General features: G+C 70.5%; 56 protein-coding genes and 1 tRNA gene (2 of these 57 cut by a window edge). 28 read left to right on the forward strand and 29 right to left on the reverse strand.

Annotation, left to right across the window (positions count from 1 at the left end; genetic code table 11):
* Window positions 1-42, reverse strand: partial view of a hypothetical protein gene (locus AB5J73_RS09905; protein WP_370969394.1) — the start only. Its footprint begins 126 nt before the window's first position; 42 of the gene's 168 nt are visible here — the first part of the coding sequence; its start codon is at window positions 40-42; its stop codon lies beyond the left edge, outside the window.
* A gap of 383 nt (window positions 43-425) precedes the next feature.
* On the opposite strand from AB5J73_RS09905, the gene AB5J73_RS09910 reads away from it, so the two are divergent.
* On the forward strand, window positions 426-866 hold the full coding sequence (locus AB5J73_RS09910; RefSeq protein WP_370969395.1) for a hypothetical protein: 441 nt from the start codon (window positions 426-428) through the stop codon (window positions 864-866).
* A 52-nt stretch (window positions 867-918) separates the two neighbouring features.
* On the opposite strand, the gene AB5J73_RS09915 is transcribed toward AB5J73_RS09910, so the two are convergent.
* From AB5J73_RS09915 to AB5J73_RS09930, 4 genes are all read right to left on the reverse strand, one after another.
* Window positions 919-1,005: transfer RNA gene (locus AB5J73_RS09915), tRNA-Ser, on the reverse strand.
* A gap of 33 nt (window positions 1,006-1,038) precedes the next feature.
* Complete coding sequence (locus AB5J73_RS09920; RefSeq protein WP_370969396.1) at window positions 1,039-1,254, reverse strand: CsbD family protein; 216 nt, start codon at window positions 1,252-1,254, stop codon at window positions 1,039-1,041.
* Window positions 1,255-1,276: 22 nt separating this feature from the next.
* Window positions 1,277-1,705 (reverse strand): nucleoside deaminase, encoded by a 429-nt coding sequence (locus AB5J73_RS09925; protein WP_370969397.1) that lies wholly within the window; start codon window positions 1,703-1,705, stop codon window positions 1,277-1,279.
* Window positions 1,706-1,728: 23 nt separating this feature from the next.
* Window positions 1,729-2,211, reverse strand: coding sequence for a tRNA adenosine deaminase-associated protein (locus tag AB5J73_RS09930; protein WP_370969398.1), 483 nt, complete (start codon window positions 2,209-2,211; stop codon window positions 1,729-1,731).
* Between the two features lie 77 nt (window positions 2,212-2,288).
* Here AB5J73_RS09930 and AB5J73_RS09935 point away from each other — a divergent pair, with 77 nt between their 5' ends.
* Window positions 2,289-3,518 (forward strand): M20 family metallopeptidase, encoded by a 1,230-nt coding sequence (locus tag AB5J73_RS09935; protein WP_370969399.1) that lies wholly within the window; start codon window positions 2,289-2,291, stop codon window positions 3,516-3,518.
* Here the strand turns inward: AB5J73_RS09935 and AB5J73_RS09940 are convergent.
* Window positions 3,515-5,461: a phosphocholine-specific phospholipase C gene (locus tag AB5J73_RS09940; protein WP_370969400.1), complete on the reverse strand. Its 1,947-nt coding sequence runs from the start codon at window positions 5,459-5,461 to the stop codon at window positions 3,515-3,517. The genes AB5J73_RS09935 and AB5J73_RS09940 overlap by 4 nt on opposite strands.
* A gap of 67 nt (window positions 5,462-5,528) precedes the next feature.
* Between AB5J73_RS09940 and AB5J73_RS09945 the strand changes: the two genes are divergently transcribed.
* Together AB5J73_RS09945 and AB5J73_RS09950 are read left to right on the forward strand one after the other, a co-directional pair.
* The gene (locus AB5J73_RS09945; protein ID WP_370969401.1) at window positions 5,529-5,906 is read left to right on the forward strand and encodes a VOC family protein; all 378 of its coding nucleotides are present in this window, start codon (window positions 5,529-5,531) and stop codon (window positions 5,904-5,906) included.
* Window positions 5,907-5,932: 26 nt separating this feature from the next.
* On the forward strand, window positions 5,933-6,397 hold the full coding sequence (locus AB5J73_RS09950) for a heme-degrading domain-containing protein (protein WP_370969402.1): 465 nt from the start codon (window positions 5,933-5,935) through the stop codon (window positions 6,395-6,397).
* Here AB5J73_RS09950 and AB5J73_RS09955 read toward each other — a convergent pair.
* Complete coding sequence (locus tag AB5J73_RS09955) at window positions 6,394-7,005, reverse strand: DUF3558 domain-containing protein (RefSeq protein WP_370969403.1); 612 nt, start codon at window positions 7,003-7,005, stop codon at window positions 6,394-6,396. The genes AB5J73_RS09950 and AB5J73_RS09955 overlap by 4 nt on opposite strands.
* Before the next feature lie 312 nt (window positions 7,006-7,317).
* On the opposite strand from AB5J73_RS09955, the gene thrS reads away from it, so the two are divergent.
* Window positions 7,318-8,544: a threonine--tRNA ligase gene (gene thrS / locus AB5J73_RS09960; RefSeq protein WP_370969404.1), complete on the forward strand. Its 1,227-nt coding sequence runs from the start codon at window positions 7,318-7,320 to the stop codon at window positions 8,542-8,544.
* Here the strand turns inward: thrS and AB5J73_RS09965 are convergent.
* The 5 genes from AB5J73_RS09965 to AB5J73_RS09985 all read right to left on the reverse strand — a co-directional run bounded on the left by AB5J73_RS09965 (window position 8,471) and on the right by AB5J73_RS09985 (window position 13,383).
* Window positions 8,471-9,316 (reverse strand): MerR family transcriptional regulator, encoded by an 846-nt coding sequence (locus AB5J73_RS09965; protein WP_370969405.1) that lies wholly within the window; start codon window positions 9,314-9,316, stop codon window positions 8,471-8,473. The genes thrS and AB5J73_RS09965 overlap by 74 nt on opposite strands.
* 122 nt (window positions 9,317-9,438) lie before the next feature.
* A complete protein-coding gene (locus AB5J73_RS09970; protein WP_370969406.1) occupies window positions 9,439-10,266 on the reverse strand; it encodes an ABC transporter permease in 828 nt (275 codons plus the stop codon).
* Window positions 10,263-11,156, reverse strand: a complete 894-nt coding sequence (locus tag AB5J73_RS09975) for an ABC transporter permease (protein WP_370969407.1) — start codon at window positions 11,154-11,156, stop codon at window positions 10,263-10,265. Before AB5J73_RS09975 ends, AB5J73_RS09970 begins: the two co-directional genes overlap by 4 nt.
* On the reverse strand, window positions 11,153-12,202 hold the full coding sequence (locus tag AB5J73_RS09980; protein ID WP_370969408.1) for an ABC transporter ATP-binding protein: 1,050 nt from the start codon (window positions 12,200-12,202) through the stop codon (window positions 11,153-11,155). The genes AB5J73_RS09975 and AB5J73_RS09980 overlap by 4 nt, the downstream gene beginning before the upstream one ends.
* Window positions 12,199-13,383, reverse strand: coding sequence for an extracellular solute-binding protein (locus AB5J73_RS09985; protein ID WP_370969409.1), 1,185 nt, complete (start codon window positions 13,381-13,383; stop codon window positions 12,199-12,201). Before AB5J73_RS09985 ends, AB5J73_RS09980 begins: the two co-directional genes overlap by 4 nt.
* 100 nt (window positions 13,384-13,483) lie before the next feature.
* Here AB5J73_RS09985 and AB5J73_RS09990 point away from each other — a divergent pair, with 100 nt between their 5' ends.
* The 4 genes from AB5J73_RS09990 to AB5J73_RS10005 all read left to right on the forward strand — a co-directional run bounded on the left by AB5J73_RS09990 (window position 13,484) and on the right by AB5J73_RS10005 (window position 16,274).
* Window positions 13,484-14,401, forward strand: coding sequence for a dihydrodipicolinate synthase family protein (locus AB5J73_RS09990; protein ID WP_370969410.1), 918 nt, complete (start codon window positions 13,484-13,486; stop codon window positions 14,399-14,401).
* A 474-nt stretch (window positions 14,402-14,875) separates the two neighbouring features.
* The gene (locus tag AB5J73_RS09995; protein ID WP_370969411.1) at window positions 14,876-15,916 is read left to right on the forward strand and encodes a fatty acid desaturase; all 1,041 of its coding nucleotides are present in this window, start codon (window positions 14,876-14,878) and stop codon (window positions 15,914-15,916) included.
* On the forward strand, window positions 15,913-16,119 hold the full coding sequence (locus AB5J73_RS10000) for an RGCVC family protein (RefSeq protein WP_370969412.1): 207 nt from the start codon (window positions 15,913-15,915) through the stop codon (window positions 16,117-16,119). Before AB5J73_RS09995 ends, AB5J73_RS10000 begins: the two co-directional genes overlap by 4 nt.
* The gene (locus tag AB5J73_RS10005; protein ID WP_370969413.1) at window positions 16,116-16,274 is read left to right on the forward strand and encodes a DUF6307 family protein; all 159 of its coding nucleotides are present in this window, start codon (window positions 16,116-16,118) and stop codon (window positions 16,272-16,274) included. Before AB5J73_RS10000 ends, AB5J73_RS10005 begins: the two co-directional genes overlap by 4 nt.
* On the opposite strand, the gene AB5J73_RS10010 is transcribed toward AB5J73_RS10005, so the two are convergent.
* Complete coding sequence (locus AB5J73_RS10010) at window positions 16,271-17,233, reverse strand: RNA polymerase subunit sigma-70 (protein WP_370969414.1); 963 nt, start codon at window positions 17,231-17,233, stop codon at window positions 16,271-16,273. The genes AB5J73_RS10005 and AB5J73_RS10010 overlap by 4 nt on opposite strands.
* 211 nt (window positions 17,234-17,444) lie before the next feature.
* On the opposite strand from AB5J73_RS10010, the gene lysA reads away from it, so the two are divergent.
* Window positions 17,445-18,788: a diaminopimelate decarboxylase gene (gene lysA / locus AB5J73_RS10015; RefSeq protein ID WP_370969415.1), complete on the forward strand. Its 1,344-nt coding sequence runs from the start codon at window positions 17,445-17,447 to the stop codon at window positions 18,786-18,788.
* Window positions 18,789-18,793: 5 nt separating this feature from the next.
* Here the strand turns inward: lysA and AB5J73_RS10020 are convergent, their stop codons facing one another.
* Window positions 18,794-20,332 carry an APC family permease gene (locus AB5J73_RS10020; protein WP_370969416.1) on the reverse strand — a complete coding sequence of 513 codons (1,539 nt, stop codon included), beginning with the start codon at window positions 20,330-20,332 and terminating at the stop codon, window positions 18,794-18,796.
* 264 nt (window positions 20,333-20,596) lie between these two features.
* Here AB5J73_RS10020 and AB5J73_RS10025 point away from each other — a divergent pair, with 264 nt between their 5' ends.
* Window positions 20,597-21,073 carry an Lrp/AsnC family transcriptional regulator gene (locus tag AB5J73_RS10025; RefSeq protein WP_290055387.1) on the forward strand — a complete coding sequence of 159 codons (477 nt, stop codon included), beginning with the start codon at window positions 20,597-20,599 and terminating at the stop codon, window positions 21,071-21,073.
* Window positions 21,074-21,119: 46 nt separating this feature from the next.
* Here the strand turns inward: AB5J73_RS10025 and helR are convergent, their stop codons facing one another.
* Complete coding sequence (helR, locus tag AB5J73_RS10030) at window positions 21,120-23,324, reverse strand: RNA polymerase recycling motor ATPase HelR (RefSeq protein ID WP_370969417.1); 2,205 nt, start codon at window positions 23,322-23,324, stop codon at window positions 21,120-21,122.
* A 99-nt stretch (window positions 23,325-23,423) separates the two neighbouring features.
* Window positions 23,424-25,241 carry a LamG-like jellyroll fold domain-containing protein gene (locus tag AB5J73_RS10035; protein WP_370969418.1) on the reverse strand — a complete coding sequence of 606 codons (1,818 nt, stop codon included), beginning with the start codon at window positions 25,239-25,241 and terminating at the stop codon, window positions 23,424-23,426.
* Between the two features lie 79 nt (window positions 25,242-25,320).
* Here AB5J73_RS10035 and AB5J73_RS10040 point away from each other — a divergent pair, with 79 nt between their 5' ends.
* Window positions 25,321-25,713, forward strand: coding sequence for a VOC family protein (locus AB5J73_RS10040; RefSeq protein ID WP_370969419.1), 393 nt, complete (start codon window positions 25,321-25,323; stop codon window positions 25,711-25,713).
* Here the strand turns inward: AB5J73_RS10040 and AB5J73_RS10045 are convergent.
* The gene (locus AB5J73_RS10045; protein ID WP_370969420.1) at window positions 25,689-26,177 is read right to left on the reverse strand and encodes a DUF6328 family protein; all 489 of its coding nucleotides are present in this window, start codon (window positions 26,175-26,177) and stop codon (window positions 25,689-25,691) included. The genes AB5J73_RS10040 and AB5J73_RS10045 overlap by 25 nt on opposite strands.
* Before the next feature lie 125 nt (window positions 26,178-26,302).
* Between AB5J73_RS10045 and AB5J73_RS10050 the strand changes: the two genes are divergently transcribed.
* Window positions 26,303-26,866: a superoxide dismutase gene (locus tag AB5J73_RS10050; RefSeq protein ID WP_370969421.1), complete on the forward strand. Its 564-nt coding sequence runs from the start codon at window positions 26,303-26,305 to the stop codon at window positions 26,864-26,866.
* On the opposite strand, the gene AB5J73_RS10055 is transcribed toward AB5J73_RS10050, so the two are convergent.
* The 4 genes from AB5J73_RS10055 to AB5J73_RS10070 all read right to left on the reverse strand — a co-directional run bounded on the left by AB5J73_RS10055 (window position 26,867) and on the right by AB5J73_RS10070 (window position 30,626).
* On the reverse strand, window positions 26,867-27,259 hold the full coding sequence (locus AB5J73_RS10055) for a TIGR03667 family PPOX class F420-dependent oxidoreductase (RefSeq protein ID WP_370969422.1): 393 nt from the start codon (window positions 27,257-27,259) through the stop codon (window positions 26,867-26,869).
* 66 nt (window positions 27,260-27,325) lie between these two features.
* Window positions 27,326-29,155, reverse strand: a complete 1,830-nt coding sequence (locus tag AB5J73_RS10060) for a DUF2339 domain-containing protein (protein WP_370969423.1) — start codon at window positions 29,153-29,155, stop codon at window positions 27,326-27,328.
* A gap of 60 nt (window positions 29,156-29,215) precedes the next feature.
* Entirely contained in the window at window positions 29,216-30,181 is a 966-nt protein-coding gene (locus AB5J73_RS10065; protein WP_370969424.1) for a Gfo/Idh/MocA family protein, read from the reverse strand.
* Between the two features lie 10 nt (window positions 30,182-30,191).
* A complete protein-coding gene (locus AB5J73_RS10070; protein ID WP_370969425.1) occupies window positions 30,192-30,626 on the reverse strand; it encodes a hypothetical protein in 435 nt (144 codons plus the stop codon).
* A gap of 119 nt (window positions 30,627-30,745) precedes the next feature.
* On the opposite strand from AB5J73_RS10070, the gene AB5J73_RS10075 reads away from it, so the two are divergent.
* Entirely contained in the window at window positions 30,746-32,683 is a 1,938-nt protein-coding gene (locus tag AB5J73_RS10075) for a hypothetical protein (protein WP_370969426.1), read from the forward strand.
* Between the two features lie 143 nt (window positions 32,684-32,826).
* On the opposite strand, the gene AB5J73_RS10080 is transcribed toward AB5J73_RS10075, so the two are convergent.
* Window positions 32,827-33,186: a hypothetical protein gene (locus AB5J73_RS10080; protein ID WP_370969427.1), complete on the reverse strand. Its 360-nt coding sequence runs from the start codon at window positions 33,184-33,186 to the stop codon at window positions 32,827-32,829.
* Between the two features lie 48 nt (window positions 33,187-33,234).
* Here AB5J73_RS10080 and AB5J73_RS10085 point away from each other — a divergent pair, with 48 nt between their 5' ends.
* Together AB5J73_RS10085 and dusB are read left to right on the forward strand one after the other, a co-directional pair.
* Entirely contained in the window at window positions 33,235-34,755 is a 1,521-nt protein-coding gene (locus AB5J73_RS10085) for a caspase family protein (protein WP_370969428.1), read from the forward strand.
* A gap of 113 nt (window positions 34,756-34,868) precedes the next feature.
* Window positions 34,869-36,008: a tRNA dihydrouridine synthase DusB gene (gene dusB, locus AB5J73_RS10090; protein WP_370969429.1), complete on the forward strand. Its 1,140-nt coding sequence runs from the start codon at window positions 34,869-34,871 to the stop codon at window positions 36,006-36,008.
* On the opposite strand, the gene AB5J73_RS10095 is transcribed toward dusB, so the two are convergent.
* Entirely contained in the window at window positions 35,929-36,312 is a 384-nt protein-coding gene (locus AB5J73_RS10095; protein ID WP_370969430.1) for a hypothetical protein, read from the reverse strand. The genes dusB and AB5J73_RS10095 overlap by 80 nt on opposite strands.
* Window positions 36,313-36,421: 109 nt before the next feature.
* Between AB5J73_RS10095 and AB5J73_RS10100 the strand changes: the two genes are divergently transcribed.
* The 12 genes from AB5J73_RS10100 (at window position 36,422) to phoU (ending at window position 50,489) form a co-directional block, all read left to right on the forward strand.
* Window positions 36,422-37,072, forward strand: coding sequence for a VC0807 family protein (locus tag AB5J73_RS10100; protein ID WP_370969431.1), 651 nt, complete (start codon window positions 36,422-36,424; stop codon window positions 37,070-37,072).
* A 33-nt stretch (window positions 37,073-37,105) separates the two neighbouring features.
* On the forward strand, window positions 37,106-37,798 hold the full coding sequence (locus AB5J73_RS10105; protein ID WP_370969432.1) for a GntR family transcriptional regulator: 693 nt from the start codon (window positions 37,106-37,108) through the stop codon (window positions 37,796-37,798).
* Window positions 37,795-38,790, forward strand: a complete 996-nt coding sequence (locus AB5J73_RS10110) for an ADP-ribosylglycohydrolase family protein (protein WP_370969433.1) — start codon at window positions 37,795-37,797, stop codon at window positions 38,788-38,790. The genes AB5J73_RS10105 and AB5J73_RS10110 overlap by 4 nt, the downstream gene beginning before the upstream one ends.
* On the forward strand, window positions 38,787-39,662 hold the full coding sequence (locus AB5J73_RS10115) for a PfkB family carbohydrate kinase (protein WP_370969434.1): 876 nt from the start codon (window positions 38,787-38,789) through the stop codon (window positions 39,660-39,662). The genes AB5J73_RS10110 and AB5J73_RS10115 overlap by 4 nt, the downstream gene beginning before the upstream one ends.
* Entirely contained in the window at window positions 39,659-41,092 is a 1,434-nt protein-coding gene (locus tag AB5J73_RS10120; RefSeq protein WP_370969435.1) for a cytosine permease, read from the forward strand. The genes AB5J73_RS10115 and AB5J73_RS10120 overlap by 4 nt, the downstream gene beginning before the upstream one ends.
* Window positions 41,089-41,631, forward strand: coding sequence for a cysteine hydrolase family protein (locus tag AB5J73_RS10125; RefSeq protein ID WP_370969436.1), 543 nt, complete (start codon window positions 41,089-41,091; stop codon window positions 41,629-41,631). Before AB5J73_RS10120 ends, AB5J73_RS10125 begins: the two co-directional genes overlap by 4 nt.
* Window positions 41,628-44,615 (forward strand): NACHT domain-containing NTPase, encoded by a 2,988-nt coding sequence (locus tag AB5J73_RS10130; RefSeq protein WP_370969437.1) that lies wholly within the window; start codon window positions 41,628-41,630, stop codon window positions 44,613-44,615. Before AB5J73_RS10125 ends, AB5J73_RS10130 begins: the two co-directional genes overlap by 4 nt.
* 48 nt (window positions 44,616-44,663) lie before the next feature.
* The gene (locus AB5J73_RS10135) at window positions 44,664-45,497 is read left to right on the forward strand and encodes an alpha/beta fold hydrolase (protein WP_370969438.1); all 834 of its coding nucleotides are present in this window, start codon (window positions 44,664-44,666) and stop codon (window positions 45,495-45,497) included.
* A gap of 86 nt (window positions 45,498-45,583) precedes the next feature.
* The gene (gene idi / locus AB5J73_RS10140) at window positions 45,584-46,147 is read left to right on the forward strand and encodes an isopentenyl-diphosphate Delta-isomerase (protein ID WP_370969439.1); all 564 of its coding nucleotides are present in this window, start codon (window positions 45,584-45,586) and stop codon (window positions 46,145-46,147) included.
* A 120-nt stretch (window positions 46,148-46,267) separates the two neighbouring features.
* On the forward strand, window positions 46,268-46,942 hold the full coding sequence (locus tag AB5J73_RS10145) for a GGDEF domain-containing protein (protein WP_370969440.1): 675 nt from the start codon (window positions 46,268-46,270) through the stop codon (window positions 46,940-46,942).
* Window positions 46,943-48,300: 1,358 nt separating this feature from the next.
* A complete protein-coding gene (locus AB5J73_RS10150; RefSeq protein ID WP_370973052.1) occupies window positions 48,301-49,740 on the forward strand; it encodes an LCP family protein in 1,440 nt (479 codons plus the stop codon).
* A gap of 83 nt (window positions 49,741-49,823) precedes the next feature.
* Window positions 49,824-50,489 (forward strand): phosphate signaling complex protein PhoU, encoded by a 666-nt coding sequence (gene phoU, locus AB5J73_RS10155; RefSeq protein WP_370969441.1) that lies wholly within the window; start codon window positions 49,824-49,826, stop codon window positions 50,487-50,489.
* A 128-nt stretch (window positions 50,490-50,617) separates the two neighbouring features.
* Here phoU and pstB read toward each other — a convergent pair whose 3' ends face one another.
* The 6 genes from pstB to AB5J73_RS10185 all read right to left on the reverse strand — a co-directional run.
* Window positions 50,618-51,394 carry a phosphate ABC transporter ATP-binding protein PstB gene (gene pstB / locus AB5J73_RS10160; protein WP_370969442.1) on the reverse strand — a complete coding sequence of 259 codons (777 nt, stop codon included), beginning with the start codon at window positions 51,392-51,394 and terminating at the stop codon, window positions 50,618-50,620.
* Window positions 51,395-51,404: 10 nt separating this feature from the next.
* Window positions 51,405-52,319 (reverse strand): phosphate ABC transporter permease PstA, encoded by a 915-nt coding sequence (gene pstA / locus AB5J73_RS10165; protein ID WP_086862622.1) that lies wholly within the window; start codon window positions 52,317-52,319, stop codon window positions 51,405-51,407.
* Between the two features lie 2 nt (window positions 52,320-52,321).
* Window positions 52,322-53,386, reverse strand: coding sequence for a phosphate ABC transporter permease subunit PstC (gene pstC / locus AB5J73_RS10170; RefSeq protein ID WP_370969443.1), 1,065 nt, complete (start codon window positions 53,384-53,386; stop codon window positions 52,322-52,324).
* Between the two features lie 51 nt (window positions 53,387-53,437).
* A complete protein-coding gene (gene pstS, locus AB5J73_RS10175; protein WP_370969444.1) occupies window positions 53,438-54,568 on the reverse strand; it encodes a phosphate ABC transporter substrate-binding protein PstS in 1,131 nt (376 codons plus the stop codon).
* Window positions 54,569-54,793: 225 nt separating this feature from the next.
* Entirely contained in the window at window positions 54,794-55,699 is a 906-nt protein-coding gene (gene mshD, locus AB5J73_RS10180; protein ID WP_370969445.1) for a mycothiol synthase, read from the reverse strand.
* Between the two features lie 140 nt (window positions 55,700-55,839).
* Window positions 55,840-56,064 carry the final stretch of a winged-helix domain-containing protein gene (locus AB5J73_RS10185; protein ID WP_370969446.1) on the reverse strand. Its footprint extends 519 nt past the window's final position, so 225 of the gene's 744 nt are visible here — the last part of the coding sequence; its start codon lies beyond the right edge, outside the window — the gene reads right to left on this strand; it ends in the stop codon at window positions 55,840-55,842.

A 56,064-nucleotide genomic window follows, 5' to 3' on the forward strand; every position in this document is an offset into this window, starting at 1 on the left:
GGCGACGTGCAGCGGCGGCTCGTCGGAGACGTTGACCAGCATCGACCCCACGAACGCCGTTCAGGCCACCCGGCATTTCACCTTGGCACCCGGGGATTCCGCCGCCATGAACTGCCTCGCTTCCGTTCCGACCGGCCAAGTGCTTCGCCAGCAGTTCAACCGGGACTTCACCCGCATGGCCGTCGCCACCACCGGCATGCCCGAAGGCGGGGTGCACATCGGCTACGTGGACAACGACGTGAGCAACATCTTCACCAATCTGACGCCACCGGCCTCCGGCTACGCGGACCCGCCGAACCAGAAGGTTCCGGTCTTCAACCCCGCCACCGGAAGGATTTGGTTCACGAGCGTCGTCGCAAGGTACTGGAAGCGACCAGCACGCAGAGATCTTCTACTTCACCCCGGACGGGAAGATTCCGATCGGTTTGGCAACCGGTGCGTACGACATCTACTCCCTCGACGGGACGACCGAGGTCGACTACTCGATCAACTATCGGATCGGCGACGAGGGGGAGGTCGACAATTCGACGCCTCCTGCCGAGCTTTCGGACGGCGCGGAAACCTGCTGGCCGAAGTGGTTCATGACCGCCGACACGTTCTTCTGCCTGCCCACCGATCGCACTCAGATATTCAAGATGACGATCAGCGCCGATCGCAGGAAGATCGTCCAGACCGCATTGCTGCCACGAACCAGGCAGCCGGTCAGCGACGTGGTCGCGAACCCGGCCGGTACCGAAGTGGCGTTCGTGTCGTCGGTGAGCGGCGGGCCCGCCCTCTACACCGTGTCCACCGCCGGGAGCAGCGCGCCGAAAAAGGTCGCAGACCTCGCCGACGAGGCCGGACGTCCCATCGACTGGACTCAGTAGCCAACGCAACGGACCCCCGGCCAGCTGGGCTGACCGGGGGTCCGGATGAGAGCGGTGGCGGTGGGATTTGAACCCACGGACGGGATTAACCGTCACACGATTTCGAGTCGTGCTCCTTCGGCCGCTCGGACACGCCACCGCCGAGAACAATACCGGAGGGCCCGGCGCCCGCTCACGAGGGGTCGCCCGCACCGCCCGCACGCCACCTGACCTGGGCTTCCCGGAGTGCGCCCCGGGCGCGCGTGCGCAGGTCGTGGGCCGCCTCGCGGGCCTGGGCTCCGCGGCGCTGGACCAGGCCCGCCACCTGGAGCCTGCGGTTGCCCGTCGCCGAACCGAACTTCTGACGAGCGCCGCCGACCGTCTGCTGGATCTTGTGCTTCATCGTCATGCTGCGGGAGTACCCAAAAACGTCAGCGACGCATCGCGAAGTACGTCTCGAGCAGCCCGGCGCACTCGTCCACGAGCACTCCACCGTGGACTTCCGGGCGGTGGTTGAGACGTCGGTCACGCACGACGTCCCACAGCGACCCCACCGCGCCCGTCTTCGGCTCCCACGCCCCGAACACCAGCCGTGAGATGCGAGCGAGGACCAGGGCGCCCGCGCACATCGTGCACGGCTCCAGCGTCACCGCCAGGGTGCAGCCCTCCAGCCGCCAGCCGTCGCCGACCACGCCGGCCGCCGCGCGCAACGCGAGGATCTCGGCGTGGGCCGTCGGGTCGCCGAGCTCCGTGCGCGCGTTGCGGGCCGCCGCCAGGGGGCGCCCGTCGGGGGCGAACACGACCGCCCCGATCGGGACGTCCGCGCCGGGAGCGCGCGCGGCTTCCAGCGCCGCCTCCACGGCCTCGGTGTCGGACGGGCGTCTCAGAGCTCGTCCAGGAGCTTGGCGAACTCGCTGCCGAACCCGCAGCGCTGCGCGACCATCTGCAGCTGTTCGTCCGGGTACAGGTCGACCTCGCCGACGATGACCTCCAGCTCCGGCCCGGGCAGCCCGAGGTCCGCCAGGAGCCCCAGGTCACCCTCCGGCCAGACGGAGTCGTCCTCCTCGTCCGGTGGATCGACGCGCAGGACGTCGAGGACGTCCGCCGCGATGTCGTAGTCCAACGCCGCCGCCGCGTCCGAAAGCAGCAACGACGGCCCACGCGGGCTCGGCCGGACGATCACGAAGAACTCGTCATCGACCGCCAACAGCCCGAAGGCCGCACCGGTGGAACGTAGTTTGCCCAGTTCAGTGATCGCCGCGTCCAGTTCGGTCAGGGCACCCGGGTCGAGCGCGCTGCACCGCCACCGACCGTCTTCCCGGACCACGGCCACCGCGAACCCCGTGACCGGCTCTTCCACCGCCATGCGCACACCGTATTCCGCTGCCCGACCGAACGCACGCACGGTGCGCCCGAAGCGCCGCATGGGGCACTATCGGGACCATGACCGGCCCCACTGACCTGCCCACCCTGCCCGGCACGCCGTTCGCCGGCCTCCTCGACGACGCGCGGGCGCTGCAAGATCGCACGGTCGCGCTCCGCCGCGCCGTCCACCGCCGGCCGGAGCAGGGCCTGCACCTGCCGCACACCCAGGCGGCGATCCGGGACGCGCTCGCCGACCTGCCGCTGGAGATCACCGAGGGCAAGGCCACGACGTCGCTGACGGCCGTCCTGCGCGGCGCCCGGCCCGGTCCGGCCGTACTGCTGCGCGGCGACATGGACGCGCTGCCGCTGACCGAGGAGACCGGGCTCGACTTCGCGTCGGAGGACGAGGAGTCGATGCACGCGTGCGGGCACGACACGCACGTCGCGATGCTGGCGTCCGCGGCCCGGCTGCTCGCCGGGCGCAAGGATCAGCTGGCCGGCTCGGTCGTCTTCATGTTCCAGCCCGGCGAAGAGGGGCACCACGGCGCCCGGTTCATGATCCACGAAGGCGTGCTGGACGCCGCCGGGACGCGGGCCGAGCGCGCATTCGGCGTGCACATCCTCGCCAACGCGCCCAGCGGGCTGCTGCAGCTGCGGCCCGGTCCGCTGATGGCGTCGGCGGACTCGTTCACCGTGCGCGTCACCGGCAAGGGCGGCCACGGCTCCGCGCCGCAGCACACGATCGACCCGGTGCCGGCGGCCGCGGCGATGGTCGGCGCGCTGCACACGATGATCACGCGCCGGGTCAGCGTGTTCGACCCCGCGGTGCTCTCGGTGACCCGGATCCAGGCCGGCACGACGTCCAACATCATCCCGGAGACCGCCGAGCTCGAAGGCACCATCCGCACGCTGTCCGAGCAGACGCGCGCGCTGGTCCGCGCCGAGCTGCCCAAGGTGTGCGAGCAGGTCGGCGCGGCGTACGGCTGCCGCGTGGTCGCCGACGTCGAGCCCGGCTACCCGGTGACCGTCAACGACGACCGGGTCGCGGCCGAGGTGCTGCGCCTCGGCGCGACCGTGCTGGGGCCGGAGAACGTCGAGCTGCTCGCCGACCCCCTGATGGGCGCCGAGGACTTTTCCTACGTCCTGCAACGCGTTCCCGGCGCCTACGCGTTCCTCGGCGCGTGTCCGCCCGGCGTCGACCCGGCCGAGGCGGCGGCGAACCACTCCAACCGCGTCATCTTCGACGAGGACGCAATGCCGAGCGGCGTCGCGATGCTCGCTGCTTTCGCGCTGGACTCCCTCCGCTAAGGCCCGGTCCGCGACGGGCGGCCGTCTTCCAGGTGGCCGGCGAAGCGGCGGCGCCACCCCGGGACCTCGAAAGCGACGTCGTACCAGCCGTTCCGCGTCGGCACGGGGAAGTCGCGCGAGCCACCCGGCGGGACCACGACGTCGTTCAGCGTGACCGGGGACGGCCCGCTGTTGGTCACCGTGACCCGCAGCGCGGGCGTGCTCACGAAGGTGACGGCGGCGTCGAGACCGGGGCCGCCCGAGGCTTCGACGACGAAGCCGTTCGGGCCGTGGATCGCGACGTCGTACGACCCGGCGTGCGGGATCCGGCCGGTGACCTCCCCGTTCGGCGGGACGTCGAAGCGCTGCGGCGGCCCGCCGACGTGGTAGGCGTACGCGGCCAGCTGCAGCGCCTGCGTCCCGTGGTTGGCCAGGTGCAGCTTCAGCGCACTGGGCTCGACCTCCGCCCAGGCGACCGGCTGGTACGGCAGCGGGCGCGCCTTGGCCGTGCCGGGCTCCTGCACGAGCGCGCCCGGCCGGACCCGGGGCTTCGGCAGCTTCGACTGCGTCCGGTCGGCTTCGGCGCGCAACGCGTCGGCGTCCGGCAGCAGCGGGATCGTCGTGTCGTGCGTGCGGAAGTCGAAGCAGCTGGTCAGGTCGCCGCAGATGGCGCGGCGCCACGCCGAGATGTTCGGCTCGCGCACCCCGGTCCACGTCTCGAGGAAGCGCAGCACCGACGTGTGGTCGAAGACCTGCGAGTTCACCCAGCCGCCGCGGCTCCACGGCGAGACGACGGTCATCGGCACCCGCGGCCCCAGCCCGATCGGCGCGGGCGCCCCGGACGGCTCGCCCTTCTCCGGCCGGTTTCCCGGCAGGTACTCGCCGGGCGTGCCGGGCGGCGGCGCCGGCGGGACGACGTGGTCGAAGAAGCCGTCGTTTTCGTCGTAGTTGATGAAGACGACGGTGGATTCCCAGAGCGACGGCTTGTCCCACAACGCCTTCAACATCCGCTGGATGTAGGCGGCGCCGTCGACCGGCCGGGCGGCGGGGTGCTCGCAATAGCCGTACGGCGCCACGACCCAGGACACCGCGGGCAGCGTGCCGGCCGCGCAGTCGGCGAGGAACTCGGCCAGCACGTGGTCGACGTCCTTCCCGCGACCCGAGTCGGGCTTGAGCTTCTTGCGCAGGTTCGCGCGCTCGGCCAGCCGCCGCTTCACGGGGTCCATCGAGTACAGCGCGTCGTGGTAGTTCTGGAACAGCCACAACGGGTTGTCGCCGTAGTCGCCGACGAAGTGCTCGGGGACGCCGCGCTCTTCGTCGTTCGCGTAGATCCGCCACGAGACTCCCGCCGACTCCAGCCGTTCGGGGTAGGTCGGCCAGCGGAACGAGGGCTCGTAGTCGGGTGCGTTGCGCGTCGCGGGCCCGCCGGCGACGCCGTCCGGGTCGATCGTGCCGGTCCAGTGGAACAGCCGGTTCGGGTGCGTCGGGCCCTGGAGCGAGCAGAAGTAGTTGTCGCACAGGGTGAACGCGCTCGCCAGTGCGTGCTGGAACGGGATGTCGTCGCGGGTGAAGTACCCCATCGTCATGGGGCTCTTCGCCGCGATCCAGCCGTCGTACGCGCCGTCGTTCCACGCGCGGTGCGTGCTGTTCCAGTCGTGCGGCAGCTCGCCGAGGTCCTGACCGTCCACAACGGACGTGTCGATCCGGAACGGCAGCACCGGGTCGCCGGCGCCGCGCTGGCGGAAGACGTCGCGAAGCGCCGCGCGGTCACCGAAGCCGCGTACGCCCGCCATGGTGCCGTAGTAGTGGTCGAACGACCGGTTCTCCTGCATCAGCACCACGACGTGGCGGACGTCGTCGATCGTGCCCTTCCGCGACGCGGGGGCGCAGGCGGCGGACAGCGCGCCGGCCACGGTGACCGCGGCCGCGCCGCCCAGCACCGTGCGCCGCCGGATCCGGCTCATGTCCACCTCCTCGTCCCCAGGTCAGCGGCCTGACCGGAGTACCTTTCCCGCCGAGAGAGGTGAAGCCATGCTCAACTCAGCGGAATTGGTCGCCTTCGCACCGTCGAGCGACCTCGAGCGCTCGCGCGCCTTCTACACGGATGTCGCCGGGCTCGAGTTCATCGAGCAAACCCCCTTCGCTGTCGTGTTCCGGAGTGGCCGGACGATGGTGCGCGTCACCGCCGTGGCCGAGTTCACGCCGCAGCCGTTCACGGTGCTCGGCTGGGCGGTCGCCGACATCCGGGCGGCCGTCACCGAGCTGCGTGGCCGCGGTGTCGAGTTCCTCACGTTCGACACGCTGCCACAGGACACCGACAAAATCTGGAGCACGCCCGGCGGGCGGATCGCGTGGTTCCGCGATCCGGACGGCAACGTGCTGTCGCTGACGGAGTTCACTGGCAATTAAACAACAGTGTTGATTTAATAGGCGGCATGACCGAACCCGACGCCCTCGCCCAGCTCGCCGAGCAGGAGGAACGCCTCCAGTTCACGAAGTTCGACAACGAGACGGCGCTCGCCCTCGGCCAGCAGCTGCTCACGGCCGCGCGCGACCGCGGACTGCCGGTGACGGTCTCGGTCCGCCGCAACGGCCAGCGCCTCTTCCACGCGGCCCTGCCGGGCACGTCGGCCGACAACGACGCCTGGATCGACCGCAAGAGCCGGGTGGTGGACCGCTACGGCCACAGCTCCTTCCTGGTCGGCACCCGGTTCCGCGCCAACGGCGGCTCGTTCGAGGAGGACAGCCGCCTGGACCCGGACCAGTACGCCGCCCACGGCGGGGTGTTCCCGGTGCTGGTCCGCGGCGTCGGCCCGGTCGGGACGGTCGGGGTGTCGGGGCTCCCGCAGGCCGAGGACCACGCGTTCGTCGTCGAGCAGCTGGAGCTGTTCCTGGGTTAGCCCCGCAGGTTGCCGAGCACGAACTCGGCGGTCTTCAGGACGCCACCGCAGCGGTCCTTGTCCCAGTAGACCGAGGGTGCTCCGTTGCCGTGGTAGCTGAAGATCAGCATGTCCGAGTCGGTGACGCCGATGGCGACGTCGCAGTTGTCCGGCCCCGGCATCTCGTGGAAGATCGCGGCCGGCAACCCGGAGATCGACACCCCGCTCCATGGATCGAGCGCTCCGGACTCGCGTCGCGACGAGTCCTTGAGGGCCTCGAGCGTCTTGGGTTCCGTGAGCGACTTCAGCGCGGAGACGGCTGGCGACTTCCCGCTGGTCCAGACGCAGCCCGCGGCCACGGCGGTGAACGACCTGCGCGGCGTCACGATGTCCGGCGGATCGGCGACGACGGCAGCCACCTGCTCCTTGGTGAGCAGCGAGCAGGGATCAGCGTCGAACTTCGCCAGGTCGACCGGCTGCCGCACCGGCGTCAACGGCAAGGCCGGACCGGTCTGCGGTGGCAACGGCGGTTCGAGAAGAGTCGTTTTCAGCCTGGAGGGCCCGCAGGCGGTGAGCAGTGCCCCGGCGAGGATCGCGGCGAGGACCAATGGAGACGAACGCGTTCGCATCGTGCTCACTCCGGCCAAGCCGACCATGACCGCATCACGGCGTCGTTCATCCCCGACCCCCTACTCCAGGTCCCGTCGCGATGACGGAACGTGCCCGTCCAGCACGATGCTGCGGACCCCCGACAAGCCACCACGCCCCGAAAAAGAACCGGCCGAAATCACATCCCCTTGCTACCGTCAATCCCGTGAAGCGCGCATTGACGACGACGCCGGAGAGTGTCCCGGCGCGCTGAACCACGCATTCCAGCCCGGGGCGGTCGCCCCGGGCTTCGTCTTGTGGTGCACCGCCTCGCCGTTCCCGAGGAGTCCACAATGCACGACCACCGCAAGCTCGGCCGCGAACTCGGCCTGTTCGGTTCCGACCCGCTGATCGGCGCGGGCCTGCCCTACTGGCTGCCCGACGGCGCCGAGATCCGGCACAGCCTGGAGGAATACGTCCGCGGCCTCGAACGGCGCGCGGGGTACCGGCACGTCCATTCGCCCGTGCTCGGCAAACGCGAGCTGTACGAGATTTCCGGGCACTGGGCGCACTACCGCGACGACATGTACCCGCCCATGGACGTCGGCGGCGAGCAGCTCGTGCTGCGGCCCAGCCTGTGCCCGCACCACGCGCTGATCTACCGGTCACGCGGCCGCAGCCACCGCGAACTGCCGCTGCGGATCGCCGAACTCGGCGGGATGTACCGCAGCGAGCTGTCCGGGGTCCTCGGCGGGCTGGGCCGGGTGCGCGCCATCCAGCTCAACGACGCGCACGTCTTCTGCCGTCTCGACCAGGTCGAAGCCGAGGCGGTCGCGGCACTGGCGCTGATCCGGCAGGCCTACGACGCGCTCGGCATCAGCGCGGCGCGCTACCGGCTTTCCCTGCCCGGTGCCGGCGGCAAGTACGTGGCCGGGAATTGGGATCGCGCCGCGGAAATCCTGCGTTCCGTGCTCGATCGGAGCGGGCTCCCGTACGACGCCGTCGAAGGGGAAGCGGCTTTCTACGGGCCCAAGATCGACGTCCAGATCGCCGACAATGCCGGTCGCGAATCGACCCTGTCCACCGTTCAGGTCGATTTTCACCAGCCCGCGCGGTTCGACCTCGAATACGTCGGTGCGGACGCGGCGAAACACCGGCCGGTCATGGTGCACCGCAGCATCATCGGCAGCGTCGAACGCGCGGTGGCGCAGCTGATCGAAGTGCACGGCGGCGCGTTCCCGGCCTGGCTCGCGCCGGTGCAGCTGCGGTTGCTCCCGCTTTCCGAGGCCGAAGTGCCGTACGCGCGCGAAGTCCTCGATCGCTGCGGCGACCTGCGGGCCGAAATCGCGGCCGAAGGCAGCCTCGGCGCCCGGATCCGGGACGGGCGGCTGGTGCCGTTCCAGGCCGTGCTCGGACCGGAGGAGGTCGCCGCGGGGCGGCTTTCGCTGCGGTTGCGGGACGGCAGCCGGCTCGACGCGCGACCGGCCGAAGAGGCGCTCGCCTGGCTCAGGGCCGAGAGCTCGCCGCCGTCAGCCAGTCGAGGACCGGGGTCAGGCTTTCCGGCCGCGCCCAGCCGTTGATCACCGCGAGCAGTTCCAGGTAGCGCTCACGGCGTGGGTTGTTGACGGTCTCGAGCCACTCCCGCAGTTCGCGGGGGTCGCGGCCCAGGCCGTCGACGATCGACGCCGCTTCCGGCGCGTCCGGAGCGATTCCCGCTTCGAGCGCCGGCGTGACGGCGGCGCGCACCTCGGCGGCCAGGTCGCGGCGGAGACCGGTTTCGTGCCGGTCGGCGAGCCGGCGCAGGGCGGCGCGGAACTCCGCGTCGCGCGTCAGCTCGGCCAGCGCGATCCACGCCTCGAGCTGCTCGGGGCTCGGGTCCGCCGGCAGTTCCGGGGTCAGCGTTCGCGCGATCCCGGCCAGGCCGGGACGGTCACCCAGCGCTTCGGCCAGGAACTCGCCGACCAGGTGCCGTCGTTCCACTTCGGACAGTCGGGCCAGTTCGTGCACGAGTTTCGTCTCCTCCGTGGTCGAGCCGCGGCCGGCGATCGCCGTCAGCACCGCTTGGCGCAGCCGCAGCACGCGGATCTCCGCTTCCAGCGCCTCCGCGTGCCGTGCCGCGATGTCGGCGATCGCGACTTCGCCGTCGGTGATCCGGCCGATCGTGGCGAGGTCGAGGCCGAGTTCGCGCAGGGTGCGGACGAGGTCGAGCCGGTCGAGGGCGGCGTCGTCGTACCGGCGCTGACCTGCGGCGTTGCGCCCGGACGGTGGCACGAGACCGCGATCCGAATAGAACCGGACGGCCTTGATCGTCAGTCCCGTCCGCCGGGCCAGCTCGCCGATCGAATACCGCATGCCGCCAGCCTGGCAGCTCCCCTCGGGGGAGCCGCAAGCCCTGATTCACCCCATCGTGTCGATCACCTGTTCGACGATTCGCGGTAACGTGGATCACATGAGCCAACGAGCACCGCCGGCCCTCAGGTCTCTTCCCGAATCCGGGTGACCAGCTGGGTCGGGTTCACGAACCGCAACGCGACGAGGAGGAGCAGGAGCATGGAAGCCGTGTAGATGGTCGCCATCGCGTCCACGGACTGGTTCGCGCGAATTCCCGCGGCGAACACGGAGTTGTACAGCGCCACCACGAGGGTCGTCGAGTCCGGGCCGGCGGTGAGGAACGTCAGCTCGAACATCCCGACCGTGCGCACCAGCACGAGGATCGACGCGGCCAGGATGCCCGGCAGCAGCAGCGGGCCCAGGATGCGGGTGAACACCGACGCCGTCCGCGCGCCGGACATGCGCGCCGCGGCTTCGATCTTCGGGTCGATCTGCTCGATGAACGGCGTCATGGTCAGCACGACGAACGGCACCGACGGCACCAGGTTCGCCAGGATGACGCCGGTGGTCGTGCCGGCGAGGTGGACCTTGTACAGCACCGTGGCCAGCGGGATGCCGTAGGTGATCGGCGGGATGAGGATCGGCAGCACGAACAGCAGCATCACCAGGCGCTTGCCGGGGAAGGAGCGGCGGGCCAGCGCGTAAGCGGCCGGGACACCGACTGCCACCGACACGGCGATCACCACGAGCGCGACGACCGCCGTCGTCAGGAGGACGTCCGAGAGGCCGAACTCGCGCCACGCGTCGGCGTACCAATGAGTGGTGAAGCCGTCCGGGAGCCAGGTGCCGAACCACTGCGTGCCGAACGAGTCGACGACCACCGAGAGCACCACGCCGGCGAGGTTGACGAAGAAGAACGCGACGACAGCCCAGACGACCCAACGTCCGGGACGCGCGACCCAACCGGTCATCCCTTGCCTCCGGTCGCTCCGCGGTAGAGCGTGGCGCGCCACGCCATGACCAGGCCGATCACGATCAGCATGACCACCGCCATGAGCATCGCGACGGCCGAGCCCATCGAGTAGTCGTACTCCTCGAACGCGGCGTGGTAGGCCGCGATCGAGATGACGCGGGTCTCGTTCGCCGGGTCGCCGACCAGCTGCGCCGAGGGGAACACCGAGAACGCCATGACGAACGACAAGCAGAAGGTGATCGCCAGGCCGGGGGCCAGCAGGGGCAGCGTGATCCGCCGGAAGCGCTGGACGCCGTTCGCGCCCAGCGTGGCGGCCGCCTTCTCCAGGGAGGGGTCGATGCCCGAAAGGTAGGACAACGTCAGCAGGAAGGAGAACGGGAAGCCGGTGATCACCAGCGACAGCAGCACGCCGGTGTAGTTGTGGATCAGCGGCAGCGGCTGGTCGGTGATGCCCAGGACCGTAAGCACCTTGTTCAGCCAGCCCGCCGGGCCGCCGTACATGATCAGGCCCTGCGCGGTGAGCACCGTGCCGAGCGTGATCGGCACGACCAGGATCGCCGTCAGGAGGCGCTTGCCGCGGACGCGGCCGCGCAGCACGTACGCGATGGGGATGCTGGCGAGGACGTTGATGAACGTCGCGGGCAGCGCGATGCCCAGCGTCGTCCAGACGGTGTCGCGCAGGTAGGGGTCGCCGAAGAACCGGGCGTAGTTCGCGAAGACGCCGCCCCGGCGTGGGGCGAAGGACAACTGCAGGCCGTAGAGGAAGGGGTACAGGAACAGGCAAGCGATCACGAGCAGGCCGGGAACCAGCAGGAGCAGGGTGCGGTCGATGCCGCGTTCGGCCAGGCGGTGCCGGAGGGCCGGGCGGGCCGTCGTCACGGCGGTCACGGCGCGAACACCAGGACGCGCTCGGCCGGGACGCCGATCTTCGCGGTGTCGCCGGGGGCCAGGCGCTTGTCCGTCCGGAAGTAGACCGGCAGCCCGGTCGGCAGCCGGGCGGAGACGGACAGCTCGCGGCCGTGGTACTCGACGATCTCGATCGTGACGTCGAGGGCGTTCTCCGCGCCGTCGCCGACGACGAAGTCCTCGGGGCGGATCGCGACCTTCGCGGGGCCTTCCGTGAGCGAACCGCGGTTCGCGCCGGTCAGGCGGACGCCGTCGCCCTCGACGGTGACCGAGGGGCCGACGGCGCCGGTGACCGTCACGTCCAGGAGGTTGCGGTAGCCCATGAAGGAGGCGACGTAGCTGTTCACCGGCTGCGCGTAGACCTCCTCGGGGATGCCGACCTGCTGGACCGCGCCCTCGCGGAGCACCACCAGGCGGTCGGCCAGCGACAGGGCCTCCTCCTGGTCGTGGGTGACGTAGACGGTGGTGAGCCCGAGCGTCTGGTGGAGGCGGCGGATCTCCATCCGCATCTCGAGGCGGAGCTTGGCGTCCAGGTTGGACAGCGGTTCGTCCATCAGGACCACCGGTGGCTCCAGCACGACGGCGCGGGCGATGGCGACGCGCTGTTGCTGGCCGCCGGAGAGCTGCGCCGGGAACTTCGCCGCGTGCTCGGTGAGCTGGACGAGGCGGAGGGCGTCGTCGACCCGACGGCGGGCTTCGGCGCGGGCGACCTTGCGCATCTTGAGGCCGAAGCCGACGTTGGCGCGGACGGACAGGTGCGGGAACAGCGCGTAGTTCTGGAACACCATCCCGAACCCGCGCTGCTCCGGTGGGCGGCCGTCGATGCGGGCGTCGTCGAGCCAGATGCTGCCGCCCGTCAGCGGGAGCAGGCCGGCCAGGCAGTTGAGCGCGGTCGACTTGCCGCAGCCGGACGGGCCGAGCAGGGCCACGAACTCGCCGCGTGCGATGGCCAGGTCGAGTTCGCGCAGGGCGGCCGTGGTGCCGAAGCTGCGGGAGACCCCGTCGAGGCGCAGCTGCTCGAACGTCACTTCTTGCCGACCTTCGAGCCGCCGACCAGCTGGTTCCACTTGTCGAACGCCTTGACCTGCTGTTCGGCGGGCAGCGACGTCTCCTTCGGGTACTGCGCGATCCACTGCTCGTACTCGGGGCGCCCGAACTGCTTGATCGTGTCCTGGCTCTTCTGCGGCGCCATCTGCAGGGTGACGTCCTTGACGGCCGGGCCGGGGTAGAAGTAGCCGTCGTCGTAGGCGATCGCCTGCTGGTCCGGCTTGAGCATCCACGCGATCAGCTGCAGGATCGCCGACTCCTGGTCGGGCGAGAGGCCCTTCGGCATCAGGGCGTACTGGGCGTCGGTGACCCAGTGCATCGGCTGCATGATCGCGGTCTTGACCGTGTTCGGCACGGTGCCGAGCTTGCGCGGGTTGATGTCCCAGCCGGTGGTCGACGTGATCATGTCCACCGCGCCCGAGGCGAGGTTCTTCATCGTCTCGGTCGTGCCCGACGGGTAGTACTTCACGTACTTGCCCAGCTCCTGCAGGTACGCCCAGGTCTTGTCCCAGCCCTTGTCCGGGTCCTTCGGGTTCTGGTCGCCGAGCAGGTACGGCAGGCCCATCAGGAACGTCCGGCCCGGGCCGGAGTTGGCCGGCTGCGCGTACTGGAACTTCTCGGGGTGCGCCTTGGCCCAGTCGAGCAGCTGCTGCGGGGACGCCGGGGCGGCGGGCACCGCGCCGGGGTTGAACTCCAGGAGCGGGCCGGAGGGGTAGTAGACGACCTCGACGCCGTAGCCGTTGGCCAGCTCCTGCATCTTGGCCGCCGGCTCGAGGTAGTTCTGCATCAGGTTCGGGAACCGGCCGGCGAAGTCCGGGAGGACCTTGGCCAGGGTGCCGTTGGCGATGCCGGCGGAGAGGCCGTCGGTGCCGCTGAGCACCAGGTGCGTCTGGGCGACGCCGCCGTCCTGTTCGGCCTTCAGCTTGCCCGCCATGCTCGGCGCGGGGGCGGTCGAGTACGTGACCTTCGCGAGGACTTCGGGGTGGGCGGCCTTGAAGTTCTCGATCATCTGCTTGGTGAGCTGCAGGTTCCCCGCGACGTCGAGGATGTTCAGCTCGACCGGCTTGCTCGGTTTGTCCGGCACGGCCTGGGGATCCGCTGCCTGGCCGCCGCCGTCGCCGCCGGGCGCGCCACAGGCCGTCAGACCGGCGGCGAGGCTCACCGCCAGCAACACTCGTCGGAATCGGAAGCCGGTGCGACGGTGCATGGCTGCTCCTGGGTCCGTGATAATGTTGTACGCCGCATCGTATATCAGATAGGACATGCCAGTGGCGAGTACGTTCGAGGAGCAGACGCGACGACTCTCGGGCGTGGTGGCCATCCCGGTCACGCCGTTCGACGCCGAAGGGGCCGTCGACGCCGCGACGTACGCGAAGCTGGTGGACCGGCTGATCACCGGCGGCATCGAGGTCGTGACGCCGAACGGGAACACCGGCGAGTTCTACGCGCTCGACGCCGGCGAAGCCCGGCAGAGCCTGGAGATCACCGTCGAAGCCGTGGCCGGCCGGGCGAGCGTGCTCGCCGGGATCGGCCACGACGTCGCTTCGGCGACGCGGGCCGCGGCGCACGCGCGGGATGCCGGAGCCGACATGATCATGATCCATCAGCCGGTGCACCCGTACATCTCCGGTGACGGCTGGGTCGACTACCACGCGGCGATCGCCGGCGCGGTGCCCGAACTCGGTGTCGTGCTCTACGTCCGCAACCCCGCGATCGCCGGCGAACGGCTGCGCGCGCTGGGCGAGGCGGCGCCGAACGTCATCGGCGTGAAGTACGCGGTGCCGGACCCGGTCCGGTTCGGCTCGGTGGCCCGCGACGCCGGCTTCGATCGGTTCGTCTGGATCGCCGGACTGGCGGAGCTTTCCGCGCCCGGCTACTTCGCCGTCGGCGCCACCGGCTTCACCTCCGGGCTGGTGAACGTCGACCCGGCGACGTCGCTGGCGATGTTCCGCGCACTGTCCACAGGGGACTACCCGGGGGCGATGGCGGTGTGGGAGCGGATCCGGCCCTTCGAAGAACTCCGCGCCGCGAACGGGAATGCCAACAACGTCAGCGTGGTGAAGGACGCGCTCGCCCAGCTGGGCCTGTGCCGCCCCGACGTCCGGCCGCCGAGCCGCCGGCTGACGACGGCCGAACGCGAACAGCTTTTCGGCATGGTGTCGTCGTGGGGGCTCTCGTGAAGGTGGCGGCCCATCGGCGCGCCGGGACGCGGTGACACCGGAACTCGGCTCGCCGACGAGCCACCTGATGACAGAGGTCGCGACCGGAAAAGAACACGCTGTAGCAACCCAACTGGGCGCCTCGAGTGTCGCTTTTGGCGGCTACGGGCGGCTGCTCGCCGGCTGATCAGCCGGCACGGTTGCGTACGAGCGGGTTCCGGCCCGGACTCGGCTCCTGTCCCCGGCCGGATCGCTCCGGGCGGGAAGTTCTCGGGTGTGCGGTGGGTCACCTTCATCCCGATGTGTCTGACTGTACACCTTTTCGGCAGGACGCGGGGAATTGCCACCGAGCCGGTGGAGTGGGAGGCTGAGGTCAGGACGCGGTACCACCGCGGCCAGGCCCCAGTGCCCTTTTCCCGGACCGGACCCGGACCCCGTCGGGGACGGAAACCGTTGCTGGACAAGCCTTTACGACTTACCCAGAGCGGTGACGCGATGACCTCAACCCAAATTCCGGATACGCCCGCCACGGCGGGCAGCGATTTCGCCGAGCTGTCGCGGCAGATCAAGGCCGTCGGCCTCCTCCAGCGGCGCCGGCGCCACTACGCCGTGCGCATCGGGCTCAACCTCGTCGCCTTCGGCGGGGGCTGGGTCGCCTTCGCCTTCCTCGGCGACTCGTGGTGGCAGCTCTTCCTCGCCGCGTTCTTCGCGATGATGTTCGCGCAGCTGTCGTTCATCGGCCACGACGCCGGGCACAAGCAGATCTTCCGCGGCCGCCGGGCGAACGACGCCACCGGCTTTGTCCACGGTGGACTGACCGGGCTGAGCTACGGCTGGTGGATGGGCACGCACACGCGTCACCACGCCAACCCGAACAACGAGGACGAGGACCCGGACGTCGACATCGCGGCGCTCGCGTTCAGCAAGGCGCAGAGCGCCGGCAAGCGCGGCTTCCTGCGCTGGATCGCGAAGTACCAGGCGTTCCTGTTCTTCCCGCTGCTCCTGCTCGAAGGTCTCAACCTGCACGTCTCGAGCGTGCAAGCCGTGTGGCGCAAGGACGTCCGACGGCACAAGCTCGAGTCCGCCCTGCTGATCGCGCACTTGGCGGCTTACCTCACCGCGGTGTTCGTGGTGCTCTCGCCGCTCATCGGGGTCATCTTCATCCTGGTGCACCAGTTCCTGTGGGGGCTGTACATGGGCTGCTCCTTCGCGCCCAACCACAAGGGCATGGCGATGGTGTCGAACGGGCACAAGCTCGACTTCCTGCGCAAGCAGGTCCTGACCTCGCGCAACGTCCGCGGCGGCCCGGTGGTGGACTTCGCGCTGGGCGGGCTGAACTACCAGATCGAGCACCACCTGTTCCCGAGCATGGCCCGGCCCAACCTCAAGCACGCGCAGGTGATCGTCCGGGACTTCTGCGCCCAGCGCGGGATTTCCTACGCCGAATGCGGCTGGGCGCGTTCCTACGGGTACGTGCTGCAGCACCTGCACGAAGCGGGCGAACCCCTGCGCCGGCCGGCGAAAGCGGCGGCGTGACGACCCCGGTGCCGGACACGTCGGAGGAGTCCCGGTCCGGTACCCCGTGCCCGAGCTGCCCGCACCCGCTCGGCACGCACGACGCGATCGCCCGCCGCTACTGCGCCGCCACCACGGCCGGCGCGGCGGCCGATCGCGGCTGCGTCTGCGGCACCGCGCAAGACCACATCAAAGCACCCGAGAAGCCGAGGACGTACCGATGACCGGCACCACCGAACCCGTCACCCGCTACCAGCGGCGCGTCGACCGGGTGAAGCACATCGTCGTCGAGCGCACCGGGCTCAGCGACGCCAAGGCACTCGAGCTGGCCGTGCACATGGTGCACGAGCTCGACACCCTCCCGGAGCGGGTCCGCTAGGGCTCGAGCACGACCGGCTGCCCGAACTTCCCGAAGACCGCGGGGACGAACGTCGTCACCTCGGTCACGCGGCCGCCGTCGATCGACAGCGCGTTCAGGCCGAACGCGTGGAACCGGCCGTCGTGGCGCAGGTACGTCGCCACGGCCGGGCCACCGTTCGCGCGGACCGGGACCATCCGCAGCTCCATCGGCACCGCCCCGTGCAGCACCGGGGCCCAGCCTTCGAGGACCGTCGCCAGCCCGCGGTACCAAGTCGGTTCGGGGCCGCTGTGACCACCGGCGCCCGGCTGGTGGCTGCAGCGGACGTCGTCGCTCAGCACGGCCGCGATGGCCGTGTCGTCCGCCGCCGTGATCGCCGCGATGTAGCGGGAGACGACCGCCCGTTCCGCGCCGCTCGACTCGACGCGCCACTCCGCGCGCCGCGACGGCAGCTGTTCCTTCAGCTCGGCCCGCGCCCGCTGGAGCGAGCTGCTCACCGAAGCGGGCGTCGTCTCCAACGCGGCCGCCGTCTCCTTCGCCGACCACCCGACGACGTCGCGGAGGATCAGCACCGCGCGTTGCCGGGGCGACAGGTACTGGAGGGCGGCCAGGAACGCCAGCTCGACCGTCTCCCGGGCGATCGCCACGTCCAGGAGGTCGTCCGGCGCCGGCTGCAGCCAGGGAACGGCCGCCGCCGGGCGGGGAGCCAGGTGCGAACCGGACGCCTCCGGCAGGTCCACCGCGGGGACCACGCGCGGGGTGCGGTCGAGGAAGTCGAGGCACGCGTTCGTGGCGATCTTGTACAGCCACGCCCGCACGCTCGCCCGGCCCGCGTACTGGTCGCGACCGCGCCAGGCGCGCAGGAACGTCTCCTGCACCAGGTCCTCGGCCTCGTCCAGTGAGCCAAGGAACCGGTAGCAGTGCACCCGCAGCTCCCGCCGGTGCCGCTCGGTCAGTTCGGCGAACTCGGTCTCGTCCATCGTGTCGGTAACCATGCCCGGTGTGACGACGTCCGGCACCGGAAAGCAACTCTTCGCAGGTCACCCGCACTGTGGCCGAAGTTACTCGCGCGTTAAAGACGAGTAAGCGACCGGGTACCGGCCGTCAGGACCGCATTCACGGGGGAGGCCCGGCCGCACGGACGGCGGTGTCCTGACGGGGTCCGATCCGCCGCGATGCCCGGAGGCACCCGTGACGCTCAGCGAGCTTCTTCCCAGCCTCGGCTGCGAAGCCGCCGATCACCTCGAGCCAGGAGTCTGGCCGCGAAGCACCCGACTCGGCGAAGACGGCGAGCTCCTCTTCGCCGGCGCGCGGGTCAGCCACCTCGCCGCCCGCTTCGGGACGCCGGCCTACCTGATCGACGAGCAGCAGGTCCGCGACACCGCCCGGGAGTACCGCGAAGCACTCCCGGACGTCGAGGTCGCGTACGCGAGCAAGGCCCTCTGCACCCGCGCCGTGCTGCGCTGGGTCGCCGAAGAGGGGCTGTCGCTCGACACCTGCTCGGCCGGGGAAATCGCCGTCGCCCGGTCCGTCGGCTTTCCCGCCGAGCGCATGCTGCTGCACGGCAACGCGAAGACGCCGGAAGACCTGAAGGCCGCGCTCGGCTACGGCGTGCGGCGGATCGTGGTCGACTCGCTCGACGAGATCGAGCAGCTCGGCGCGCTCGCCCACGGCGGGCAACAGGTGATGATCCGCGTGACACCGGGCGTCGCGGCCGGGGCGCACGCCGCCATCAGCACCGGTGCCGAGGGGCAGAAGTTCGGGTTCTCGCTGCTCGACGGCGTTCCCGACAACGTCGACGCCGCGGCCAGGGCCGTGCTGGCGCAACCCGGGTTGCGGCTGGCCGGCCTGCACTGCCACATCGGCTCGCAGGTCTCGCGGGTCGACCGGTACGAAGCCGCCGCGCGGCGGATGGCCGAGGTGCTGGTCCGGCTCCGGGACGCTCACGGCGTCACGCTGCGGGAGCTCGACCTCGGGGGCGGGCACGCCGTGCCGTACGTGGGCGGCGAGCCCGCGTTCGACCTCGGCGGCTATTCGCGACGGCTGCGCGTGGCGCTCGCCTACGAGTGCGCGGCGCACGGTTTCCCGCTGCCCCGCTTGACGATCGAGCCGGGCCGGGCGATCGTCGGGCCGGCCGGGATCACGGTGTACCGCGTGTGCGCGGTCAAGCGCGGCAGCCGCACGTTCGTCGCGGTCGACGGCGGCATGAGCGACAACGCGCGGCCGTCGCTCTACGGCGCCCGGTACACGACGCGCCCGGTGGGCCGACGCTCCACCGCGAAGCGTGTCCCGATGACCGTCGTCGGCAGGCACTGCGAAGCCGGTGACGTCCTGGCCGACGGCATCGACCTGCCCGCCGACCTGCGCGCGGGCGACCTGCTGGCCGTGCCGTGCACCGGCGCGTACCACCACTCGCTGGCGTCGAACTACAACCAGGTCGGCCGGCCGCCACTGGTCGGCGTGAAGAACGGCGCCGCGACGCTGCTGGTGCGCCGCGAAACCGAGGAGGACCTCAGCCGCCGCGACCTCGGCTAGCCGCTTCAGCCCGGCTCGATGGCCTCGCCACCGCGCCGCACCACGCCGCGGGGCAGGCGGCGACCGGCGAAGAAGTCGCGGCAGGCGCGGTGGACCGCGAACATCAGCGGCACTCCCAGCAGGATCGACACCACGCCGATCACCGCGACGCCGCCGATGCCGAACACCGTCGTCTCGCCCGCGTCCGGCCGCGCGTACTCGACCAGCGCGAACCCCAGCACGGCCAGGAAGAACACCCCGCCGAGGAACGGCAGCAGGCCGCGCAGCAGGAAGTTGCGGGCGCTCGTGAAGAGCGTGCGGCGGAACACCCAGACGCAGGCGAGCGCCGTCATCGTGTACTCGATCGCGATGGTCAGCCCGACCGCGTCGACCGAGTCCGACAGCACGTTGTCGCTGATCAGCGCCAGCAGCACGTACACCGCGAGCGAGATCAGCCCGAACGTCCAGGTGGCCACCGACGGCGTCCGGAACCGCGGGTGCACGCGCCCGAAGACGCGGGGCAGCGCGCCGTGGCTGGCCATCGACAACGTCGTGCGCGCCGCCGGCATGATCGTCGCCTGGCTGGTGGCCGCGCCGCTGGTCAGCACCGAGACGATCAGGAGCACGCCCAGCACCTTGCCCGTGGCGCCGTCCCCGAACACCGCGCCGCCGAGACCCGCGAGGACGTCGTCGGAGTTCGCCTCGTTGCCCAGCCCGACGCCCTCGGTCCCGACACCGGCGAAGGCCAGCGCGGCGACCGTGACGAGCAGGTAGTTCAGCACCAGCAGCACGGTCGAGAGCACCGCGGCGCGGCCCGGCGCGTGGCGCGGGTCGGCGGACTCCTCGTTGACCGACAGCGAGCTTTCCCAGCCCCAGTAGATGAACACGGCGAGCAGCACCGCCGAGACCGCGGGGCCGGCGCCGACCCCGCCCGGCCACAGCCAGTCGAGGCGCGGGGCCGAGGCCTGCGGCCCGGCCGTGCCCTCGAAGACGCGGACCAGCGCCACCACCGAGAACAGCACCAGGACGACGAGCTCCACACCCAGCAGGATCCACTGCGCCCGCGCGGACACCTCGATGCCGCGGTAGCAGAGCCAGCACAGCACCAGCAGCCAGGCGGCACCGATCGCCGTCGTGAGCCACCGGTTGTCCGCGGCGCCGGACGCGCCGAAGAGCAGCAGCGTGTACCGGCCGGTGAGCGCGGACTGGCTGCTCATCACCAGCAGCTGCGCGACGGTGACGACCCAGCCGGTGAACCACCCGGCGTGCGGGCCGAACGCGCGCGCCGCCCAGGTGAAGTTCGTCCCGCAGTCGGGTTCCGCCGCGTTCAGCTCCCGGAACGCGACGGCGACGAACAGCACGGGCACGAACGACAGCAGGACGAACGCGGCTGCCTTGAAGCCGGTGCCCGCCAAAACGATCAGCCCGAGCGTGGCGGCGATCGAGTACGCCGGAGCGGTCGACGACATCCCGATGACCATCGACGACACCATGCCTAGGGTGCCGCCGCGCAGTCCCTTTTCGGGGACGGCGGGGGCGACGCCGAGCGCCACGGCCTCCGACATGCGTTGGTCCTCCTGGGGTAACGGGAGACGACAGAGCCGCCAGACGGTACCCGGCGGGGCGCGCCGAGCGCGTGCGGCTGTGCGCGGGCGCACAAAACCGCCTCGGAAAGCCTCGTGATTTTCCGCCCCCGCCACCGATTCCTCGGCTGACGGCGACGTGCACGCCGGATCACGCGAAGCTGGCGCGGGGGTCTCGCTTTCTGGTCAGGTCTCGATACGCTGCGCACTTGACAAATCACATGCCGAAACACAGGGAGGGACGGCATGGGTGACGATTCACGTGCGCGCGGACTGGACAACACGGACAGATCGTTGATCGCCCTGCTCCAGCAGGACGGCCGCGCGTCGTTCACCGCGCTCGCGAAGGCGGTCGGGCTTTCGGAGGGAGCCGTCCGCCAACGGGTGCAGCGGCTGCTGCGCGACGACCTCATGCAGATCGTGGCGGTGACCGACCCGGTCAACGTCGATCTGACCAGACAGGCGATGGTCGGGATCAGCGTCGACGGCGCCGATCCGCGCGAGGTGGCGGACAAGCTCTCCGAACTGCCGAACGTGCACTACGTCGTGTTGTGCGCCGGGCGGTACGACCTGCTGGCCGAGCTGGTCTGCCGGGACGACGACCACATGCTCGAAGTGCTCGGCGAGGAGATCCGGCAGATCCCGGGCGTCTCCGGGACCGAGCTGTTCGTGTACCTCAAGCTGGCCAAGCAGAACTACTCCTGGGGCCGGCTCACGGCGTAGCGACCGGGGATGACGGGCCGGGACCCCGCCCGCCACCCCCGTTCCGCTACACGAACCGCCGGTGCCCGGCCCGCGCCGGAACCCCGGTTTCGGCGAGCCCCGACAACTCCGCCGGCAACGGTTCCCGGTGCAGCACACCGAGGCGCTGCGTGGCGCGGGTGAGCGCGACGTACAACTCGGCCGCGCCACGCGGGCCCTCGGCCAGGATCCGCTCGGGCTCGACGACGAGGACGGCGTCGAACTCCAGGCCCTTGGTGGCCGACGGCGGAACCGCGCCGGGCACGCCCGGCGGGCCGATCACTACGGCCGTGCCTTCACGGCCGCCCTCGTCGCGGTCGAAATCGTCGATGGCGTCCCGCAATTCGCCGTCTGCAACACGTCTGGACCACGGCCGGACCCCGCAGGCGCGCACCGATTCCGGCGGTCGCGCGGCCGGCGCGAACCGCGCCAGTACGGCGCCGGCGACGGTCATGATCTCCGCCGGGGTCCGGTAGTTCACGGTCAGCTCCCGGTACTGCCACCGGTCGCCGGCGTACGGCGCCAGCATCGCGCCCCACGACGTCGCCCCGGCCGCCGACCGGCGCTGGGCGAGGTCGCCGACGATCGTGAACGACCGGCTCGGGCACTTCCGCATCAGCACCCGCCAGTCCATTTCGGACAGTTCCTGCGCCTCGTCGACGACGACGTGCCCGTACGTCCAGTCGCGGTCCGCGGCCGCGCGTTCGGCGAGGTCGCGCGGGTCGCGCTCGACGAACCGTTCGGCCAGGTCTTCGGCGTACAGCAGGTTTTCCGCCGACAGCAGGACGTCCTCGTCCAGCTCCTCGCGGTCCAGCTTGAGGACGTCCAGGACGCCGGCGGAATACTCGGCCGCTTCGGCCGCCCGCCGGCGCGCGGCGGCCCGCTCGGCGGCGTCGTCGCGGCCGAGCAGGTCGACGAGCTCGTCGAGCAGCGGCACGTCCGACACCGTCCAGGCGCCGCCGTCCGCGCGGAACAACGCGGGATCGGCGCCGGCCGTCGCGAGCCGGCGCGGCGACATGTACAGCGGTGCCAGCAGCGTCTCCGGCGTCAGCTCCGGCCACAGCGCGCCGAGGGTGGCGTCGAGCTCTTCGTGCTCCGCCAGCTCTTCGCGGACGTCGGCGCGGAGGTCGGCCCACGCCCCGCGGTCGGCCCGGGTCAGCCAGCCTTCGCCGATCTTCGCCACGGCGCGCTCGGCGAGGATCGCGACGACGTGCTCGCGGAACACCGCGCGGGCTTCGTTGTGCGGCAGGCCCGACCGGCGCGCTTCGAGCCGGGCCTCGCCCGCGGCGCCGGCGTCGAGGTCGACGGTGACGTCGGCCAGCTCGACCGGCACCGGCTCGGCCGGCACCCGCTGCCGGTCGGCGACCGCCGCGGCGAGGACGCCGACCATCTTCGAAGATCCTTTGAGCCGCGCCACTTCCGGCGCGTCTTCGGCGGTGACGCGCAGGCCGGGGACGAGGTCGCCGGTGGTCAGGAAGACGACGTCCGATTCGCCGAGCGACGGCAGCACGCGGCCGATGTGGTCGAGGAACAGCGGGCTCGGCCCGACCACCAGCACGCCGCTGCGCGACATCCGCTCGCGCTGGGTGTAGAGCAGGTAGGCGACGCGGTGCAGCGCCACGGCGGTCTTCCCGGTGCCCGGGCCGCCCTCGACCACCAGGACGCCCGCGTGGCCGAGCCGGATGATCTCGTCCTGCTCGGCCTGGATCGTCGCGACGATGTCCCGCATGCCCTCGCCGCGGGGCGCGGTGACGGCCGCCAGCAGCGCCGCGTCCCCGCGCTCGCCGGCGCCGGGTCGGCCGAACATCTCGTCGGTGAACTCGGTGACCGAGCGGCCGACGGAATGGAACTGGCGACGGCGGCGCATGTTTTCCGGCGTCGCCGCGGTGGCGACGTAGAACAGGCGCGCCGCCGGTGCCCGCCAATCCAGGAGAAGGGGATCGTAGTCGTTTTCGCCGTCGAAGAGACCGATCCGGCCGATGTAACTGCGTTCGCCCGAAAGGGCGTCCAAGCGGCCGAAGCAAAGCCCGTTGTCGGCGACGTCCAGCCGTGCCGCCTCCCGGGCCCGGATGCGCACGTCGGCGTCCCGGTCCACCAGTGCGAGCCCGGTTTCTCCCAGCGCGGTGCGGTAGCGGGCCCGCGCCTGTTCGCGTTCGCGGTCGAGCCGCGCGTACAGCCCGGCGATGTACGCGCGCTCGTCCCGCAATTCCTCGTCGTACCCCTGATTTGACAATTTCCCCTCACAGCGGTTAGACTGGCACCAGCTTCGGCGAGTTCTCCTTGTTTTCGGAGAGCACGCCGATTTTTTATTGTCCACCCGCTGTCAAGGGGTTCAGCCCAGCATGAATTCGCGCGGGTTCAGCGGCCGGTCCACCACCCGCACGTCACCCAGCAGCCCGGCGAAGCTCCGGTCGACCTTCCCGTCGTAGGAGGAGGCGCCGACCAGCCACGAGCCACCCGGGTCGGCGAGCCCGATCGCGGGCGTCGACGGGTTCCGCACCACCGGGCAGCCGTCGACGTAGACGATCGTGCGGCGGCCGTCGTTGACCACGGCGACGTGCCACCACTTCTCGACCGCCAGCTCGTGCCCCCAGTTCGTCGCGGTCCGGTCCTGGTTGAGCGGGTACACCGCCCACTGCAGCTCCCCACCGTCCGAAAGGGACAATGTGGCGGCGGATTCCTTCGGGTCGTCGCCGGTCTTGCCCGCCGCCGCACCGCTGCCCTGCCGCGCGAACAGGCCGCACCAGCCGTGGTGGCCGTCCTTGAAGTCCGCCGGCAGCCGGAAGAACGCCTCGACGGTGTAGCCGCGTTCGAACTTCAGCTTGTTCATCGGCGCCCGGTCGACGGTGCGAAGGTACGCACCGCGGCTCGGGTCGCGGCCGCCGTCGAAGTTCAGGCTCGCCCGCGACGGCTGCCGCGGCGAGAACTGGCTCGAGTACTTCAGCTGGTCCGGCCCACTGCCCGGCGCGGTGACGCGCGTGAGGTCGTTGCCGTGGCCGGTCTGGTCGCGCACGACGACGTCGGCCGGCACCGGCTTCCCGTCCACCCCGCCCTCGAAGCGCCAGTAGGCGACGGTTCCGGGCACCAGCAGCTGCTTCGCCGGACGTCCCGGCGGGACCGGCACCGGCGCGAACCCCTTGAACCGCTCGGCGAAGTCGATCTCCAGGCTGAAGTAGTCGGCGGTGCCGCTGCGTTCGACCTCGACCTGCTGCATCTCGCTGAGGTGGTCCTGCGCGGCGAGCCACGGCGAGAACGTCCGGACGTCGATCACGCCGCGCGCGAGGTCGAACTGGTAGAGCCGGACCATGGCGCTGCCGCCGTAGTAGCGGTCCTGGTAGTTGGCGATGTGGACGTGGACGTCGTGGCCGGCGGCGTTCTTGCGGACCGTGCGCCCGGTCGGCCAGTAGTGGCCGTTCAGCGTCAGGAAGATCTGGTCGTTGCCGTCGACGAGCTCCTTCCAGACCAGCTCGCCGAAGGTGGAGAACTGCGCCTGTGCGTCGTCGTCGGCCCAGACCAGCTCGTGGATGGTGAGGATCGCGGGCAACGTCGGGTGCTGCGCGAGGACCTGCTTGGCCCAGTTCAAGCCGCCCGCCGACGGCCGCCAGTCCAGGGCGAGCAGCAGCCAGTCGCGGCCACCGCCGCGGAAGATGTGGAACGTGTTGTAGCCGTCTTTCGAGGCACCGCGGAACGTCGGGGAGGTGCGCTGGCGCTGCGGGCCGAACGCGTCCAGGTACGGCGACGGGCCGCGCTGGTCGTCCTTCGAGCCGTCGATGTCGTGGTTGCCCGCGAGCGTGCTGTACGGGAACCGGCGGCGGTCGAGCACCTGGAACGACTTGCTGATCCGTGCAAATTCGTCGGCGCGGCCGTTCTGGGTGAGGTCTCCGAGGTGAGCGAGGAAGACAACGTTGTCATCCGACTCGTCGAGGACGTACCGCAGCGACGCGTCCAGCGGGGCCGCGTCGCCGCGGTCCTCGTCGAACAGGTACTGCGTGTCCGGCATGACCACGAGCGTGAAGCGCGGGTCCTCCGGGTCCGGGCGGTGCGCGCCCCGAGCTTCGGCGGCCGGTGCGCCGAGGACGCCCGGCAGGGTCGCCGCGGCGGCGACGGCCGGGGCGCCGAGGAGGAAGGTCCGGCGAGAAGTGTCAGTCACGGGCGGGAAGCTACGGGTGCCGGCCGACCGCCCCGGCAACTGCTGCCGAACGCCGGATGAACAGCGGTACTGTGCGCACATGAGTGGTCCGCGGGTGTTCCGGTTGATCCAGCCCGTCGACGACATCGAAGCCGGGGTCGCGTTCTACGCCGCCGTCCTCGGCCACCCCGGCGAGCGGATCGCGCTCAACCGCCACTACTTCCGTTGCGGCGACGTCGTGCTCGCCTGCGTCGAGGCGCCGCCCGGGCACCGCGAGCCGCGCCCGCGGAAGGACCCGCGGATCGTCTACCTCGCGGTCGACGACGTCGACGAGACGTTCGAGCGCGTCCGCGCCGCTCAGCCGCGGTGGATCGACGACGCCATCGAGACGCAGTTCTGGGGCGAGCGCTCCTTCTACGCCGACGACCCGTTCGGCAACCCGCTCTGCTTCGTCCAGGAGGACACGCGCTACTCGGGCGGGCCCGTCGGCTGATCGCCGTTGGCCGGGTGCATCCGGATCGGCATGACGAACCAGAGGATCCCGAAGATCAGCACGCAGAGCACCGCCATGACGACCATCGCGATCCCGCCGTAGACGACCTTGGCGATCAGCGCGACCGTCGACGTGATCGCCAGGGCCAGGCAGACCAACCCGACCAGAACGAGCCGGTTGCCCGCGGTCAGGATCCGCTCCCGGCTCCCGGTGCGGAACAGCAGCCGGTGCCAGGCCGCGGGCGCGGTCAGCAGCGCCGTCGCGGCCACCGCGAGCGCCACCGCGGACAGGTGCAGCGACTTCTCGAACCCGCTGGCGTCGTGGAACCGGTCGGTGAACACCACCGACAGCAGGAACCCGAACAAGATCTGCACGCCGGCCTGCGCGACCCGCAGTTCCTGCAGCAGTTCGCCGACGTTGCGCGTCAGCTGCTCGTTGCGGCTCTCGCCGGTGTGTTCGGGCACACGCCGACCTTAACCGGGCCCGGGATCTCCCACCGGATGGGAAAAACGTGACTTTCCCACCGCATCGGATCACCCGTTCGCATGAAGATCACGGCAGCCGGCGTTCGCGCTGCTAGAGAAGGACCATGCGTCTTCTCCCGGCCTTCGCCGCCGCGGCGGCCCTCGCCGCTCTCGTCCCCGGCACCGCTTCCGCGGCCACGTCTCCGGTGCACGTCACGACCGCGCACGGCACGTTCACCGCGTATGCCCCCAGCGCACACGCGGTGACGTACCGACCCGACCTAGTCCCCGACGGCGCCCGCGCGCACGTGTTCGGCCTTTCGGCGGCGCACGCGGGCACGACGACCACGCTGGTCGTCACCGGCCTGCTGCCCGGGCACGCGTACGGCGCCCACGCGCACGCGCAGCCGTGCGGCGCCACCGGTGACGCCGCCGGGCCGCACTTCCAGCACGTGCCGGACCCGGTGAAGCCGTCGACCGACCCCGCGTACGCCAACCCTCGCAACGAGATCTGGCTCGACTTCACCACCGACCGGCTCGGCACCGGCTTCGCCCGGTCCACTGTGGACTGGACGTTCGGCGCGCGCCGGCCCGAGTCCGTGGTCGTGCACGAGACGCACACGCACACCGATCCCGGCCACGCGGGGACGGCGGGCGCCCGCCTCGCCTGCCTGGACGTGGACTTCTAGTCACCACCCCCAGGTGCGCTCGGGCACCACGCGGATGCGCACGGAGTACTCGGCGTCGAAGGCTTCGGGTGCTTCGAAGCCGATCGCCGCGTAGTGGGAGCCGTACTTGTCGAGGTAGCCCGGCGCCTCGGACGCCTTGGCCTCGTCGACGGTCGCTTTCCCGTTGACGACGAGGATCGAGCCGCCGTGCTCGTCGCCGTTGAGGTGGAAGCTCACCTCGGGGTTCGCCTCGATGTGCCGGAGCTTCGCGGTGTCCGGCTTGCTGAACAGCACGACGTCGTCGCCGTCGAGCACGAACCACACCGGCCGCGGCGCGGGCCGCCCCTTCGGCGTGACGGTGGTCAGCCACGCGATCTTCTCGCCCGCCCGGTCGGCGAGCTTCGGTTCTGCCATGTCGGTGCCCCCTGGCTCCTCGGTCCTGTGACCCAGGTAACCACGGGGCACCGACAATTCTTCCCGCTAGCGCGAGGCGACCCGGCGGGCGTACCGCGTCCCGGCCGCCAGGAGCACCAGGCCGGCACCGAGGAACGCGCCGACCCGCGCCAGGCCGTCCAGCGCCGAAAGGTCGAACAGCACCAGCTTCAGCACCGCGGCGCCGACCAGGACCAGCCCGGTCACGCGCAGCCCGACGACGTCGATCCCGCGCAGCAGCAGGACGAGCGCGGCGACCGTCCAGGACACCGTGATCAGCGCGTGGCCGAGCAGGAAGCCCGAGCGGCCGGGGACCGCGAGCAGCGACCCGCACAGCACCACCCCGGCGGCGCCGTACAGCGCCGCGACGCCGGCGAGGAGCCACACCGGCAGGTCGTCGGCCGGGCCGCGGAACACCGCCAGCCGGGCCGCCGCCCACGGCAGCGCGACCGACACGGCGAGGATCAGCGCGGCGACCGCGAGCGCGCCGGTCAGCTCGGCGGCCGAGCGGGTGCGCGGGATGATCAGCAGCGCGGGCGTGACGTCGAAGAACACGCCGATCAGGCCGCCGATCGCGGCGAACCCGAGCGCGGCGCCGAGCGCGAACCGGTTGCGGCCGGCGACCGCGGCCACGACCAGCAGCAGCGCCTCGCCGAGCAGGACCCCGGCGCGGGCCGGGCCGTCGAACTGCGTGACGGTCGCCTGCAGGATCGCGAGCAGGCCGGCCAGCCCGGCCAGGTGCCCGGCGACGCCCGGCCAGAAGCGGCGCGCGGCCCAGACGGCGAGCAGGACGACGCCGGCAGCCGCCGTGATCGGCACGGCCTGCGGCTTCGGCAGCAGCAGCGCCGCGATGAGCGTGGGCAGCACGGCCGTCGCCAGCACCGAAAGCGCGGCGGGGTCGTTCTCGCGGCGGCGCAGCACGATCAGCGCGAGCGCGATCCCGACGACGCCGGCCCCGCCCGCGGCGGCCGTGTTGGCCCAGCCGCCACCCTGGCCGAGCACGGCCGTGCTGATCACGGAGGCGAACAGCGGCGGGACACCGGCGGCGAGCGTCAGCGAAGACCAGTCGCGGCGCAGCTGCACCGGCGTCGTCGCGAGCTGCACCATGAGCAGGAAGGTGACCAGTTCGGCGGTGAACCCGCGGGTGATCATCGGCGCGCACACGACGCACCCCACGACGACGGCGGAGGCCAGCAGCGGCGACTCCCAGCGCACGGCCACGAGCAGCCCGCCGACGGTGATCGCCAGCCCGGCGGCGAGCCCGGCGAGCACCGGCAGGAACTCGTAGAGCGTGGTCGCGGCCACGGCGTCCAGGTAGAGCGTCGCGATCCCGGTGGCGGCGAGGGCGAAGGCCCCGGTCCGGCCGGCGGGCTTGCGGTGCAGCCACACGCCGGTGCCGGTCAGCGCCAGCCCGAAGGCGGCGCCGACGAGCACCCGCGGCAGCGGCCCGAGCCAGCCCCGCTGGACGGCCAGCACCAGCAGCAGGACGACGCCGAGCAGCGTGACGGCCCCGCCGACCCAGGCGAGCACGCGGCTACCGGCGCCCTCCTTGCCGAGCTTCTCGCCGAGCGTCTGGCGGGGAACCGGCGGCTGGGGCGGCTGCGGGAAGTACTGCGGCCGGGGCGGCGCCTGCCACTGGTACTGCGGCCACGGCGGCATCGGCTGCGGCTGCGGTTGCGGCTGCGGCTGCGGCTGCGGCTGCGGCTGCGGTTGGGGTTGGGGTTGGGGCGGAGGTGCCTGCTGGGGCTGCGGAGCCGGCTCCGGCTTCGGCTGCTCGGCGCGGGCGGTCCGCAGTTCGGCACCCACCACGGCGAGACGACGCCCCAGGTCGTCGATCTCGCCGGCGAGCCGGAGGAGCACATCTGCTTCGGTGGTCATACCGGACAGGGTCACGCACCGGCGTCCACCTGCGGATCCGTAGCACTACTCAATCCCGGGTCACGTCCTGGTCGCGGCCAGCACCTCGTCCACGGTGGCCATGATCGAAACGGTCTCGTCGAGCGGCATGAGCGGGCTCTCGGTCTCGCCGTTCGCCAGCCGGAGCGCCACCTCATCGGCCTGGTACCGCAGGCCACGGCCCTCGTCGACGTACTCGAACCGGCTCCGGTCGCCCTCGCGCGGGATGAGCGTGAAGGAGGCGGGCGCGTAGAAGGCGCCCTCGATGTCGATGCGCGCGTCGGTGCCGACGATCGAGGCGGTGGTCGCCGAAACCGCGCCGAGCGTGCAGCCGAGCACGGCCTGAGCGCCGCTTTCGTAGCCGAACAGCATCGACACCTGCGCGTCGACACCGGTGAACGCGGGTGTCGCCATGGCGGCGACGCGCTCGGGCCGGCCGAGCACCATCGAGGCGAAGGAGACGGGGTAGATCCCCAGGTCGAGCAGTGCGCCGCCGCCGAGCTCGGGCGCGAACAACCGGAACCCGGCGTCCTCGGCGAACCACTGCCCGTGGTCGGCGAACACGGTGACGACCCGGCCGAGGCTCGGCAGCAGCTCACGGACGTGCCGGATGTGCGGGAGGAACCGCGTCCACATGGCCTCCATGAGGAAGAGGTTCTTGTCCCGCGCCAGCTCGACGAGGTCCCGCGCCTCGGCGGCGTTCATCGTGAACGGCTTCTCGACGAGCACCGGCTTCCCGGCTTCGAGGGCGAGCCGCGCGTTGGCGTGGTGCAGCGGGTGCGGGGTGGCGACGTAGACGACATCGACACCGGGATCGTTCACGAGGGCTTCGTAGCTGCCGTGCCGGGCGGGAATGCCCCGCGCGTCGGCGAACCGTTCGGCGCTCTCGGCCGTGCGGGACCCGACGGCGGCGACGACGCCGGAGGTGGTCAGCTCGAGGTCGTCGGCGAAAGCCTTGGCGATGCCGCCGGTGCCCAGGATTCCCCAGCGCAGGGGCTTGTCGTTCATGTCCGCGAGCCTAGGCGCCCCACTTCGCGCGCGCCCAGGCCGCGGCGAGCGCGGTCGTGGCGCCCAGCGCGGCCAGCGCCACCACCGCGCACCCGTTGTCGCCCGAGACCGAGTTCTGCCGCGTCCCGAGCAGGCGCCGCCACAGCTCCTTCTCGTGGTCGGCCAGGTAGAAGGAGGCCGCCTGGCCGGTGGACACCCCGTCGGGGACGGGGAAGACGAACCAGGCGTGCGACGGCGGAGCCGTCACCAGCAGGTGGCCGCTCGACGAGGCTTTGCGCAAGGCGGGCGCGGCGTGCGTCGCCGTCGGGTTGTCGACCTCGTCGAGGTAGAGCTGGAGGTGCTCCCGCGCGAGCGCTTGGGTTTCGAACGAATCGGGGTAGGTGATGATCTCGCCGCGGTACGGACCCGCGGCGACGAATTCGGACCAGCCCCACCGTTGCGCCATGACCGTTTCCTCCCCCGTGGACTGTGGTTCCGCTTCGAACGTAGGACTTCCACCCCGCGGTCTTCCGTCAGTGACCGGTTGTGGCCACCCGCTTTTGGTCCAGGCGAAAGGAAGGGAACGTGATCGGGGTGACGAGCACGGTGGTGATCTGCACGGCGCTGGACGTGGAGTACCGCGCCGTCCGCGAGCACCTGCGCGGTCCCTTCACCGAACGCGAAGAACGCGGCGCGCTGTACGACGTCGGCGCCTTCGGCCCCTGGACGGTCGCCTTGGCCCAGACCGGCGACGGCAACACCCAGGCGGGGGTCGAGCTGGAACGCGCCATCTCGGTGTTCCGCCCGGAGGTGGTCCTGTTCGTCGGGGTCGCGGGCGGCCGCAAGGACGTCTCCCTCGGCGACGTCGTGGTGGCCGACCACGTCTACGACTACGAGTCCGGCAAGGACACCGCCGGGGGCTACCTGCCGCGCATCAAGACCGCCGCCGCGTCCATGCCGCTGGTGCGCCGCGCCCGGCAGCTGGCCCGCGATTCCGCGTGGCAGCACCGCATCCGGCCCGCCGCTCCGGACACCGCGCCGCGCGCGCTGGTGAAACCGATCGCGGCGGGCGGCAAGGTCGTCGCCGGCACCGCGTCGGCGACCGCCCGGTTCCTGGAGCGGCACTGCGGGGACGCGGCCGCGGTCGAGATGGAGGCCCACGGCTTCCTCTACGGCGCTTACGTCAACGAAGGCGTGCAGGCCCTGGTCGTCCGCGGGATTTCGGACCTGCTGTCCGGCAAGACCGGAACGGCCGACGAGCACTGGCAGCCGGTGGCGTCCCGGCACGCGGCCGCGTTCGCCTTCGAACTGCTCACCGTCCTGAGCGCGCGCGACAGCGAGCAGGCCGAGCAAGCCTACAAAGCCGCCCGCGAACTGCACATGAGCTGGGACAAGACGGTCGACGACCTGGTCGAGATCGAACGGCTCTACCGCCAGGCGGCGGACGCCGGCCACGCCGACGCGATGACCATGGTCGGCCTGAGCGCCGAAGGCAGGCTGCGGGCGAGCGTCCTCGGGCAACCGTCCGGCGACCCGTCCGCCGCGGACGTCCGGACCGCGCTGCACTGGTACGCCAAGTCCGCGGACCGCGGCAGTATCTTCGGCGCCTTCCACGTCGGCCGGGTCCACGAGGAGCACTTCGGCGACCCCGACGAGGCCCTCAAGTGGTACGAGAGGGCCGCCACCGGCGGTCACGGAGGCGCGCGGGCGAGCTTGGAAGGGCTGCGGCGCCGGCTGGCGCTGGGCCTCGGCGCGCTCAGGGGCCACGCACCTTTCGAACGCCCACCGTCGGAGCACGACCCGAGCGAAGGAGAAGCCATGCCCGCAGACACCGAATACGCGCGCTGGACCAAGGCGGAATTCGGCAGCGAGCCGCAAGCCGTCGCCTTCTGCCTCGGCGACTTGGAGGAAGCGTGCGGCGGCCAGTACGGGGAGTGGGGCACGCTGGCCGAAGAAGAGGTCGTGGCGATCCTCGGCCACTTCTGCCGCCTGATGCCCGCGCGGGCCCACCTGTCCGCGGTCGCGTTCGAGTACTACGACCGGATCGGCGAAGGGAACCTGCGCGCGTTCGCGGCGCGGCTGCGCTCGCCCGGAGCCCCGGATCCCGCGGAGTTCGCCCCCGTCTGGTCGTGGCAGCGCGCCGAAAACCGGGTCAGCACGGCGGAAAACTTCTACGGGTTCAAGCTCTCGGTGCAGGACTACGACTGGACGACGTCCCTGCTCGGCGACCTCATCGGGCACCTGATGGGCGACGAGGAACCCGATGCCGGACTCCGCGAGACGATCTTCCACCTGCGACTGCTCGCCCGCGCGATGACGAAGCGGCGCGACCTGGCCACCCCGCCGAGTTCCGGCCGGGACTGGACGTGGTTCTCCCTGCTGCTCACCCCGGAGCAGTTCGCGGTGCTCGTCCGCGTCGCCGCCACCGCGTCACAGGCGAAGAACGCCGAAGCCGACTTCCGCGAGTTCTGGCAGCGCGTCCACCACGCCCTCGAGACGGCGAACGTCGAGCCGTTCGAGTAGCGGCCCCTGGCCGACGGGGCGCGAAATGACCGGCGCGTCAGCCTCCGGTGGTTCATGATCCAACTTGCCCTCTAAAATGAGGGGTTGGTGAACCGAGGCACCAAGGGGGAATGCGAAAGCCATGGCAACCAAAGGACCGCGATTCAGGGCCGGCCGTCCCGCATGAAAGCCTCGATGATCTCCAGGTCACGTCGGCCGCGGGCACCATTGATCTCCAGTGACCGGCCGTCCTTGCGGATCACCAGGGAACGCCCGTTGGCCCGGTTGACCCAATCGCGCAGCGTACGGCCCAGGATGATCAGCACCGGAGACGAACTGAGGGTGACGACCAGCGAGGTCACCGTCGCCGCATCAACTCCCTTGGCCCCCGGCGGCACGGCCCCGGTGGAAGCGAACTCGACAGCGTCGACATCGAGTCCAAGCAGTTCTTGGCGCAACTGCCGGGCCTGTTCGTCGGCGACCGCCGGATCGTCGTCGAGCACCGTCAGGAAAACGTCCGTCACCCTCCGAACGATATAGCACGCGAACCGGATCCAGCAGGTACTCACACCGTGAAGACACCCGGAAGCCACACCGCCCCGGCCGGGCGCCGGCTAGCTCTGCTCATCGCCTGTGACGAATATGCGGACCCGGGGCTGGGGTCACTGCGCGGGCCGGCCCGAGACGTCGACGAGCTGAACGCGGTCCTCGGCGATCCCGGAATCGGGGACTTCACCGTGACCGTTCTGGCCAACCGCTCGGCGCACGAGGTCCGGATAGCGATCAACCGGCTGTTCGCCACGGCGGCCAGGAATGACCTGCTGCTGCTCCACATCTCCGGGCACGGCGTCAAGGACGCAGCCGGCCGGTTGCACTTCGCGGCCGCCGACACCTCTCTCGAGCTGCTGTCCGCAACGGGCATCTCGGCGGATTTCGTCCGTGACGAGGTCGACCGAAGCCCGGCCCGTCAGGTAGCGCTGTGGTTGGACTGCTGCTTCAGCGGCGCCTTCCCAGCTGGACTCGTCCCGAAGTCAGGCGGCCGGGTTGATGTAGTGGACCAATTGTCGACCGGTGACAGCCGCGGCTGTCTGGTGATGACGGCGTCGAACCACGTCGAGCACGCTTTCGAGCTCGGCGCCGACGCTGCCCCAGCCGCACCCACGGCGCCGTCGTTCTTCACCGAGGCGATCATCGAAGGGCTGCGCAGCGGCGACGCGGACCTCGACTCCGACGGCCAGATCGAAGCCGGCGAGCTCTACACCTACGTGCGCGAACGCGTCCGAGCACGCACCCCGCACCAGACCCCGACCCGCAGCGACCGAGTGAGCGGCCCGGTCTACCTCGCGTACAGCCGGAAGAGCCCGCCGCTACCGCGCGGGCTCGACCCCGAGCTCCGCACCGGGCTGCAGAGCAAACACGCGACCATCCGCAGAGGCGCCTTCCGCGCCCTGAACAACGCCGCCGACGACGGTGACCCCGCCGCGATCGAGGCCCTGCGCGTCCTGGACGAGTTCACTCTCCCGCCGGTTCTCTCGACGACGGCCACCGCCGGTGAAGGTCCACCGCCCTCGCCACGGGGACGTCGGCGCGCGATGCTCGCCATCGGAGCTGCGACCGTTGCCGTCGCGGTGGTGGCGACCGTCCTGGTGAAATTGCTCGGCGCCGGCAGCGACCATGTCGTCGGCACCGCCTTGCCCGCGAGCAACCTCCCGCAGACAGGCGTCGGCGAATTACCGACTCGCTTGACCTCGAGCCCGTCCAGCGCGACGTCGACACCACCCAGTACGTCCGCCGACGCATCGGCGAAGTGGGTTACCGTGCGCGTCTACAACAACACCACCGTCAAGGGATTGGCCGAAAAAGCGGCCGATGACCTGCGCGCGAGGGGCTGGAACGTCGCCGAGGTGATGAACTACTCCCAGGGAGTTCTTCCCAAGACCACCGCGTATTACCGGCCCGGAACGGACGAAGAAACCGCGGCCAAACAAATTGAGGCCGAAAACCACCTCCCGGCCGAACCCCGCTTCGCCGCGATCGAGAACGCGAGTCCGGGAGTGATCATCATCGTGACCAGCGACTACGCGAATTCGTAGGCCCGACGACTCTGGCAGCACTACCTCGCGCCTCCGTCCCGGCCACCCGCCGACGACCGGCCGAACCGAGGTCCGGGCGCCCCTGGTCGACGTGATCGACACCACAAGCGACAATGGAGGACGTGACCGCCACCCTGAGCAAGCCCACCCTGAAGATCGGCCCCTACCAGGTCGATCCCCCAGTCGTGCTCGCTCCCATGGCCGGCATCACCAACGTCGCCTTCCGCCGGCTCTGCGCCGAGTACGGCGCCGGCATCTACGTCTGCGAAATGATCACCGCCCGCGCCGTCGTCGAACGGCACCCCGGGACCATGCACATGATGACCTTCGGCGAGCACGAAAAGCCCAGGTCCATGCAGCTCTACGGCGTCGACCCCAAGACCATGGCCGAAGCCGTCCGCATCATCGTCGGCGAGGGGCTCGCCGACCACGTCGACTCCAACTTCGGCTGCCCGGTCGCGAAGGTGACGCGCAAGGGCGGTGGGGCGGCGCTGCCGTTCAAGCGGAAGCTGTTCGAAGCCATCGTGCGCGAGTCCGCGAAGGCCGCCGGGGACGTGCCGTTCACCGTGAAGTTCCGGATCGGCATCGACGACGACCACCGCACCTTCCTCGACGCCGGCCGCATCGCCGAAGCCGAGGGGGCCGCCGCCGTCAGCCTGCACGCGCGGACCGCCGCGCAGCGGTACTCCGGCCAGGCCGACTGGACGAAGATCGCCGAGCTCAAGGAAGCCGTCACCAGCATCCCGGTGCTCGGCAACGGCGACATCTTCAGCGCCGACGACGCCCTCCGCATGGTCGCCGAAACGGGCTGCGACGGCGTCGTCGTCGGCCGCGGCTGCCTGGGGCGGCCGTGGCTGTTCGGCGAGCTCGAAGCCGCCTTCAAGGGGACCGAAATCCCGACCCCGCCGAACCTCGGCGAAGTCGCGAAGGTGCTGCGCCGCCACACCGAGCTGCTCGTCGAGCACGACGGTCACGACAAGGCCATGCGCGACATCCGCAAGCACATGGCCTGGTACCTGATGGGCTTCCCGGTCGGCTCCGAGCTGCGTCGCGGCTTCGCGATGCTGTCGAGCATGGCCCAGCTGGACGACCTGATCGCCCAGCTCGACCACTCGGCGCCGTTCCCCGAAGCCGCCACCGGCCCCCGCGGCCGTCAGGGCTCACCGGGCAAGGTCACGCTGCCGCACGGCTGGCTCGACGACCCGGACGACGACTGCGTCCCCGAAGCGGAAGACATGCACTCAGGCGGCTGAGGCTCGCCCCGAACAGCAGCACCCCGAGCGGGACGTGCACGGCGGTGACGTGCGCGATCCCCAGCGCCACCTGGGCCAGCACGAGCCCGAGGAAGACCACCGCGAACAGGATCGGCCGCGGCGAGCCGCCGCCCGACTTCCACCCCAGGACCGCGGCCACCACCTGCACCACCGCGACGACGAACACCGTGTACGCCGCCGCGCTGTGCAGCGAATGCCCGCTCCGGGTGGTGAGCAGCAAGCCGGCGGTGACCGCCGAGAGGAAGACCGCCAGGGTCTGCAAGACGCGCAAGAACGTTCCCATGCCCACCCGACGACGCAGCCCCGCGGAACGTGAGGCCGTGACATCTGTCAGGCCGAAGTCGTGGCGGACGGCATCCGTCCCGGAACCCCCGCCGCGACAAGCTTTCCGCATGACGAAGAACGGTTCCCCGCTCCAGACCCTGGCCATCGAAATCGCCGTCCCGATCGGCGTCTACTACGGGCTCCACGCGCTCGGCGCCAGCGTCTTCCTCTCGCTCGCCCTCAGCGGTGTGGTCCCCCTCGCCCGGACGCTCCACCAGTTCGCCAAGGACCGCACCCTCAACGGCCTCGCGCTGGTCGTGCTGGTCACGAACGTGGTCGGCATGCTGCTGACGTTCGTCTCCGGCGACGCCCGGATGATGATCGCGAAGGACTCGATCGGCAGCGGCATCACCGGGCTGGTCATCCTCGTCTCCGCGTTCACCGCGGCGCCGATCATGACCAAGACGATCCAGCCGTTCCTCACCCGCGGCAAGGCGGCGAACGAAGCCGCGTGGGACCGCCTGAGCGGCACCCCTCGATTCCAGCGGATCATGCGCCACACCAGCGTCATCTGGGGGATCGGGTTCGTGCTCGAGTCCGCCGCCCGCGTGATCGGCGCCTTCACGCTGCCGATCGAAACCATGGTGTGGCTGAGCACCGTCATCTTCGTGGGCGCCTTCGCGCTGATGATGGTCATCGGCGGGAAGGTCGCCGAGCGGGCGGGCAAGCTGATCGTCGCCGAGGCGAACGCGGACGTCCGGCCGCTCGTCGCCGCTTGACCTGCGACAACGCCAGGGTGTACAGGTGTGTACATGTACAGCAAGCGGCAGCAGCTGGTCGGCGACCTCACCGACCTGATCCGCTCCGGGCGGCTCGCCAACGGCGAACGCCTCCCCGGCGAGAACCAGCTCGCCCTGCGCTACCAGGTCAGCCGCGGCACGGTCCGCAGCGCGCTGTCCGAACTGCAGCAGCTCGAACTCATCTCCACGCAGGCCGGCGTCGGGTCGTTCGTCACCTTCGACGGCGTCCAGCTCGACCAGCGGATCGGCTGGGCCCGCGCGCTCGCCGACGCCGGCGCGCCGGTCACCACCGAGCTCCTCGGCATCGAAACCGTCCGGGACCAGGCGCTCCACGAGGAGTTCGGGCCGGAGACCTACGTCGCCGTGCGGCGGCTGCGGCGGGAGCGCGACCGCGGGGTTTCCCTGGAAACCGCCACCGTGCCCGCCGTCGGGCCGCTCGCCGACCTCCCCGGGACCGGCCTGCGGGACGGCTCCCTCACCAAGACCCTCGAAGCCGCCGGCCTGGTCTCCGTCGGCGGCGACCAGTGGATCAGCACCGAACGCCTGGACGCCTGCGCCGCCGAACTCCTCGGCCGCAGCATCGGCGAGCTCTTCCTCCGCGCCGAGCGCACCTCGGTCGACGTCGAGGGCAGGCTGGTCGAGCGGGTGGTCAGCCTGCTCGACCCGGACCGCTTCCAGTTCCACCTCACCTTCGGACACCGGTGAACGCGCGGGACCGGGCGCTCGGCGCGTTCACCGGGCTGGCGGTCGGCGACGCGCTCGGGATGCCGACGCAGTCGATGTCCCGCGCCGCGATCGCCGCCACCTACGGGCCGGTCACCGGCCTGCTGACCGCCGTCGCCGAGCAGCCGATCGCGCCGTCGATGCCCGCCGGGTCGGTCACCGACGACACCGAGCAGGCCGTCCTGCTGGCCCGGCTGCTCATCGACGGCCGCGGCACCATCGAGCCGCACGTCTTCGCCGACGCCCTGCTCATCTGGGAAGCGGACATGGTCCGCCGCGGCTCCGCCGACCTGCTCGGACCGTCGACGAAACGCGCGCTCTCGCAGCTGCAGGACGGCGTCCCGGCCGACGAAGCCGGCCGCACCGGGACGACCAACGGCGCCGCCATGCGGGTCACGCCGGTCGGCATCGCCACGCCGTCCGAAGACCTGCACCGCCTGGTCGACGCCGTCGTCGCGACCGCGCGGGTCACGCACAACACCAGCCTGGGCATCGCGTCCGCCGCCGCGGTCGCGGCCGCCGTCTCCGCCGGGGTCGACGGCGCGAGCCTGGCCGAAGCGCTCGACGCGGGTGAGCGCGCCGCCGTCGTCGGTGGAGAACGCGGGCACTGGGCGCCCGGCGGCGAGATCGCCGCCCGGATCCGCTGGGCCCGCGGCTGGGTGCGGGGCATGGCCCCGGCCGCCGTCGCCGACGCGGTCGCCCGGGTGATCGGCACTTCGGTCGCGTCCCAGGAGTCCGTCGTGGCCGCGTTCGCGCTGGCCGAGGCCATGGGCGACGACCCGCCGTCGGCGTTGCGGCTGGCCGCCGGGCTGGGTGGCGACACGGACACCGTGGCCGCGATCTGCGGGGCGATGCTCGGGGCCGCGCACGGCGCCGACGCCTTCCGGCCCGACGTCGTCGAGACGGTGCTCAGCGTGAACCGCCTGGAATTCGGTCCGCTGATCGACGAGCTCCTCAAGCTGCGCCGGCGATGACCGGCCGGCTGGTGCACACCGGGCAGGTCGTCCTCGACCTGGTCATGGCGGTACCGGCCCTGCCACCGCCGGGCGGCGACGTCCTGGCGACCTCGACGAACCTCCTGCCCGGCGGCGGGTTCAACGTGCTGGCCGCGGCCGCGCGCTCCGGTGCGCGTGCGCTCTACGCGGGCACCCACGGCACCGGTCCGCTGGGGAACCTCGCGCGGGCCGCGCTGGCCGCCGAAGGCGTCGAACTGGCCCACGAACCGACGCCCGAGCTGGACACCGGCGTCGTCGTCGCGCTGGTCGACGCGAGTGGCGAGCGCACTTTCGCGACCGGTACCGGCGCCGAAGGACGGCTGTCGCCCGCGCTGCTCGACCGGGTCCTCCCAAATGATGACGACGTGGTGTACGTGACTGGCTACAGTTTGTTGCACGAGACCAATCGCAGGGCTCTCGCCGGGTGGCTGCCCAAGCTGCCCGGCTCGAGGATCCTGTTCGACCCCGGCCCGCTGGTGGCCGAAATCAACCCTGGAGACCTTCATGACTTACTGTCCATTGTAGACATCTTGAGCTGCAACGTCCGAGAAGCCGATGTGCTCGGCGAGCTTCCGCCCGTCGCCATCGTCCGCGAGGGCGCGAAGGGCTGCCTCGTCCACGAGCACGGCCGGACCACCGAGGTCCCCGGCTTCGCGGTCGACGCCGTGGACACCAACGGCGCCGGCGACACGCACTGCGGCGTGCTGGCCGCGGAGCTGCTGCGCGGCAGTACCCTCCTCGACGCCGCCGTGCGCGCCAACGCGGCGGCCGCGCTTTCGGTGACCCGGCACGGCCCGGCGACGGCGCCGGACCGATCGGAGATCGACCACTGGGTGGAGGCCATGACATGACCGGTTCCCGCAAGCTCGAGGTGGAGACCAACGGCCTCGACGTGATCGACGACGCCGAGCGCCGCGGCCGGCCGCGGCAGCTGTTCTGGCCGTGGTTCGGGGCGAACGTGTCGGTGCTGGGGCTGAGCTACGGCTCGTTCACCCTGGGCTTCGGCATCTCGTTCTGGCAGGCGCTGGTCGCCGGTGTCGTCGGCATCCTGTTCTCGTTCCTGCTGTGCGGGTTCATCGCGATCGCCGGCAAGCGCGGGTCGGCGCCGACGATGCTGCTCTCGCGCGCGGCCTTCGGCGTCCGCGGCAACCGGCTGCCGTCCGCGATCTCGTGGCTGCTGACGGTCGGCTGGGAAACCGTGCTGACGGCGTTGGCGACACTGGCCACGGCGACGGTGTTCGACCGCCTCGGCTGGGGCGGCGGGACGGTGACGAAGGTGGTCGCGCTGGTCGTCGTCGCCGCGCTGACCGTCGCCGCCGGCGTGCTGGGCTTCGACGCGATCATGCGGCTGCAGACGTGGATCACGTGGATCACCGGCGTGCTCACGGTCGTCTACGTCGTCCTCGTGGCCGGCGACGTGCACTGGACGGCGGTGAGCGCCCTGCCGCCCGGCTCGGCGCAGCAGTGGGTGGGCGCGCTGGTGTTCCTGATGACCGGCTTCGGCCTCGGCTGGGTCAACGCGGCCGCGGACTACTCGCGCTACCTCCCGCGCTCGGCGTCCGGCCGCGGGGTGGTCGGCTGGACGACGTTCGGCGCGTCGGTGGCGCCACTGGTGCTGCTGGTGTTCGGGCTGCTGCTCGCCGGGTCGTCGCCGGACCTGAACAAGGCGATCGCGGCGGACCCGATCGGCGCGCTGACGACGTTGCTGCCGCTGTGGTTCCTGGTGCCGTTCGCGATCGTCGCGGTGCTCGGCCTGGTCGGCGGCGCGGTCCTGGACATCTACTCGTCGGGCCTGGCCCTGCTGTCGGCCGGCCTGCGCGTCCCACGCCCGGTGGCGGCGCTCGTCGACGGCGTGCTGATGGTGCTCGGCACGGTCTACATCGTGTTCTTCGGCGGCGAGTTCCTCGGCCAGTTCCAGGGCTTCCTGGTCACCCTGGGCGTCCCGGTGGCGGCCTGGTGCGGCGTGATGCTCGCGGACGTCCTGCTGCGCCGCCGCGACTACGCCGAGCCGGAGCTGTTCGACCCGGCAGGCCGCTACGGCGACGTCCGCGTCGAGCCGATCGCGCTGGTGCTGGTGGCAACGGCGCTCGGCTGGGGCCTGGTGACGAACACGTCCGCGGACTGGCTGAAGTGGCAGGGCTACCTCCTGGAGCCACTCGGCCTCGGCGGCCGCGAAGGCGCGTGGGCGTTCGCGAACCTCGGCGTACTGCTGGCACTGGCCCTCGGTTTCCTGGTCACACTGCTGACGCGGCACCGGGTCCGCGCCCAGGAGGCGGCGTGAGAGCGGTCCTGGCGGTCATCGACCTGCAGAACGTCTTCGCCGACCCGGCGAGCGCTTGGTTCACCCCACGCTTCGCCGAGGTGGTCCCGCCGATCCGCCGCCTGGTGACAGCCTTCGGCAACGACGTCGTGTTCACCCGGTTCGTCGCGCCCGCAAGCCCGGAAGGGGCGTGGAAGCAGTACTACGCGCAGTGGCCCTTCGCTCTGCAGCCCCCGGACGCACCGCTGTACCAAGTCGTCGACGCGTTCCACCCGACGTCCACAGTGGACGCAACCACCTTCGGCAAGTGGACCCCCCGCCTGGCAACCCGCGTAGGCGGCGCCCGACTGGTACTGGCGGGCGTATCAACGGACTGCTGCGTCCTGTCGACAGCCCTGGCGGCGGCAGACGCAGGCGTCTCGGTGACCGTGGTGTCGGACGCATGCGCGGGCGTGGACGACGAGAGCCACACAAAGGCCCTCCACATCCTGCGGCTCTACAGCCCATTGGTGACGGTGGCCACAACGGAGGAGGTTTTGGAGCTAAACTCTTCGCGGTGAGCGCACTGGAAGCGTCAGCCATCGCATTGACCACGGCGGTCGTAAAGGCAGCCGCAAAGGTCTGGCTGGGCGATCGGACCATTGCCGCAGATGCTTCGGCCAAGATTCTTGATCTGCTTGAAAAACAGGTCGCCGGGCTCAGCGATCGCCGGAAACTTCGGTTGTTGTTCACCAACATCGAGTCGCGGGTATCCGATCATCTTTTGCCGTTCATCGATGTCGAATTTCGCGATCTTCCGGAGAACGAACGAGTCGCCGCAGTGCGCGCGGTGCGCGAAACGTTCGAATGCGCCGCCTTGACGGACGACGACCTGTTCGCGGCGGACCTCGACGCCGCCTATCTCGATCGCTACCTGCGCCGATCCGTTCCCGGCCTCACCTCACTCCTTTCCGACGACGCAACGAAGTTGTACGAGCGAGTCCTCCGAGAATGCTGCGCCTACCTCGTCCAGGTCACCAGCACTCTGCCACGGTTTCAGCCCGGTGCACTGGTGGAGTCACTCCGCCGGGAGACCGAGATCTTGGAGACGGTTCGGAACGTCTTGGCGGAACTGCCGGAACGCCGGCAATCGGACGACTTCGCGGCAGACTTCCGGCGACAGGTCGTCACAACCCTTGATCGGATGTCCCTTTTCGGCGCCGGCCTGGCCGATGCGACCCGGCTGTACCCGCTGTCAGTCGCTTACCTCAGCCTCAGCGTCAGCACCGACCACGACGGCATCCCAGCCGACCGGATCGAGCACGTCCTGCCCCAGACCCGGCGGATATTCTTGCGTGGCGAAGCCGGCTCCGGCAAGACGACCATGCTCCAGTGGCTGGCCGTGCAGTGCGCCGGGCGCCGGCTGCGAGGTGTCGAAAATTGGGACGAAGTCGAACCGTTCCTCATCCGGCTGCGCCGGTTCAGCCGTTCGGAACTGCCCGCGCCGGAGCAATTCTTGGACGAGGTCGGCAGGCACATCGCCGACGAGATGCCGAAGGGCTGGGTGCACCGGCGACTTCGACGAGGACAAGCTGTCGTCCTCGTCGACGGGATCGACGAGCTGCCCGAGGAACGGCGGCCCGAAGTGCGGGATTGGCTGACCGACCTGGTCAGTGCGTTTCCGCGGGCACGGTACGTCGTAACCACCCGCCCTGCCGCAGTCGATCCCGATTGGCTGGCCGCCAAGGACTTCACCGCGGTTCGACTGCAACCGATGACACCTCGCGATGTCCGAACGTTCGTCACCCGGTGGCACTCGGCGATGCCCGGCGAAGCTCTCGACGAACGACGCGACGCGTTGATCGCGGCCATCGGCACGCGCAGCGCATTGCGGCGGCTCGCCGAGAACCCGCTGCTGTGCGCGTTGCTGTGCGCCCTGAACCACGAGGGAAACGGGCGGTTGCCGGACAACCGAATGGAGCTGTACGACGTCGCGCTGCGCATGCTGCTCGACAGCCGCGACATCGAACGGCGGATCGAGCCTGACCTGAGGCTGTCCCTGACCGAAAAGCTCGTGCTGCTGCGACATCTCGCGTACTGGCTGGTTCGCAACGGCCACAGCGACATTCCGGTGGCGGACGCAGTAGCGCGACTCGGGGCCAAGCTCGCGGTCATGGGCCAGATAGACGCGAGCCCGAACCAGGCGTTCCGACACCTGCTCGATCGCGGTGGCGTGCTGCGCGAACCGGTTCCCGGCCGAATCGATTTCGTACACCGGACCTTCGCTGAATACCTCGCGGCCAAGGCCGCCGTGGAGGAGGACGACATCGGTGTGCTCGTGGCGAACGCTCATCTGGACGCATGGCGTGACGTCGTTGTACTTGCGGCAGGGCACGCCTATCCGGCACAACGCGAGAAGCTGATCACCGGTGTTCTCGAATCACGGCAACTGAAGCTCGGCTTGATCGCGTTGGCGTGCCTGGAGACGTCCCCTGAGCTTCCCGACCGGCTGCGCACCGAGATCGAACGCCGGACTGCCGCGGTGATCCCGCCCGAGGACTTCGAGGTCGCCGGGCGCCTCGCGACGGCAGGGGAATTCGTGCTGGACCTCCTCGCCGCGTGCGACCCCGGAACACCACGAACGGTGGCGGCGACCATTCGGGCTGCCGCACTGATCGGCGGCCCTGGCGCGCTGGATGTGCTTTCCCGCTACAGCAAGCACTCGAGCACCATCGTGGTGAGAGAACTGATCACCAGCCGGGAAAGGTTCGAGCCCGCGGAGTACGCCGAGCGAGTGCTCGCCGACGTCCACCTGCCGAGCGGGAACCTGAATGTGGTGGAGCCGGCGATGCTGGCGGGTCTGGAACGTCTGCGACACCTCGAGAGCCTCAATTGCTTTTTCGAGGACGGCTACGGAGATCTCGGCTTCGTCCGGAAGCTCCGCAGGCTCAAGAGACTGACGATCTACGATCGAGACGGCTACGACCTGCGGTCGCTGGCCGGCACGTCACTGGAGCACCTGACCTTGGAAGGAGATCTCCAACCGGAGTCGGTCGACCTCGGCCCACTCGCCGCCGTCCCCGGGCTCCTCTCCCTGATCGCCACCGTGGAAACTCACGGCTGGTCGAGGTTTGCGGAGTTGCGGCACTTGACGCACCTGCAGCTGAGTTGGGTCGACGACCCGCAGCGCTTGGTCGAGCTGACACCCATGAGCTACCTGCCTTCGCTGGTCTTGTACAACATGCCCTACCTCACGGACTTGGCTCCGCTGTGCTTCTTGGAAGCACCTCGCTCGTTGAGCTTCGACAAGTGCCCGACCCTCCGGGACATTTCCGGCCTCACCAGATGGGCCGACAGCCTGACCGACGTTCGTCTCGTCGGGTGCGACGCCGTCGATCCAGCACCCTTGGCTTCGCTGCCTGAGCTGCGGAAGCTGTACGTCTTCGACGTGGACGAGACCGACCTGACCCCGCTCGCCGGCAAGTCCGGCCTCACGGTGTACGTGGGCGACAACACCCGCATCGTCGGGGCCGAGCTGCTGGGCCCGGGGAGCTCCGTCGAGTGACTCTGACCGGCCACCCGCCGTTCAGCCCCGCGAAGTAGATTCGGGCCCGTGATCGACCACATCAGCATCGCCACCGAGGCCGGAACCTTCGACGCCATTGCCGCCGGGCCTGAGGATGGGCGGCCCGTGTTGCTGCTGCACGGCTTTCCCGAGGCCGCGATCGAGTGGGAGCACCAGGTCGCCACGCTCGGGGTGCTCGGGTTCCGGGCCGTCGCGCCCGATCAGCGAGGGTACTCGCCCGGGGTGCGGCCGGAGCAGGCGTCCGAGTACTCGATCGACCACCTCGTCGAGGACGTCGTCACGATCACGAAGGCGCTGGGCTGGGAGCGGTTCGACCTCGTCGGGCACGACTGGGGTGGCGCCGTCGCGTGGTGGACCGCCGATGCGCACCCCGATCGGCTGCGCAGCCTCGCTGTCGTCTCCACTCCGCACCCCGCCGCGCTCGCCGAGGCGATGAAGACCGATGAGGACCAGCACCTGCGCACGCGGTACATGACCGAGTGGCGGCAGACGCGCGTCACCGAGCGGCGGATGCTGGAGAACGACGGCCGGGCGCTGCGGGACATGTTCGAGCGGCGGGTGTCGCCGTCCAAGGTCGACGAGTACGTGCAGCGGTTGTCCGAACCGGGGGCGCTCACCGCGGCGCTGAACTGGTACCGCGCGGGGCGACCCGGCGGGAAGATCGGGAAGATCGCCGTGCCGACGCTGTACCTCTGGAGCACCGAGGACGTCTCCTTCGGCTCGACCGCCGCGCTCGACACCGCGAACTGGGTCACCGGGCCGTACCGGTTCGAGATGCTCGAAGACGTCACGCACTGGGTTCCGGAAGAGGCGCCGGAGGCCGTCACCTCGTTGCTCGTCGAGCACCTCAACGCGCGGTAACGGCCCGTCACCCCGCCGGGCGGATCGCGGGTAACCCACCCACCTCGCGGTACGGCCGGTTCGGCGCGTTCGTGTTCACTGAGACCGTGGATACCGCGATCGAACCCGAGACCGAGCAGGTCGTCTTCGTCACCGAAGACGGCGTGCCCACCGGCGAAACCGGCCCGAAGCTGGCCAGCCACCACGAGCACACCCGGTTGCACCTGGCCTTCTCGTGCTACGTCCTGCGCCGCAGCGACGACGCCCTGCTGATCACGCAGCGCGCCCTCCACAAGAAGGTCTGGCCGGGGGTCTGGACCAACAGCGTCTGCGGCCACCCCGCGCCCGGCGAGTCGCTCGAAGACGCCGTCCGCCGGCGCGCGGCCTACGAGCTCGGGCTGCCGTCGCTGTCCGGGCTGCGCTGCGTGCTGCCGAGCTACCGCTACCGGACGCCGCCGTTCCAGGGGATCGTCGAGAACGAGTTCTGCCCGGTGTTCGCCGCGTGGGCCGACGACGAGCCGTCGCCGAACCCGGCCGAGGTCGGGGACTGGCGCTGGGTCGCCTGGAGCGACTACACGGAGCTACTGAACGACGTCACTGCAGATGTGAGTTACTGGGCCAAAGATCAGTTCGCACAGCTCAAGGGCATCGAGCCGTTCTCCGGACTCTGAGGTGTCCACTCCGCAGAGTCACCACCACTGTCCCGTTTGAGCGAAATTCACCTTCGTCCGCACCGACGCCTCAAGGGTGGCCTCCGCCGCGACGACAACCAATGGGTGGTGGAGGTGGGCATGGTCGCCGAGGGCGAAGGCGCGCTGAGCCGGGTCGGCCGCCCACGGCAGCCGGACCTGCTCCGCCTGCACGAAGCCATCGCAAGCCTCTTGGCGACCCAAGGCGACTGGCGCCGCGCGTACCAGCACCTGCGGTCCGCGCTGGACATCGCCCGCGACGGCAGCCTCCGCGACGCGCTGACGTCGAGCTACAACCGCCGTTACCTCGACGAGCGGCTCTACGGACCGTTCACCGACCGTCCCCCACTCGGGATCGCACTCGTCGATCTGGACCGCTTCAAGCGCGTGAACGACACGTACGGTCACCTCGTCGGCGATCGCGTCCTCCGCCGGGTCGCCGATCTGCTGCAGGAGGAACTGCCCCCGGAGGGCTTCTGCGCCCGCTACGGCGGCGAGGAGTTCGTGCTGTGGCTGCCGGGCGTCGACGCGGGGCACGCGATCCGCATCGTCGACGCCGCCCGGGTGCGCGTCGCCCGTCATCCCTGGTCAGAACTCCAGCCGGGACTGCACGTGACGATCAGCGCCGGGCTGGCGCACGAGGCCGGGCCGCCGTCATCACCCGAACTCCAGCTGCGCAGCGCCGACAGCCTGCTTTATGCGGCGAAACGCGCGGGCCGCAACAAAGTGGCCTATCACGACGCGCAAAGCACGCAGTTAATAACCCACTCTGAGTAACGTAAACACCGCATTACTCCGGATTGCCGAGGGACTGCTTCACCCGTTTGTCGACGCCGACCGGCCGTTCGTCGACTCAAGGTGAAGAAATTTCCGGGAGGGTGTCGTCACGAACGGGGGGTATCCGTACGATAACGAAAACCTCCGGAGGAACGATCACCTCCTGCGGGGGAGGACGTCCTAGTCGAGATCGTGCGGAAGGAGACCGAGTGCCGGACGAGCACGACAGCCCGGGAACCGGTCGCCGCACCGATGGTCCGGCCCGGCCGCGGACGGGTAGACGCAGGTCGATGGAGGACCAGGGCGGCATCAGCGTCTCGGACGTCGTCGCCAAGACCACCGGCGTGCGGCCGACGCCGCCCCGGGAACCCGAGCAGCCCGGCCGTCGGGCGGCCGAGCCGCCGTCCCGGGCGCGGGCACCGCAGCCGCCCGCCGAAAACCCAGTACCCACGGACGCGAACCGTCAACCACGCCCCCCGCGCCCCCGCCAGCCCCGCCGCTCGACCGCGGCGGCCCCGGCCCCGGAGGCCCCGCTCCAGCGCCGCCCCCCGGCGGCCAACCCGGGCCCCCAGCAGACGTCGGCAGCACCCCAGCCCCCGCGCCGCCCCCGCCGCCCGGGCGCGGACGCGACCCCACCAGCGGACGGCGGCGCACCCCGGCGCCCACTCGACGCCCCCGCCGGCCGGCGCGCCGCTGCCCCTGACGACGCAGCTCCTCGACGCACCCCCGCCGCCGACGGCCCCGCCCGTCGCGCGAGTGCGCCCGACGACGCAGGCCTGCGCCACCCCGCGGCCGACTCCGCACGCCGCGCAGGTGCGCCCGACGACGCAGCCCCCCGACGCACGCCCGCCGCCGACGGCCCCGCCCGGCGCGCGGCTGCACCCGACGACGCAGCCCCTCGCCACCCCGCAGCCCGGCGCGCGGCTGATGGACCTGAGCCTCGCCGTGGTGGGGCTGAAGATGCCGCCACTCGCCTCGCGCCGGCGGTCGATGGGCCCGCGCCTCGGCGTGGGGCCGCGCCGGACGGGCCCGCGCCGCACCGCTCTCCCGAGGGAGCCGGGCCGCGGCGCCCCGCGACCGCTCGGCCGGTCGGGCCGCCCGGGACCCCGGACAGCCCGGCGCCCCGCCGGGGCATCGCGCCCGACGAGAACGCCGGCCGCGCCGCCCTGCCGGAAGGGGCCCGCCGCGGCGGCGCGCCGGCAGTTCGCCGCCCCGGTGCCACCCCGGACAGCCCGGGACCCCGCCGAGGGGCCGGGCCCGATGACAACACCGGCCACGCCGCCATGCCGGAAGGGGGCCGCCGCCCGGCGGCCGGCGCCGACGAGAACGCCATGCCCGTACACCCGGCCGCCGCCGGGGTGCCGCCTCGGGCTGCGCTTGATCCGCTGACCATGACCGATGAGATGGAAGCGATCGACGAGGCGACCCAGTACCGGCGCAAGATCGATCACACCCTCGCCCGGTTCTCCGCCGCGCACGACGAGATGGAAGCCGAAGAAGCGAAGCGGCGTGAACGCCGTGAGCGCCTCTCCCCCGCCTCGATCCTCGAGAGCACCCGCACCGCCCTTCAGCGCGTGGTCACCACCACGCCGCAGGGGGAAAGCGAAGCCGTCTCCGAGGAGCAGGCCGCGCAGACCCGGCTGCAGGAGAAGAAGGCCCGGAAGATCGAGCGCTCGGTGCGGTTCGGGCGGATCGCTGCCGCCGTCGTCGCCGGGCTCGTCTTCCTCGGGATCGGGGGCGCGTGGGGCGCCCAAACGTACTTCGACGCGAAGTTCACCCAGGTTTCCGCGCTCGACGAGAACTCCACCGACATCCAGGACGCCGACGCGCAGGCCAACGACGAGAACTTCCTGATGGTCGGCTCCGACACCCGTGACGGCGCCTCCGCCGAGGAGGGCGTCGGCACCGCGGACAGCACGCCGGGCGCGCGCAGCGACACCGTGATGGTGGCGCACATCCCCGCCGACCGGAAGCGGGTCGTCGTCACGTCCTTCCCGCGCGACCTCGAGATCGACCGGCCCGAGTGCCAGCGGTGGGATCCCGCGCAGAGCAAGAACACCGACGAAAAGGTGCCCGAGCAGAAGATCGCGAAGCTCAACACCGCCTACGCCGTCGGCGGGCCGTCGTGCGTGACGAAGGTGATCCAGCAGATCACCGGGCTGCGGATCAACCACTTCGTCGGCATCGACTTCAACGGCTTCAAGGAGATGGTCGACGCCGTGCACGGCGTCACCGTCCACAACGAGATCCCGATCGACGACACGATCCTCGGCAAGGTGCTGCTCGAGACCGGCGACGTCACGATCTCGGGCGACCAGGCGCTGAACTTCGTGCGCGCCCGGCACGTCAAGGGCGACCCGACCTCGGACTACGGGCGGATCAAGCGGCAGCAGGAGTTCATCGGCGCGCTGCTGAAGAAGGTCATGTCGTCGGACGTCGTGCTCGACCCGGGCAAGCTCAGCGACTTCATCACCGCCTTCGCGAAGGCCACCTTCGGCGACAACCTCGGCGTCAAGCAGATGATGACGCTGGCGCAGTCGATGAAGGGCCTCGACGCATCCAAGATCACCTTCCTGACCGTGCCGACGGTCGGCCTGCCCAACAACCGCGGCAACGAGGTGCTCGTCCGGAGCAAGACGAAGGCCCTCTTCGACGCGCTGCGCAACAACAGCCCGCTGCCCGACCCGAACGCGCCGATCCCGGCGAGCGAGCAGGCGCCGCCGACCAGCACGTCGAAGTCGAAGACCGGCAGTTCCAAGAGCACCACGACCAGTAAGAAGAGCAGCACCACGGGCTGATCCGCGAGGATCGTTAGACCGGGTTCACGTGCGGTTCACCCGGAGATGCGGTGTTTGGTCACGGTTGCCCGTAGGGTTGGGCCATGCGTGAGGCTTACCATGTCGAACTCGAACAGCTCGCCGACCACCTGGCCGCCATGTCGGTCCAGGTCGCCGACGCCATGGAGCGGGCCACGAGGGCACTGCTGGAGGTCGATCTCAGTCTCGCCGAGCAGGTGATCAGCGACGACGCCAAGGTCGACGACGCGCGGGCCCAGTGCGAGGAGCAGGCGTACGCCCTGCTGGCCCTGCAGGCGCCCGTCGCCACCGACCTGCGTACCGTCCTGGCCGCGATCCACGCCGCGGAAAGCCTGGAGCGGATGGGCGATCTGGCGCTGCACGTGGCGAAGGCCGCGCGGCGCCGCCACCCCGACCCGGTGCTGCCCGAGGCCGTGCGCCCGTACTTCGCCGAGATGGGCGAGGTCGCGGTCAAGCTGGCGCGCTCGACCGAGCAGGTCATCAAGACGAAGGACGTCGAAGCGGCGAAGACGCTCGAGTCCGACGACGACCAGGTGGACGACATCCACCGCCACCTGTTCACGGTCCTGATGGACCGCGAGTGGCCGCACGGCGTCGCCGCGGCGGTCGACGTCACCCTCCTCGGCCGCTTCTACGAGCGCTACGCCGACCACGCGGTGTCGGTCGCGAAGCGGATGATCTTCGTGGTCACCGGCAAGATGCCGGGCTACGGCTCGGACGACGACATCTGAGCCGCACCAACGAGAACTGCCCCCGGCCCACGCCGGGGGCAGTTTTTTTGCTCCACTTAGGACAAAAGAAAGGCCTTTCTCGCCGACCCCGAGCACCGGCGAGAAAGGCCTTCCGCGACAACGACAACTCAGCCGAAGCGGCCGGAAATGTAATCCTCCGTGGCTTTTTCGTCCGGGTTGGAGAAGATCTTCTCCGTGTCGTTGAGCTCCACCAGCCGGCCCGGCTGCCCGACGCCGGCGAGGTTGAAGAACGCCGTCTGGTCGGAAACCCGCGCTGCCTGCTGCATGTTGTGCGTGACGATGACGATCGTGTAGTCCTTCTTCAGCTCGCCGATCAGGTCCTCGATCGCGAGCGTCGAAATCGGGTCCAGCGCCGAGCACGGCTCGTCCATCAGCAGGACGTCCGGCTGGACCGCGATCGCGCGGGCGATGCACAGACGCTGCTGCTGACCACCCGAGAGGCCGCCGCCCGGCTTGTTGAGGCGGTCCTTGACCTCGTTCCACAGGTTCGCGCCGCGCAGGGCGCGCTCGGCGATGTCGTCGAGGGTCTTCTTCCCCTTGGTACCACCCAGCTTCAGGCCCGCGACGACGTTGTCCTTGATGGACATCGTCGGGAACGGGTTGGGGCGCTGGAACACCATGCCGATCGTGCGGCGCACCTGGACCGGGTCGACCGACGACGCGTAGATGTTCTCGCCGTCCAGCAGGACGTCACCCTCGACGCGGGCGCCGGGGATCACTTCGTGCATGCGGTTGAGCGTGCGCAGCACCGTCGACTTGCCACAGCCCGACGGGCCGATGAACGCGGTGACGTTGCGCGGCGGCACGGACAGGGTGACGCCGTCCACGGCGTGGAACTTGCCGTAGTAGATGTCGACGTCCTTGACATCGATTCGCTTGGCCATCAGGAACAGCTCACTTCTTCTTCGGGGCGACGAGGCGCGCGAACACGGTGGCGAGGAGGTTGATCAGCGCGATGATGAGCACCAGGGTCAGCGCCGCGCCCCAGATGCGGTCGAAGCCGACCGAGCCGGGATCCATCGAGTTGGTGACGCGTTCGTTGTTCATCAACAGCGGGAGCGCCGCCTGTTCGCCGCTGAAGATGTCCCAGTTCGTGTAGGCGGAATAGCCGACCAGGACCAGCAGCGGCGCGGTCTCGCCCATCACGCGGGCCAGCGCCATCATGACGCCGCCGACGATGCCGGACATCGCCGTCGGGAGCACGATCTTCATGATCGTCTTCCACTTCGGCACGCCCAGCGCGTAGGAGGCCTCGCGCAGGTCGTCCGGGACGATCCGCAGCATCTCCTCCGACGAGCGGACGACCACCGGGATCATCAGCAGCACCAGGGCCAGCGAAACCGCGAAACCGCTGCGCGGCAGGCCGAACGTGGTGATCCAGAGCGCGTAGATGAACAGCGCGGCGACGATCGAGGGGACACCGGAGAGGATGTCGACCATGAACGTCGTGGCCTTCGCGAGCTTGCCCCGGCCGTACTCGACGAGGTAGATCGCGACGAGCATGCCGATCGGCACCGCGATGATCGCGCAGACGAGTCCCTGCAGGAGGCTGCCGATGATCGCGTGCAGCACCCCGCCGCCGACCTCGTCGGACAGGTAGTTGCCCAGGTCCTGGGACCACCAGTTGGTGTACGGGATGCGCTTGATGCCGTTCGCGATCACCGTGTAGAGCACCCACACCAGCGGGACGACGGCGATCAGGAACGACAGCCAGACCAGCACCGTTGCGATGCCGTTCTTGACCTTGCGGGCCAGGCTGACCTGCTGGAACGCGGGGGTCGTGGCAGGGGCTTCGAGCGTGGTGGTCATGCTCAGTCTCCCTTCTTGCCGATGACGGACCGCGCCGCGAAGTTGACGAGGAACGTGAGCACGAACAGCACCAGGCCGGCCGCGATGTACGCGCCGGCCGAGATCTCGTTGTTGAACTCGCTGTAGTTCGCGGCGATCTTCGAGGCGAAGGTGGCACCGCCGTCGAAGAGGCTCCAGTCGAAGTTCTTGCCCTGCGGGATCAGCAGGATGACGGCCAGGGCGATCGTCTCGCCGAGCGCGCGGCCGAGACCGAGCATGGACGCGCCGATGTACCCGGCCTTGCCGAACGGCAGCACCGTTGTGCGGATGACCTCCCACCGGGTGGCACCGAGGGCGAGCGCGCCCTCCATGTGCGGGGTGGGCGTGCGTTCGAAGACCTCGCGCGAGAGCGACGTGATGATCGGCAGGATCATCACGGCCAGCACGATGCCGGCGGTGAAGATCGTGCCGCGCACGCTCGGCGCGACGTTGCCGGGCGCCAGCAGCGGGAACCACGAGAACGTGGTGTTGATCCACTGCGAGAACGGCTCGATCGCCGGCGCGAAGACCAGGATGCCCCACAGGCCGAAGATGATCGACGGCACCGCGGCGAGCAGGTCGATGACGTACGCGAACGGCCGCGCGAGCCGCTTCGGCGCGTACTGGGTCAGGAACAGCGCGATGCCCAGCGAGACCGGCATCGCGATGATCAGCGCCACGACCGACGTCGCCACGGTGACCTCGAGCAGGTCGAGGATGCCGAACGACATGTTGGCGGGGTCGTTGGTCGACCAGCCGTGGTTCGTCAGGAAGTTGACGTTGTCGGCCTGCAGCGCCGGGATCGCCTGGATGAGCAGGAAGAGCCCGATCAGGCCGATCAGGGCGACGACGAAGACACCTGCCCCGGTGGTCAGGTTCTGGAAGATGCGGTCACCGGGCCGCTTCTTCGGTTTCTCGCTCGCGGGCGGCTGCGGCGCCGCCGGGGAGCCTGGTTGCTCCGAAATCGGGACCTCCGGGGGCGTCGTGGCGGACGACGAACGCCCACCGGGGTCGCCGGTGGGCGTTCGCGTCGAGGATGACTCGCTCATCAGCTACTTCTGACCAGCCTCTATCACTCGGATGTCAGTCGCAATGCCGGGTCAGGAGATCGCCTTGACGGCGGCCAGGACCTTGGTCTGCAGCGACTGCGGGATCGGCACGTAGCCCTTGGCGGACAGCGGCTGCTGACCGTCGGTGGCGGCCACCGTCAGGAACGCCTTGACGGCCTTCGCGACGTCCGGGTTCGCGTACTTCGAGCAGACGATCTCGTAGGTCGTCAGCAGCAGCGGGTAGGCACCCGGGGTGTTGCTGGCGTAGATGCCGTTGAGGTCGAGCGCGAGGTCGTTCGAGCCGTCCTTGAGGAACTTCGCCGCGTCGAGGGACTTCGCCACGTTCGCCGCGTTGAGCTCGACGCCGCCGGAGCCGCTGTCGATGAGGGCCGGGGTCAGGCCGTCCTTGGCGAACGCGCCCTCGACGTAGGTGATGCCGCCGTCGGAGGCCTTCACCGCGGTCGCGACACCGTTGGAGCCCTGCGCACCGTTGCCGACGCCGCCGTTGAACTTCTTGCCGGCACCCTTGGTCCAGTCGGCCTTCGCCGCGGCGCCCAGGTACTTCTGGAAGTTGTCGGTGGTGCCCGACTCGTCGGCGCGGGAGACGACCTGGATCGGCTTGTCCGGCAGGTTCAGGCTCTCGTTGCCCTTGACCGCCTTGATGGCCGGGTCGTTCCACTTGGTGATGCCACCGCTGAAGATCTTGGCGGTCACCGACGGGGTCAGCGTCAGCTTGTCCACACCGGACAGCTTGTACGCGACCGCGATCGGGCCGACGACCAGCGGGATGTTCCAGGCGTCGCTGGCGCAGCGGGCCTTGGCGGCCGCGGCGTCGGCGTCCTTGATCGGGGAGTCCGAGCCGCCGAAGTCGATCTGGTTGGCGTTGAACTGCTTGACGCCCGCGCCCGAACCGCTCGGGTTGTAGTTGACCTGCTGGCCGGCGCACTTCTTGCTGTACTGCTGCGTGAAGATGTCGATGGCGTTCTTCTGGGCCGACGAACCCTCGGCGGAGAGCGGGCTCTTGCCACCGCACTCCACGTCGGCGGTGCCGGTCGCAGCGGGCGCCGAAGCCGAGTTCGAGCTGCCGCTGTTGGTCGCCGCGGGGTCGGAACCACAGGCGGCGAGCACGAGGGCGGCGCTCGCGACGATGCCCACCGCGCTCAGGGGCCGCATGATCTTCACTGCTGTTTCCTCCATCAGGAGCTTGACCGGGTCGTCGCGGCGTGCTGCCGCGCCGGATCCGGACATTAGGCAGCGCCGGTGGACGGGTGCCCCTCTCCAGATGAACGAAAAGTGAACAAGGCTCCGGATGTGAGGAGTGCTACTACCCCGATAGGGTGCCGTGTCCGGGCCGTGACCTGCGTGTTCGCACACCGTGACGAGGCGTTCGCGCCGCGTCCACCGTGGTCACCGACCGTACTGCACGTCGGTTTCGTAACGCGCAAACCCGAGCTTCGTGTAGACCGCGAGCGCCGGTGCGTTGTCGCCCTCGACGTACAGGATGATCTGCCGCAGCCCCCGGCCCGCGAGGTACCGCAACCCCGCCAGGGTCAGCGCCCGGCCGAGGCCGCCACCCTGCGCGGCCGGGTCGACGCCGACGACGTAGACCTCGCCGACGCGCTCGCCGCCGAACCGGCCCGGGGTGGGCTCGTGCACCTTCGTCCAGTGGAAGCCGATGACGGTCCCGTCCTCCTCCGCGAGGAAGAAGCCGTCCGCGTCGAACCACGGCCGCCGCTCGTCGGCGCGGACGTCGTCGGCGGTCAGCGCGCCCTGCTCGGGGTGCCAGTCGAAGGCCCGCGCGTTCACCTTGACCACGGCGTCCTCGTCCTGGCCCGGCACGAACGTCCGCAGCGTGACGCCGGCGCGCAGCACCGGCTCCGGCCAGTCCGCGTCCTCGACGCCGGCGTGGAGGATCAGCAGCTCGCGCTTGCGCTCCAGGCCGGTCTTAAGCGCCAGTTTCCGCGCGGCGGGGTGGTCGCCGTGCGCCCAGAGCCGGAAGCCGACCGCGGCGCGCTCGTCGAGCGCCTGGAGCAGCTTCGCGCCGTAGCCGCGGTTGCGGTGGGCCGGGTGCACGAAGAGCTCCGCGACCTGGTGCCCGAAGGAGTCGCCGGTGGTGTCGAGGTGGGCGTAGCCGACGACCTCGTCTTCGACGCAGGCGACCAGGTGCTCACCGCCGTCGAACTCACCGGGCAGCGGCCCGCCGGGCTCGACTTCGGGTCGCCCGTCGGCCTCGCGGACGGCCACCAGCAGCCCGCGGACGTCGTCGAGCTGCTTGTCGTCCAGTTCCTGGCGCCACTCGCCTTCTCCGGTCACCCTGCGACCGTACCCGCGAGCCCGCACTTTCACGTGAAAGTGCGGCTTTGCGTTTCAAAGTGGCACTTTCACGTGAAAGTGCGGCTTGGGCGCCGAGGCAACGCGACGGCTGTCACCGCGTCCTGAGAGGTGTGACGGCGTCAGTGCGCGAGCTCGGGGGTCTCCGCCGGCGCCTCGGCCGGGGCCGGCTGGCGGGGCGCGCCACCCTTCGCGGGCCGCTCGAACTTGTAGCCGACGTTGCGCACGGTGCCGATCATCTGCTCGTGCTCCGGGCCGAGCTTGGCGCGCAGCCGCCGGACGTGGACGTCGACCGTGCGGGTGCCACCGAAGAAGTCGTAGCCCCAGACCTCCTGCAGCAGCTGGGC

The organism is Amycolatopsis sp. cg9, from assembly GCF_041346945.1.
Taxonomy (GTDB): Bacteria; Actinomycetota; Actinomycetes; order Mycobacteriales; family Pseudonocardiaceae; genus Amycolatopsis.

Bases quoted from the DNA above. Each gene is read 5' to 3' on its own strand.
- AB5J73_RS09920 (WP_370969396.1), bottom strand. From the start codon at position 1,254: ATGACGATGAAGCACAAGATCCAGCAGACGGTCGGCGGCGCTCGTCAG.
- AB5J73_RS09930 (WP_370969398.1), bottom strand. From the start codon at position 2,211: ATGGCGGTGGAAGAGCCGGTCACGGGGTTCGCGGTGGCCGTGGTCCGG.
- AB5J73_RS09935 (WP_370969399.1), top strand. From the start codon at position 2,289: ATGACCGGCCCCACTGACCTGCCCACCCTGCCCGGCACGCCGTTCGCC.
- AB5J73_RS09940 (WP_370969400.1), bottom strand. From the start codon at position 5,461: ATGAGCCGGATCCGGCGGCGCACGGTGCTGGGCGGCGCGGCCGCGGTC.
- AB5J73_RS09945 (WP_370969401.1), top strand. From the start codon at position 5,529: ATGCTCAACTCAGCGGAATTGGTCGCCTTCGCACCGTCGAGCGACCTC.
- AB5J73_RS09950 (WP_370969402.1), top strand. From the start codon at position 5,933: ATGACCGAACCCGACGCCCTCGCCCAGCTCGCCGAGCAGGAGGAACGC.
- AB5J73_RS09955 (WP_370969403.1), bottom strand. From the start codon at position 7,005: ATGCGAACGCGTTCGTCTCCATTGGTCCTCGCCGCGATCCTCGCCGGG.
- thrS (WP_370969404.1), top strand. From the start codon at position 7,318: ATGCACGACCACCGCAAGCTCGGCCGCGAACTCGGCCTGTTCGGTTCC.
- AB5J73_RS09965 (WP_370969405.1), bottom strand. From the start codon at position 9,316: ATGCGGTATTCGATCGGCGAGCTGGCCCGGCGGACGGGACTGACGATC.
- AB5J73_RS09970 (WP_370969406.1), bottom strand. From the start codon at position 10,266: ATGACCGGTTGGGTCGCGCGTCCCGGACGTTGGGTCGTCTGGGCTGTC.
- AB5J73_RS09990 (WP_370969410.1), top strand. From the start codon at position 13,484: ATGCCAGTGGCGAGTACGTTCGAGGAGCAGACGCGACGACTCTCGGGC.
- AB5J73_RS09995 (WP_370969411.1), top strand. From the start codon at position 14,876: ATGACCTCAACCCAAATTCCGGATACGCCCGCCACGGCGGGCAGCGAT.
- AB5J73_RS10005 (WP_370969413.1), top strand. From the start codon at position 16,116: ATGACCGGCACCACCGAACCCGTCACCCGCTACCAGCGGCGCGTCGAC.
- AB5J73_RS10010 (WP_370969414.1), bottom strand. From the start codon at position 17,233: ATGGACGAGACCGAGTTCGCCGAACTGACCGAGCGGCACCGGCGGGAG.
- AB5J73_RS10020 (WP_370969416.1), bottom strand. From the start codon at position 20,332: ATGTCGGAGGCCGTGGCGCTCGGCGTCGCCCCCGCCGTCCCCGAAAAG.
- AB5J73_RS10025 (WP_290055387.1), top strand. From the start codon at position 20,597: ATGGGTGACGATTCACGTGCGCGCGGACTGGACAACACGGACAGATCG.
- AB5J73_RS10040 (WP_370969419.1), top strand. From the start codon at position 25,321: ATGAGTGGTCCGCGGGTGTTCCGGTTGATCCAGCCCGTCGACGACATC.
- AB5J73_RS10050 (WP_370969421.1), top strand. From the start codon at position 26,303: ATGCGTCTTCTCCCGGCCTTCGCCGCCGCGGCGGCCCTCGCCGCTCTC.
- AB5J73_RS10055 (WP_370969422.1), bottom strand. From the start codon at position 27,259: ATGGCAGAACCGAAGCTCGCCGACCGGGCGGGCGAGAAGATCGCGTGG.
- AB5J73_RS10060 (WP_370969423.1), bottom strand. From the start codon at position 29,155: ATGACCACCGAAGCAGATGTGCTCCTCCGGCTCGCCGGCGAGATCGAC.
- AB5J73_RS10065 (WP_370969424.1), bottom strand. From the start codon at position 30,181: ATGAACGACAAGCCCCTGCGCTGGGGAATCCTGGGCACCGGCGGCATC.
- AB5J73_RS10070 (WP_370969425.1), bottom strand. From the start codon at position 30,626: ATGGCGCAACGGTGGGGCTGGTCCGAATTCGTCGCCGCGGGTCCGTAC.
- dusB (WP_370969429.1), top strand. From the start codon at position 34,869: ATGGAGGACGTGACCGCCACCCTGAGCAAGCCCACCCTGAAGATCGGC.
- AB5J73_RS10095 (WP_370969430.1), bottom strand. From the start codon at position 36,312: ATGGGAACGTTCTTGCGCGTCTTGCAGACCCTGGCGGTCTTCCTCTCG.
- AB5J73_RS10100 (WP_370969431.1), top strand. From the start codon at position 36,422: ATGACGAAGAACGGTTCCCCGCTCCAGACCCTGGCCATCGAAATCGCC.
- AB5J73_RS10105 (WP_370969432.1), top strand. From the start codon at position 37,106: ATGTACAGCAAGCGGCAGCAGCTGGTCGGCGACCTCACCGACCTGATC.
- AB5J73_RS10115 (WP_370969434.1), top strand. From the start codon at position 38,787: ATGACCGGCCGGCTGGTGCACACCGGGCAGGTCGTCCTCGACCTGGTC.
- AB5J73_RS10120 (WP_370969435.1), top strand. From the start codon at position 39,659: ATGACCGGTTCCCGCAAGCTCGAGGTGGAGACCAACGGCCTCGACGTG.
- AB5J73_RS10145 (WP_370969440.1), top strand. From the start codon at position 46,268: ATGGTCGCCGAGGGCGAAGGCGCGCTGAGCCGGGTCGGCCGCCCACGG.
- phoU (WP_370969441.1), top strand. From the start codon at position 49,824: ATGCGTGAGGCTTACCATGTCGAACTCGAACAGCTCGCCGACCACCTG.
- pstB (WP_370969442.1), bottom strand. From the start codon at position 51,394: ATGGCCAAGCGAATCGATGTCAAGGACGTCGACATCTACTACGGCAAG.
- pstA (WP_086862622.1), bottom strand. From the start codon at position 52,319: ATGACCACCACGCTCGAAGCCCCTGCCACGACCCCCGCGTTCCAGCAG.
- pstC (WP_370969443.1), bottom strand. From the start codon at position 53,386: ATGAGCGAGTCATCCTCGACGCGAACGCCCACCGGCGACCCCGGTGGG.